The organism is Sphingomonas sp. (assembly GCF_039595165.1).
Classification (GTDB): domain Bacteria; phylum Pseudomonadota; class Alphaproteobacteria; order Sphingomonadales; family Sphingomonadaceae; genus Sphingomonas.
This window is the reverse complement of record NZ_JBCNMA010000022.1, coordinates 1-45,483: the sequence shown is the minus strand read 5'-3', so window position 1 is coordinate 45,483 and position 45,483 is coordinate 1. Positions and strand designations below refer to the sequence as shown.

The 45,483-nt window shown below is 68.4% G+C and carries 40 protein-coding genes; 21 read left to right on the top strand and 19 right to left on the bottom strand.

Translation table 11 applies throughout. The annotated features are described in order from the left end of the window. Window positions 1–405 precede the first annotated feature (405 nt). Window positions 406–2,196, bottom strand: a complete 1,791-nt coding sequence (locus tag ABDV68_RS06230) for a cache domain-containing protein (RefSeq protein WP_343518854.1) — start codon at window positions 2,194–2,196, stop codon at window positions 406–408. A gap of 207 nt (window positions 2,197–2,403) precedes the next feature. Between ABDV68_RS06230 and ABDV68_RS06225 the strand changes: the two genes are divergently transcribed. From ABDV68_RS06225 to ABDV68_RS06215, 3 genes are read left to right on the top strand one after another with little or no spacing between them, the layout of a single operon-like run. Further along, window positions 2,404–3,738, top strand: coding sequence for a dicarboxylate/amino acid:cation symporter (locus ABDV68_RS06225; protein ID WP_343518853.1), 1,335 nt, complete (start codon window positions 2,404–2,406; stop codon window positions 3,736–3,738). Window positions 3,739–3,789: 51 nt separating this feature from the next. Then, window positions 3,790–6,879 (top strand): TonB-dependent receptor, encoded by a 3,090-nt coding sequence (locus ABDV68_RS06220; protein WP_343518852.1) that lies wholly within the window; start codon window positions 3,790–3,792, stop codon window positions 6,877–6,879. A gap of 2 nt (window positions 6,880–6,881) precedes the next feature. Beyond that, window positions 6,882–7,811: an alpha/beta hydrolase gene (locus tag ABDV68_RS06215; protein ID WP_343518851.1), complete on the top strand. Its 930-nt coding sequence runs from the start codon at window positions 6,882–6,884 to the stop codon at window positions 7,809–7,811. Between the two features lie 11 nt (window positions 7,812–7,822). On the opposite strand, the gene ABDV68_RS06210 is transcribed toward ABDV68_RS06215, so the two are convergent. Both ABDV68_RS06210 and ABDV68_RS06205 read right to left on the bottom strand, forming a co-directional pair. Continuing rightward, a complete protein-coding gene (locus tag ABDV68_RS06210) occupies window positions 7,823–8,548 on the bottom strand; it encodes an FCD domain-containing protein (protein WP_343518850.1) in 726 nt (241 codons plus the stop codon). Window positions 8,549–8,582: 34 nt separating this feature from the next. Continuing rightward, a complete protein-coding gene (locus ABDV68_RS06205; protein ID WP_343518849.1) occupies window positions 8,583–9,479 on the bottom strand; it encodes a DUF4861 family protein in 897 nt (298 codons plus the stop codon). Window positions 9,480–9,633: 154 nt separating this feature from the next. On the opposite strand from ABDV68_RS06205, the gene ABDV68_RS06200 reads away from it, so the two are divergent. The 6 genes from ABDV68_RS06200 (at window position 9,634) to ABDV68_RS06175 (ending at window position 19,112) form a co-directional block, all read left to right on the top strand. Next, window positions 9,634–10,785: a glycoside hydrolase family 88 protein gene (locus tag ABDV68_RS06200; protein ID WP_343518848.1), complete on the top strand. Its 1,152-nt coding sequence runs from the start codon at window positions 9,634–9,636 to the stop codon at window positions 10,783–10,785. Then, entirely contained in the window at window positions 10,785–12,653 is a 1,869-nt protein-coding gene (locus ABDV68_RS06195; RefSeq protein WP_343518846.1) for a hypothetical protein, read from the top strand. Before ABDV68_RS06200 ends, ABDV68_RS06195 begins: the two co-directional genes overlap by 1 nt. Window positions 12,654–12,737: 84 nt before the next feature. After that, on the top strand, window positions 12,738–15,602 hold the full coding sequence (locus tag ABDV68_RS06190; RefSeq protein ID WP_343518845.1) for a TonB-dependent receptor: 2,865 nt from the start codon (window positions 12,738–12,740) through the stop codon (window positions 15,600–15,602). After that, the gene (locus ABDV68_RS06185; RefSeq protein WP_343518844.1) at window positions 15,602–16,843 is read left to right on the top strand and encodes an alginate lyase family protein; all 1,242 of its coding nucleotides are present in this window, start codon (window positions 15,602–15,604) and stop codon (window positions 16,841–16,843) included. The genes ABDV68_RS06190 and ABDV68_RS06185 overlap by 1 nt, the downstream gene beginning before the upstream one ends. Next, complete coding sequence (locus ABDV68_RS06180) at window positions 16,843–17,943, top strand: aldose epimerase family protein (RefSeq protein ID WP_343518843.1); 1,101 nt, start codon at window positions 16,843–16,845, stop codon at window positions 17,941–17,943. Before ABDV68_RS06185 ends, ABDV68_RS06180 begins: the two co-directional genes overlap by 1 nt. Then, a complete protein-coding gene (locus ABDV68_RS06175) occupies window positions 17,940–19,112 on the top strand; it encodes an alginate lyase family protein (protein WP_343518842.1) in 1,173 nt (390 codons plus the stop codon). Before ABDV68_RS06180 ends, ABDV68_RS06175 begins: the two co-directional genes overlap by 4 nt. Here the strand turns inward: ABDV68_RS06175 and ABDV68_RS06170 are convergent. Then, the gene (locus ABDV68_RS06170) at window positions 19,097–19,777 is read right to left on the bottom strand and encodes a tRNA (guanine(46)-N(7))-methyltransferase TrmB (protein WP_343518841.1); all 681 of its coding nucleotides are present in this window, start codon (window positions 19,775–19,777) and stop codon (window positions 19,097–19,099) included. The two genes, ABDV68_RS06175 and ABDV68_RS06170, sit on opposite strands and share 16 nt — an antisense overlap. A gap of 75 nt (window positions 19,778–19,852) precedes the next feature. Between ABDV68_RS06170 and ABDV68_RS06165 the strand changes: the two genes are divergently transcribed. After that, window positions 19,853–20,548: a phosphatase PAP2 family protein gene (locus ABDV68_RS06165; protein WP_343518840.1), complete on the top strand. Its 696-nt coding sequence runs from the start codon at window positions 19,853–19,855 to the stop codon at window positions 20,546–20,548. Here ABDV68_RS06165 and ABDV68_RS06160 read toward each other — a convergent pair. Further along, entirely contained in the window at window positions 20,465–21,850 is a 1,386-nt protein-coding gene (locus ABDV68_RS06160; protein ID WP_343518839.1) for an RNB domain-containing ribonuclease, read from the bottom strand. The genes ABDV68_RS06165 and ABDV68_RS06160 overlap by 84 nt on opposite strands. Before the next feature lie 88 nt (window positions 21,851–21,938). Here ABDV68_RS06160 and ABDV68_RS06155 point away from each other — a divergent pair, with 88 nt between their 5' ends. Continuing rightward, entirely contained in the window at window positions 21,939–23,567 is a 1,629-nt protein-coding gene (locus ABDV68_RS06155) for an amidase (RefSeq protein ID WP_343518838.1), read from the top strand. A 26-nt stretch (window positions 23,568–23,593) separates the two neighbouring features. Here ABDV68_RS06155 and ABDV68_RS06150 read toward each other — a convergent pair whose 3' ends face one another. The 3 genes from ABDV68_RS06150 to lnt all read right to left on the bottom strand — a co-directional run bounded on the left by ABDV68_RS06150 (window position 23,594) and on the right by lnt (window position 26,696). Continuing rightward, window positions 23,594–23,776 (bottom strand): hypothetical protein, encoded by a 183-nt coding sequence (locus ABDV68_RS06150; RefSeq protein ID WP_343518837.1) that lies wholly within the window; start codon window positions 23,774–23,776, stop codon window positions 23,594–23,596. Window positions 23,777–23,837: 61 nt separating this feature from the next. Then, window positions 23,838–25,049, bottom strand: a complete 1,212-nt coding sequence (gene metK, locus ABDV68_RS06145) for a methionine adenosyltransferase (protein ID WP_343518836.1) — start codon at window positions 25,047–25,049, stop codon at window positions 23,838–23,840. A gap of 81 nt (window positions 25,050–25,130) precedes the next feature. Continuing rightward, the gene (lnt, locus tag ABDV68_RS06140) at window positions 25,131–26,696 is read right to left on the bottom strand and encodes an apolipoprotein N-acyltransferase (RefSeq protein WP_343518835.1); all 1,566 of its coding nucleotides are present in this window, start codon (window positions 26,694–26,696) and stop codon (window positions 25,131–25,133) included. Window positions 26,697–26,774: 78 nt separating this feature from the next. Between lnt and ABDV68_RS06135 the strand changes: the two genes are divergently transcribed. Further along, window positions 26,775–27,077 (top strand): polyhydroxyalkanoic acid system family protein, encoded by a 303-nt coding sequence (locus ABDV68_RS06135; protein ID WP_343518834.1) that lies wholly within the window; start codon window positions 26,775–26,777, stop codon window positions 27,075–27,077. Between the two features lie 369 nt (window positions 27,078–27,446). Here the strand turns inward: ABDV68_RS06135 and ABDV68_RS06130 are convergent, their stop codons facing one another. From ABDV68_RS06130 to ABDV68_RS06100, 7 genes are read right to left on the bottom strand one after another with little or no spacing between them, the layout of a single operon-like run. After that, entirely contained in the window at window positions 27,447–28,844 is a 1,398-nt protein-coding gene (locus ABDV68_RS06130) for a sorbosone dehydrogenase family protein (protein WP_343518833.1), read from the bottom strand. Next, complete coding sequence (locus ABDV68_RS06125; RefSeq protein ID WP_343518831.1) at window positions 28,841–29,758, bottom strand: hemolysin family protein; 918 nt, start codon at window positions 29,756–29,758, stop codon at window positions 28,841–28,843. Before ABDV68_RS06125 ends, ABDV68_RS06130 begins: the two co-directional genes overlap by 4 nt. 8 nt (window positions 29,759–29,766) lie before the next feature. Continuing rightward, the gene (ybeY, locus tag ABDV68_RS06120) at window positions 29,767–30,276 is read right to left on the bottom strand and encodes an rRNA maturation RNase YbeY (protein ID WP_343518829.1); all 510 of its coding nucleotides are present in this window, start codon (window positions 30,274–30,276) and stop codon (window positions 29,767–29,769) included. After that, entirely contained in the window at window positions 30,269–31,282 is a 1,014-nt protein-coding gene (locus ABDV68_RS06115; RefSeq protein ID WP_343518827.1) for a PhoH family protein, read from the bottom strand. The genes ybeY and ABDV68_RS06115 overlap by 8 nt, the downstream gene beginning before the upstream one ends. After that, window positions 31,279–31,503 (bottom strand): hypothetical protein, encoded by a 225-nt coding sequence (locus ABDV68_RS06110; RefSeq protein ID WP_343518826.1) that lies wholly within the window; start codon window positions 31,501–31,503, stop codon window positions 31,279–31,281. Before ABDV68_RS06110 ends, ABDV68_RS06115 begins: the two co-directional genes overlap by 4 nt. Before the next feature lie 17 nt (window positions 31,504–31,520). Further along, window positions 31,521–32,345: a hypothetical protein gene (locus ABDV68_RS06105; RefSeq protein WP_343518824.1), complete on the bottom strand. Its 825-nt coding sequence runs from the start codon at window positions 32,343–32,345 to the stop codon at window positions 31,521–31,523. Then, the gene (locus tag ABDV68_RS06100) at window positions 32,342–32,785 is read right to left on the bottom strand and encodes an ABA4-like family protein (RefSeq protein WP_343518822.1); all 444 of its coding nucleotides are present in this window, start codon (window positions 32,783–32,785) and stop codon (window positions 32,342–32,344) included. Before ABDV68_RS06100 ends, ABDV68_RS06105 begins: the two co-directional genes overlap by 4 nt. 36 nt (window positions 32,786–32,821) lie before the next feature. Here ABDV68_RS06100 and ABDV68_RS06095 point away from each other — a divergent pair, with 36 nt between their 5' ends. After that, on the top strand, window positions 32,822–33,442 hold the full coding sequence (locus tag ABDV68_RS06095; protein ID WP_343518820.1) for a TetR/AcrR family transcriptional regulator: 621 nt from the start codon (window positions 32,822–32,824) through the stop codon (window positions 33,440–33,442). On the opposite strand, the gene ABDV68_RS06090 is transcribed toward ABDV68_RS06095, so the two are convergent. Beyond that, window positions 33,439–34,272, bottom strand: a complete 834-nt coding sequence (locus ABDV68_RS06090; RefSeq protein ID WP_343518818.1) for an oxidoreductase — start codon at window positions 34,270–34,272, stop codon at window positions 33,439–33,441. The two genes, ABDV68_RS06095 and ABDV68_RS06090, sit on opposite strands and share 4 nt — an antisense overlap. A gap of 71 nt (window positions 34,273–34,343) precedes the next feature. Between ABDV68_RS06090 and ABDV68_RS06085 the strand changes: the two genes are divergently transcribed. After that, window positions 34,344–34,781, top strand: a complete 438-nt coding sequence (locus tag ABDV68_RS06085; protein WP_343518817.1) for a MerR family transcriptional regulator — start codon at window positions 34,344–34,346, stop codon at window positions 34,779–34,781. A 170-nt stretch (window positions 34,782–34,951) separates the two neighbouring features. Here ABDV68_RS06085 and miaB read toward each other — a convergent pair whose 3' ends face one another. Next, the gene (miaB, locus tag ABDV68_RS06080) at window positions 34,952–36,262 is read right to left on the bottom strand and encodes a tRNA (N6-isopentenyl adenosine(37)-C2)-methylthiotransferase MiaB (protein WP_343518816.1); all 1,311 of its coding nucleotides are present in this window, start codon (window positions 36,260–36,262) and stop codon (window positions 34,952–34,954) included. A gap of 341 nt (window positions 36,263–36,603) precedes the next feature. Between miaB and hisS the strand changes: the two genes are divergently transcribed. From hisS to ABDV68_RS06050, 6 genes are all read left to right on the top strand, one after another. After that, window positions 36,604–37,848 (top strand): histidine--tRNA ligase, encoded by a 1,245-nt coding sequence (gene hisS / locus ABDV68_RS06075; RefSeq protein ID WP_343518815.1) that lies wholly within the window; start codon window positions 36,604–36,606, stop codon window positions 37,846–37,848. Window positions 37,849–37,993: 145 nt separating this feature from the next. Next, the gene (prfA, locus tag ABDV68_RS06070) at window positions 37,994–39,067 is read left to right on the top strand and encodes a peptide chain release factor 1 (protein WP_343518814.1); all 1,074 of its coding nucleotides are present in this window, start codon (window positions 37,994–37,996) and stop codon (window positions 39,065–39,067) included. Next, the gene (gene prmC, locus ABDV68_RS06065; RefSeq protein ID WP_343518813.1) at window positions 39,064–39,876 is read left to right on the top strand and encodes a peptide chain release factor N(5)-glutamine methyltransferase; all 813 of its coding nucleotides are present in this window, start codon (window positions 39,064–39,066) and stop codon (window positions 39,874–39,876) included. Before prfA ends, prmC begins: the two co-directional genes overlap by 4 nt. A 258-nt stretch (window positions 39,877–40,134) precedes the next feature. After that, window positions 40,135–40,848, top strand: coding sequence for a DUF4167 domain-containing protein (locus ABDV68_RS06060; protein WP_343518812.1), 714 nt, complete (start codon window positions 40,135–40,137; stop codon window positions 40,846–40,848). Between the two features lie 121 nt (window positions 40,849–40,969). Next, on the top strand, window positions 40,970–42,367 hold the full coding sequence (locus ABDV68_RS06055; protein WP_343518810.1) for a DUF4139 domain-containing protein: 1,398 nt from the start codon (window positions 40,970–40,972) through the stop codon (window positions 42,365–42,367). Between the two features lie 8 nt (window positions 42,368–42,375). Then, window positions 42,376–44,106 (top strand): hypothetical protein, encoded by a 1,731-nt coding sequence (locus ABDV68_RS06050; RefSeq protein ID WP_343518809.1) that lies wholly within the window; start codon window positions 42,376–42,378, stop codon window positions 44,104–44,106. Between the two features lie 22 nt (window positions 44,107–44,128). Here the strand turns inward: ABDV68_RS06050 and ABDV68_RS06045 are convergent, their stop codons facing one another. After that, window positions 44,129–44,413 carry a hypothetical protein gene (locus tag ABDV68_RS06045; RefSeq protein WP_343518808.1) on the bottom strand — a complete coding sequence of 95 codons (285 nt, stop codon included), beginning with the start codon at window positions 44,411–44,413 and terminating at the stop codon, window positions 44,129–44,131. A 65-nt stretch (window positions 44,414–44,478) separates the two neighbouring features. On the opposite strand from ABDV68_RS06045, the gene ABDV68_RS06040 reads away from it, so the two are divergent. Then, the gene (locus tag ABDV68_RS06040) at window positions 44,479–44,907 is read left to right on the top strand and encodes a CBS domain-containing protein (RefSeq protein ID WP_343518807.1); all 429 of its coding nucleotides are present in this window, start codon (window positions 44,479–44,481) and stop codon (window positions 44,905–44,907) included. Between the two features lie 164 nt (window positions 44,908–45,071). On the opposite strand, the gene ABDV68_RS06035 is transcribed toward ABDV68_RS06040, so the two are convergent. Beyond that, a partial coding sequence (locus ABDV68_RS06035; RefSeq protein WP_343518806.1) for a polysaccharide biosynthesis C-terminal domain-containing protein occupies window positions 45,072–45,483 on the bottom strand: 412 nt, incomplete at its 5' end.

The following is a 45,483-nucleotide window of genomic DNA, read 5'->3' as shown; positions in this document are numbered from 1 at the left end:
GATTCAAACATAGCAAAGGTCAGATTCGACAGCGCAACACGGAGAGTTGGGAGGACAGGCTAGGGAAACACGAAGCGATATTTAGCAGATGATAAACATCAGCCAGACGCAGGAAAAAAAACTCACTGGACCATGCGCAAATACTCCATGCCATCATCTGCAGACCCATAGAACAGCTCATCGCCGCCATCATCCAGCCCCGGGAATGCGCTTTTCTGACCGTATAAGGGGTTGTTGCGAGGCCGCTCCTGAGATGACATGGAGGATGCGGTATCACTTGCATCCTCGTTTGAGAGGCGAAGTCGTTTAGACACTGGTTCAGACATGGATGCTTTGCGCTTGTCGGGCATCATCGGCGGAAGTGTTGAAGGGAAAAGTCGGGGAGAGCTCGGGCCTCAGGCTACGTTAAAACATGATAGGCGATAAGAGCCTTATCAGTATACGACAGAGCGAAGTCCGTCCGAACAATATTGAGGGCAAAGGCATGAATTGAACGCCGAAATCGCGCGCGATGTTGCGTGCGATCGGCAGGCCGAGGCCGAGCCCTTCGTCGCGGCCCGTGACGAAAGGCATGAACAGCTGGTCCCGCAGGTGCGCTGACACGCCGGGGCCATTGTCCGTCACATCGATCTCGACCTGGTCCCCGGCACGCGCGGTCGCGATCCGGATCACCGCCCGCTCGCGCTCTGCCAGTGCGTCGAGCGCATTCTGGATCAGGTTGATCAGGATCTGCTCCAGCCGCACGCGATCGGCGGTGACGTGGAGCCCGGTTTCGCCGGTGCGCTCGAGCGTCACGCCCTGCGCGCGGACCCGATCGCCGATCAGCAGCAGGGTCGATTCGATCGCGGCATCGACATCGACCGGCCCGGTCCCCGGCGCCCGCTTCCGCGCGAAGTTGCGCAGCTCGGCGGTGATCGTGCCGATGCGCTGAGTCAACTCGACGATCCGCGTGAGGTTGCCCTCGGCGCGCACGCCGTCGCCCTTGGCGAGGAAACCCTGCGCATTCTCGGCGAAGCTGCGGATCGCCGCCACCGGCTGGTTGATCTCGTGCGCCACGCCTGCGGTGATCTGGCCGAGCGAGCCGAGCCGGTTGGCTTGCGCCAGTTCCTCGCGCGCGGCGCGATAGCGCTGGTCCGCGCGCGCGCGCTCGGCGCTTTCGGCGACGAGCTGCGCATTGGTCTCGCGCAGCTCGGCGGTGCGCTCGGCGACCTGACCCTCCAACGCACGCTGGGCGGCGATCTGGAGCAAGCGCCGCTCACGCGCGCGCCACAGCAGCAGCAGCGTGCCTGCGATCAGGACCAGCGCGCCGAACGACACCAGCCAGGCGCTGGCCCGCGCGCTGCGCATCGCCGGATCGAGCGGGAATAGCGCGCGCAACTGCGCCCCCGCGAGCGGCAGCCCGGTCGTGGCGATGCGGCTGGCTGATGCCTCTCCGCCCATTCGGGCGGTACGGCCATCGATCGCCAGCGGCAGCGCCGCGAGGGGCAGGTCGCCATATTGCCGTGTCGTGCGGATCGCGGCGCGTGCCGCGGGTCCGAGCTGCCCGATCGTCGCGAACCGCCATTCGGGCCGGCTGGTCACGATCACCACCCCGTGCCGGTCGGTGACGATCGTGTCGCCCTGCTGGCGCGCCCATGCCGCCTGCATCGCCTCGAACTCGATCTTGACCACGATCACCCCGAGCGGCCGCGCGGCATCGCCGATGCGCCGCGCGAGATAGAGGCCGGGGCGGCCGCTGACCGTGCCGAGTGCGAACAGTTCGGCGCCGCCGTCGCGGATCGCGCCCTGGAAATAGGGGCGGAAGCCATAGTCCTGCCCGACGAAGCTCGTCGGCAAGCGATGGTTGCTCGCCGCGACCGTGCGGCCCTGCGCGGTCAGCACATAGATCGCCGCGGCATCGGTGCGCCGTGCGAGCAGCTCGAGCCGTGAATTGATCCGTCCGATCGTCGCAGCGTCGCCGGTCTCGAGCATCGCGCGCACGTCGGGATATTCGGTTAGCACCAGCGGGAGCAGCCGGAATTTCTGCAGCTCGCTCGCGAACAGCCCGGCATTGTCGCGAGCGAGTTGGGTGGCGGCGCGGTCGGTCGCCGATACCGCCTGCTGCTGCGCGATGCGGAAGGCGAGCACCGCGACCAGCGCCAGCAGCACCGCGCCAGCCGCGGCCAGCAGCACCAGACTCCGCGTCGATCGCGTCACGCCTTTCATTTGTGCGGAGTATCACACATTCTGTGATTTGCATGTGCGTATTTCCGCACAGGCTGGACCAGGGTTCCTACGTGTAATTCCATGTAAATCAATTCTTTAGCTCGTTTCTTGGGTTTCATGCGGTGACAGGAGGATAACTGCGCCGCTGCCTCGCGCAGCCCAGAATCGACGCTGAAAAGGCGCGACGGGAGGATTTGAATGGCGATCGCACTCGATTATTCGACACAGCCGCAGCGGCGCGGTCATTGGCTTGGGCAGCTCTATGTCCAGGTGCTGATCGCGATCGCGCTCGGCGTCGCTATCGGCTTCTTCTGGCCGAGCGCCGGCGAGTCATTGAAGCCGCTCGGCGACGCCTTCATCAAGCTGGTCAAGATGATCATCGCCCCGGTGATCTTCCTCACGCTCGTCACCGGCATCGCCGGGATGACCGAACTCAAGTCGGTGGGTCGCGTCGCGGGCAAGGCCTTCGCCTATTTCCTGTTCTTCTCGACGCTTGCGCTGATCGTCGGGCTGATCGTCGCCAACACGATCCAGCCCGGCGCGGGGATGAACGTCGATCCCGCCAGCCTCGATACCGGCGCAGTCAAGGATTACGTCGCCAAGGCGCATGACAGCTCGATCGTCGCCTTCCTGATGGCGATCATCCCGACCACCCTGGTCTCGGCGCTGGCCGGGGATTCGCTGCTCCAGGTACTGCTCGTTTCGATCCTGTTCGGCATCGCGCTGTCGATGGTCGGCGAGCCCGCCGCGCCGGTGCGCGACCTGCTCGAGCGTGTCGGGCTGGTCGTGTTCAAGCTGGTCGGCATCCTGATGCGCGCGGCGCCGGTCGGCGCGTTCGGCGCGATGGCCTTCACCATCGGCAAGTACGGCATCGAATCGCTCGCCAACCTCGCCGGGCTGGTTGCGACCTTCTACCTCACCTCGATCATCTTCGTGGTGGTCGTGCTCGGTATCGCCGCGCGGCTCGCAGGCTTCTCGATCTTCAAGCTGATCCGCTACCTCCGCGCCGAGTTGCTGCTCGTGCTCGGCACCTCCTCGTCCGAGAGCGCGCTGCCCAGCCTGATGGACAAGATGGAGCGCGCCGGCTGCCAGAAGTCGGTCGTCGGGCTGGTCGTGCCGACCGGCTATTCGTTCAACCTCGACGGCACCAACATCTACATGACGCTCGCGGCGCTGTTCATCGCCCAGGCCTGCAACGTCGACCTGTCGCTCGGCGACCAGATCGCGCTGCTGGCGATCGCGATGATCTCGTCCAAGGGCGCCGCGGGGGTCACCGGCGCGGGCTTCATCACGCTCGCCGCGACGCTCTCGATCGTGCCCTCGGTGCCGGTCGCGGGCATGGCGCTGATCCTCGGCATCGACCGCTTCATGAGCGAGTGCCGCAGCCTCACCAATTTCATCGGCAACGCCGTCGCGACGATCGTCGTCGCGCGCTGGGACAATGCGCTCGACCGCGAGGCCCTCGCGCGTGCGCTCGACGGGCCCGTGCCTGCGGCTCCCGCGCGCGTGGCGGCGGAAACCGATCCGGATTGATCGCGCTCCGTCCACATGTGGCGGGCGCCAAAAGAAGAATGGGAGGATGTCATGAAGTTCAAGCATTTGCTGCTCGCGTCGGCGTTCGGCACGCTGGCGAGCCCGGCGCTGGCGCAGGAGACGCCGGTCGGCGATGCGCCTGCGGCCGCACCGGAGGGCGAGATCGTCGTTACGGGCAGCCGCATCGTGCGCGATACCTATGACACCCCCGCGCCGACCGTCACCGTCGGCGCTCAGGACCTGCTCGAATCGGGCGACAGCGAGCTCAGCGAGACGCTGGCCGAGATGCCGGCGCTCTCTTCGACCCTCAATGACGCCAGCGTCACGGGCAACACGCAGAATTCGGGCCTGAGCTCGATCATGCTCCGCAACCTTGGCGACAACCGCACGCTGGTGCTGATCGACGGCCGCCGCACCGTGTCCAACAGCGGCATCGGCAACCGCGTGTCGCTCTCGACGATTCCCTCCGATTTCATCGACCGGGTCGAGGTGATCACCGGCGGCACATCGTCGGTCTACGGCTCGGACGCGGTCGCGGGCGTGGTCAACATCATCACCGAGAGCCGTCAGCGGGGCTTCCGCCTGAACGCGCGCGTCGGCATCACCGAAGAGGGCGATGGGCAGGAACGGACCTTCAATGCCAGCTGGGGCACCCGTTTCGCCGGCGGTCGCGGTTATTTCCTGATCAGCGGCACCTACGACCAGGACGACGGCATCCGGGCCACGGATCGCGAATGGGCGGTCCGCCCGGTCGCCTATGACTATGACTTCGCCACCGGCACCAACCAGCTCGAAGGCGTATTCCTCAATGGCGGGGTGCCGACCAGCGGCAGCCGGCCGGCGAGCGAGTTCCCGCCGTTGGTCGCGAGCGATCTTTCCTCGTTCATCCCCGGCGGGGTGTTCTCGGGCGCCAACTCGTCGCGCGACCGCTTCTACCGCAACGGCGTGCTCGTCCCGCTCGGTCCCGACGTGCAGACCGGCCTGCCGGTCCCGATCGGCACGACCGACAACGGCAACACCGGCTATTTCCTCCCCAACCGCGACGGCTATAACCAGCGTACCGGGCGCTCGCTGATCCTGCCGCGTACGCGCTATCTCGGTGCGGCCAAGCTCAACTATGAATTCTCCGACGCGCTCGAAGGGTTCGCGCAGGTCCAGTTCTCGCAGATTGATTCGCTCGAGGTGCGCGAGGCGGTCGGCATCGGCTGGGATTCAACCTATCCGCTCACCAATCCGGTCACCGGCGTCACCACCGAGATCGAATATGGCAAAATCCCCTGCCGTCGTGCCCCGGCACCGTGCAACCCGTTCGTCCCGGCCGCATTGCGTGGCACCGAGACGCCGTCGACCGGTGCCGGCATCGCCTGGGATCGCCGCTTCGACGAGGTCGGCGGACAAATCACCGAGAACGACCGCACCACTGTCCGTAGCTGGGCGGGCCTGCGCGGCGACATCGGCGGGGGCTGGAAGTGGGAAGCAAGCGCCGGCTATGGCCGTTACGAGCAGCACCAGGTCCGCCGCAACGAGATCATCGGCCAGAATCTGACCCAGGCGCTGAATGCCGAGCTCGGTCCCGACGGCCTGCCGCGCTGCGTCGACGCCGCCGCGCGCGCCGCCGGCTGCGTGGCCATCAACCTGTTCGGCGAAGGGTCGATCACGTCAGAAGCCGCGGACTGGATTCGCGCCAACCTCGTCCAGGACCTGAAGATCGAGCAATATACCGGGCAGGCCTTTGTCACCGGCAGCTTGTTCGATCTCCCTGCTGGCCCGGTCGGCGCAGCGTTCGGCGTCGACTATCGCCGCGACAGCCAGGAGCTGCGCGGCGACGCGCTCTCGCAGGCGGGCGGCACCACCGGCAACGCGGTCCCCAATTTCGGCGGCAACATCACCGCGATCGAGGGTTATGGCGAGGTCAGCGTGCCCCTGCTTAAGGATGTCGCCGGGGCGCATCTGCTCAGCGTCGACGCCTCGGCGCGCGTCGCGAACTACAATATCGACCGCGTCGGCACGGTGTTCAGCTATCGCGGCGGCATCCAGTATGCCCCGGTCGCTGACCTGCGCTTCCGCGCGCAATACGCCCGAGCGCAACGCGCGCCCGACATCGCCGAGCTCTACTCCCCCCCGCGCGGCAATTTCGAGGCGGCGCCGGACCTTTGCAATGGCGTGACGCCCACCACCGCAGGCCGCATCGCCGCGAACTGCCGTCAGGATCCGGGCATCCAGGCGCTGTTCGCGGCGCAGCAGGCGGCGGGTGAAACCCAGCGCTTCGCGCAGGCCGGAACCAACCTCTACAGCCCTAATGGCGGCAACCTGGACCTGAAGGAGGAAACCGCCGACACCTTCACCGTCGGCGCGGTGTTCAACCCCAGCTTCCTCAAGAACATGACGCTCGCGGTCGACTATTACGACATCCGCATCAAGGACGCGATCGACGCCTATTCGAACCGCGACATCCAGCTGCAATGCTACGACACCGATACCGCGCAGGCGGGCAACCCGTTCTGTGGAGACATTACGCGCAACCCCAATAACGGGCAGATCGTCGAGCTGGTCCAGCGCCAGGTGAACCTCGCCCGCCTCGACGTGTCGGGCATCGACGTCGCGTTCAACTGGCGTTTCAGCCTCGACGACGCCATCGGCATCCCGGGCCGTTTCGACCTGCGCTACGATGCGACGCATGTGCTCAAGCACAAGGTGACCTTCGCTGGCATCGATGGCACGGTGGTCAACGACTATCGCGGCGATCTCGCGGAGGGCAGCTTCAAGTATCGCGGCCGCGGCTCGCTGGCGTGGAGCCTGGGCGATTTCCGCATCCGCTGGACCACGACCGTCTACGGATCGATCAACGACAGCAACTCGTTCCGCGACCAGTATCTCGAGCTGCTCGAAACCAATCCTAACGCCGAAGTGCCCATGTTCCTCTACATCGACGATGTCTGGGAGCACGATCTGTTCCTGTCTTACGACATCGACACTGGCCGCGGCAGCAGCTTCCGTCTCTATGGCGGCGTGAACAACCTCACCAATGCGATCAGCCCGTTCCTGCCCTCAGGCACGAACAGCGGGCGATTGACGAACCAGAACTCCGCCTATGACGTGGCCGGCCGCCGCTTCTATGTCGGCGCAACGCTGAGGTTCTGAGCATGATCCTCCGTCTTCTCGCACTGTTCCTCCTCGCCGCCGTCCCGGCGGCGGCGCAGCAGGCGCCAGCCCAGACATTTAAGCTGTGGCCCGGCGCGATGCCGGGCAGCGGCGGCCCGCCGGGGCCGGAGAATGTGGGCGAAAAGGGCAGCGCCAAGGGCGCGGTAACCAACGTCACCATTCCGAGGATGGAGATCTACCGTCCGGCCAAGCCCAATGGCGCCGCGGTGCTGGTGCTCGGCGGCGGAGGGTATTTCCGTATCCAGATCGAGAGCGCGGCGAAGCCGATGGCTGAATGGCTGACGGCGCGGGGCATAACTGCGGTCATACTCTACTATCGCCTCCCCGGCGACGGCTGGAACGCCGACGCGCCGTTCCAGGACGGGCAACGGGCGATGCGGTTGCTGCGTGCCAATTCAGCGAAGCTCGGCATAGATCCCAAGCGGATCGGCGTACTCGGCTTCTCGGCGGGCGGGCACCTTGCCGGAACGCTGGCTACGCGCGGCGACGCCGTCTTCTACCCAGCCACCGATGTCGCCGATCACGTCAGCGCCATCCCGGACTTCGCAGCATTGATCTATCCGGTGATCTCGATGCGCGCGCCGATCGACACCACCCGCACCTTCCGCGAGCTCAAGGGACTGCCCGATTTCCGCGACGCCTTCTCGGTCGAGGCGCATGTCACCGCCGCGACCCCTCCCGTGTTCCTCGCCCACGCCGCCGACGATCCAATCGCCGCACCGGAGCATAGCCTGCGGCTCCACGCCGCGATGCTCGCGGCCAAGCGTCCGGTCGAGCTGCACCTGTTCGAGAGTGGCGGGCACAGCTTCGCGCTGGGCAAGCGCGGCACCACGACGACCGCCTGGCCGCGGCTGTTCGGCGCGTGGATGCGCAACCATGGCTGGGTGCCGGCGAAGTCCGACGGCGAGTAAGCGCGCGGCGCTCAGTCGGGCGCGTGCGAGGTGCCGGTGGCCTTGAGCTTGGCGTAGCGCTGCATTGATTTCATCATATGCTGCCGCGCCGCGCGCCGCGCCGCGGTGGCGTCGCCCGCTTCGATCGCGGCATAGATCGCCTCGTGGTCGCGGTTGATCGTGCGTGCGTAGCGCTGGTGCTTCTTGGCATCGCTGCCTTGAAGATAAAGCCGCCGCGACGGCACCAGCCGCACCCCCAGGAACTGGGTGAAGCGCAGGAAATAGGTGTTGCCCGTCGCGCGCGCGATCGCGGCGTGGAAGGCGGCGTCGGCGACGACCGACTCGTCGACATCGGTGCTGGCGTCCATCACCGCCAGCGTGCGGCGGATCTCGGCGAGATCCTCCTCGGTCCGCCGCTGCGCGGCGAGCCCGGCCATCTCGACCTCGAACCCCATGCGCATCTCGAGCAGCTTGAGCACGTCGTCGATCGCGCTGACCTCGTCGGCGGTCAGCTGGAACGCGCGATATTGCGCGCCCTCGGCGACATAGGCGCCCGATCCGCGGCGCGAGATCAGCAGGCCCCGCGCGGCCAGCCGCGAATAGGCCTCGCGCACCACGGTGCGGCTGACCCCGAACGTCTCGGTGATCGCCTTCTCCGTGGGAAAGCGCGAGCCGGGCGCCATCTCGCCCTTCTCGATCTGCTCCTCGAAGCGCTGGACCAGATTGTCCGCCAGCGATGCCGCCTTGGTTACCGCCATGATGCGAGCGTTACCATTGTCGTTACGCTGCTGACTAGGGTGTGAAATCGGGTCGCTGGCCGTCGACATAAGCCTGCCATCCCTCCCGTGTCGTGAAATCCGCGCTGCGATCCCATGCCGCACCGGCATAATAGACGAACGGCTTGCCCGGCGCGACGCGCACCAGGATCAGGTAATTGTCGGCATCCTCGGCAAAGCCGGCGAATGCGCGCGGATCGACCATCACCGCGCCCGCCATCGTGCCCTTGGCCGGATCGGTCGGTCCCCACCAGGTGAGCCGCGCGCGCTTTTCGTCCTTGACGACCTTGCCGAGCTGGCCGGGCGGGATCGGGCGCTTGGAGATGCCGATGCCGACGATCAGCGGCCCGGCGCGATTCGAGCTCAGCGTCGAGACCATCCGCGTGAAGTTGCTGCCGGCGGGCAGCGTGAAGCGGCGGGTCTCGGACACGGTCCGCGCGACGTCGACCGGCCACGCCTCATAGTCGACGGTGAAGTCCGCCACCTGCGGCCCCGCACTGGCGATGCGCGGCCGTACATAGTTGCGCGAGGTCCAGAGCTTGTTGTCGTGCCAGATGCCGAGCCCGCCGATCCCGCGGCCGGTGCCGACATTGTAGAAATCGAGTCCCTCGCCATGGTCGGCATGCTGGTCGCCGGTGCGCAGCTGGCGGTCCATATAGGGCCAGCGCACGCGCTTGCCCCACGCGTCGATCCCCGAGGAAGAGGGCGGCTCGGCCTTCTCCAGCGCGCGCGAATAGATGCGGAAGGCGATGCGGTCATTCTCCCACAGCAGGTCGCCATAGCGGTAATCGGCGATCGCCACCGCTGCGCGCGCCTGCTGCTCTTCCGCCGTTGCCGGGCGCAGCGGAGCGTGATCCTGCGCGAGCGCGGCGCCCGCCGGGAGCGCGAGGAGCAGGGCGGCGATCTTCGCCATTCGATTCCCCTTCATAACGGGCGAGTTGTGTGACAACATTATTGACACGATCGCGCGAAAAGGAAAGAGGTCTGCTACCGGTGTCAACAACAAGATTCGCCGACGGGAGGAGAGGAAGCATGGCTTATCATCGCTGGACCGCGGGGGATGCGGCATGTCGCTGACCCTGCTCGCGCTCGCCACCGCGGCGTCGCCCGCCGCGATCGTCGAGGCCCAGCCGGCGATGCCGCGGCCCGCCGCGATCCTCGCCGAGACGCGCCGCGTCGCCGACTGGCAGCTCGCCAACCGCACCAACTGGGCGACGATGCCCGCGGCGCGCAAGAGCGTGCAGAATCCGCGCGACTGGCAGCAGGCGACCTTCTGGATCTCGCTCACCGATCTCGCCGCGCGCGAGCGGAGCTACGGCAAGCCGCTGCTCGATCTCGGCCGCGAGCTGCAATGGAAGCTCGGCGACAACCCGTTCCACGCCGACGACCAGCTCATCGCCCAGGCGTGGATCTGGTCCGCGCGCAACGGCGCCGCCGCCGCCGCGCTCGCGCCGACCCGCGCCTATTTCGACAATGTCCTCGCCAACCGGCCGACCGGCAGCCTCGAGTTCGTGCCCACGGCGCCGGGCAAGGGCACGTCGAAATGCACCGATCGCTGGTGCTGGTGCGACGCGCTGTTCATGGCACCGCCGACCCTGCTCCGCCTCGCCAACGCCACGGGCGATCAGCGCTACGCCGAGTTCGCGCATGCGGAGTTCAAGGCGACCACCGACTATCTCTACGATCCCGTCGAGAAGCTCTATTTCCGCGACAGCCGCTTCTTCGACATGCGCGACGCCAAGGGCCGGAAATTGTTCTGGAGCCGCGGCAATGGCTGGGTGATGGGCGGGCTGGTGCGCATGCTCCAGGTGATGGACCGCAAGGATCCCAAGCGCCCCTATTACGAGAAACTGTTCCGCGACATGGCGGGCAGGCTGGTGACGCTGCAGAAGGCCGACGGCTATTGGCCGGCCTCGCTGCTCGACGGCGATCCGGACACGCCGCCCGAGAGCAGCGGCACCGCCTTCTACACCTATGCCTTCGCCTGGGGCGTCGATGCCGGACTGCTCGATCGCGCGACCTATCAGCCCGCGGCGATCAAGGGGTGGAACGCGGTCGTTCGCGCGATCCAGCCCGACGGGATGCTCGGCTGGGTGCAGCAGGTCGGCGACCGGCCCGACAGCGTCTCGGCGAGGGAGACGCAATTCTACGGCTCCGGTGCCTTCATCCTTGCCGGTACCGCGATGTACGATCTCGCGCGCAAGGGGGCCAGACGCTGATGCGAAAGCTCGTTTGCGTACCCGTCCTCGCCGCCTTGCTCACCGCCAATACCGCGCCCGCCGATCGCTGGGCGGGCAAGCCGCACGGCCCGGTCTATCTCGCCGATGTGACGCCGATGGACCGCACCGTCCGCACCCGGCTGATGCCGCAGGTCGAGACCCTGCTCGAGCAGCTGCTGCGCGAGAAGCGCGGCATGCGCCTCGGGGGCGTCGCGGTGTTCGAGAGCGGCGACAAGTTCCTGCCCGGCAAGATCGCCGCGGCGATGGCCTATCGCATCACCGCGCTCGACAAGGCCGATCCGCGGCTCGGCCAGCGGCTCGAGGACTTCGCCGACATCGCCGACCTGACGCTCGGCGATCCCAACGACACTTGGGGCATCTATTACTATATCTCGGCGCTGCACGACCTGAACGAACGCGGCCTGCTCGATCGCGCGGTGCGCCCGGCGACGCTCGCCAAGCTCAAGCAGAAGCTCGACTGGCGCCGCTTCGTGCGCTCCGACCTCACGCTGATCAACCTGCCCAACAATTATTACGGCGTCGCCTTTTCCGTCGCCCGCTTGCGCCACCTGCTGGGGTGGGAGGACGCCGCGGGCGCGGAGCAACTGCTCGCGCGTACGCTCGATCACTATCGCAGATATTCGGGCACCTACGGCTTTGCCGACGAGACCGAGGGCAAGGGGCGCTTCGACCGCTATTCGGTGCTGCTGATCGGCGAGATCGCGCACCGGCTGATCGAGACCGGCATGACTCCGTCGGCCGAGGTCAAGGGCTGGCTGCGCAAGTCGGTGGACCTGCTGCTGCCGCGCTTCAACCTGACCGGCGAAGGGTTCGAATACGGCCGCAGCATCGGCGCCTATGGCGAGACCGCCTTCATCGAAGTGCTCACCGCCGCCGCCTTGCTCAAGGTGCTGACGCCGCAGGAGGAGCGCATGGCCTATGCCTTCTCCAGCCGGATCGGCGCACGCTACATGGACTTCTGGGTCGATCCGAAGGTCGGCTCGGTCGACATGTGGGGGCAGGGGCGGCGCACCGACGACTATCGCGGCATCCATCGCATCTTCGGCGAGAATCTGAGCCTCGCGCGCCAGCACATCTACACCAATGCGATCTGGAACCGGCTCGGCTATGCCGGTCGCGCGCCAGACCCGGGCTATGCCAAGTGGTTGCAGACGCTGCCGCGCTCGACCGTCACCTGGTTCGCGCGCGGTGAGCACGACCGCGCGGTCGTCACGGTGCGCGACGGCGGCCGGGTGATCGGGCTGCCGATCATCAACGGGGCGGAGGGGCAGCATATGCACAACCCCTATTTCCCCGTGCCCTTCTCGCCCGGCATGCTCGCGGGCTCGGCCGACGCGACTTATCCGCATCTCGTGCCGCGCATCACGCTCGCCGATGGCGCGGTGCTGATGCCGCTCGCCTGGTTCAAGGACGTGCGCGTCACGCGCCGCGGCGCGACGACGGAGGTGCGCTGGCGCCAGGATGCACTTGACCTGATGGGCGAGAACGACGCGCGGCCCGACGACCGCGCGAGCATCGAGACCAGCTACACGCTCAGCCCCGGCCGCATCACCCGCAGCGATCGCCTGCGCCTGGCGCCGGGGGTTCGCGTGGCGAAGATCGATCTCGAGTTCGCCAGCTTCTCGGCCGCGCCTGCCGTCCGGGCCGGCAAGGTGAGCTTCGGCATCGGTGAGGTCCGCCGCTTCGCCGCGACCGGCTATGACGGTTGCAAGGCAACAAAAGCCGAAAAACCCGAATATCGTGCACCGACCGGTGCCTTCGCCACCGTGGTACGATGCACGCGATCGTCGCCCTCCGAGCGGGACGGTACCATAGCGCTAACATGGGATTTGTCCTACAACCGTTGATCTAGGCGGTTGACTCCTGTCGGCGAGGTTGTAGGACACATTCCTATGACACCGGTATCAAGCCGGGCCCTTGGGAGGATGAAGATGAAATCTCGATCGATGGTGATGGTCCGCGGTTCCCTGCTCGCGTCGGCGGCGCTCGCGGCGATGGCGCCGGCATTCGCCCAGGATGCGCCTGCAGCCGACGCGTCGCCCGCGGCCGGCGGCGAAGAAGAGATCATCGTCACCGGTGCGCGCGCCACGCAACGCACCTCGATCGAGTTCAAGCGTAACGCGGACGTCGTCGTCGACGGCCTGGTCAGCGACGAGATCGGCGCGACGCCCGACAACAGTGTCGGCGACACGCTCGAGCGGATCACCGGCGTCTCGGCCGATCGCTTCAAGGGCAACGCCAACGAGCTGTCGGTGCGCGGCCTCGGCCCGACGCTGAGCTTCTCGACCTTCAACGGCCGCGAGGTCTCGACCGCCGGCCCCGACCGCTCGGTCGCCTTCCAGCAATTCCCGTCGGAGCTGGTCAACGGCGTGCTGGTCTACAAGTCGCAGCGCGCCGACTTCCTCGAGGGCGGCGTCGGCGGGGTGATCGAGCTCAGGTCGATGAAGCCGCTCGACTATGGCAAGCGGCGCATCCAGTTCGAGGTGCGCGGCGATTTCCAGCCCAAGGACGATGACGTCTACCAGCATGACGGCCTCGGCTATCGCGCCAACATCTCCTACACCGACCAGTTCGCGACCGGCATCGGCGATATCGGCATCTCGATCGGCTATCAGCGTCAGGACACGACCGCGCCCGAGGACTATTACAACACCAACTCGACCTTCCAGGCGTGCAACACCTACGCCACCAACGGCGCGACCAACACCGCCAACTGCGCGCTCGTCACCACGGCGCGCAACGCCAGCGAGACCCTGGGCGACGTCTATTTCGCCAACAGCTCGCGCAGCTTCCGCACGCAGCAGACCTCCGAGGTGCGCGACGGCATCATCGGCGCGATCCAGTGGCGCCCGCATGCCGATTTCGAGATCGCGCTCGACGGCCAATATTCGAACCGCGCGAGCCTTGAGGACCGCAACGTCCTGCAGATCACCGAGGGGCTGCGCGGCGTCCAGCCGCTGGTCGTCGGCGACGGCGCCAACGGTTATACCGACCATGCGCTGATGAGCTATCGCGGCAATTCGAACCTCGAGAACCAACTCGAGACGCGCCAGCGCAACGAGGAATATCTCGGCGGCGGCGCCAGCCTGATCTGGTCGCCCGATCGCTGGAACATCGCCTTCGACGGCTCCTATTCGCGCAGCCACCGCACCGAGACCCAGAAGCAGACGCGTATGCGCTCCAATGCGCGCGTGGCCTATACGCTGACCTATGAGGACGACGAAGTCGTGCCGGTGGTGGATTTCGGCGGCTTCGACATCACCAACCACAATCTGTTCCTGACTACGGCCGCCAACTCGGTCTATGCCCGGCGTCGTTTCGTCACGGATCGCGAGGATGTGATCTGGGCGGGCAAGCTCGACGTCACGCGCGAATTCGACGGGTTCATCAATTCGGTGAAGTTCGGCGGCCGCTATTCGGATCATCACCGCACCAACGACAACGCCCGCAACACCGATCTCAACACGCTGGTCAATGTCGGGACGACCACGCCAACGCAACTGATCGCGCAGGCCAACCAGCAGTGTCGCGTGCCGTTCACGACCAGCTCCTACATGCAGGGCATGGGCACCAACGTCACGCGCTGGGCGACCTTCGACAATGACTGTCTGTTCCGCACCTTCACCGGCAGCGACGACGCGCTGCCTTATCCCGCAGACGGACGCGACCCGAGCGACATCGACGTGCGCGAGCGGATCTGGGCGGCCTATGCGATGGCGACGTTCCGCTCGGACGCGGGTGCGGTGCCGTTCAGCGGCAATGTCGGCCTGCGATGGGTGAAGACCGACATCACCTCGATCGGCTATCGCCAAGCCTATATCCTGACGATCGACAGCGGCACCAACGAGTATGACATCGCCGTCGATCCGGCCGCGGGCGTGATCAGCAACACCGCCAAGGGCAGCTACAACTACTTCTTGCCCAGCGCGAACATCGCCTTCGACCTGTCGCAAAGGCTAAAGCTTCGCCTTGCCGCCTATCGCGCCATCGCCCGGTCGGGCATCGAGAGCTTCGGCGCCGGCATCAGCCTCACCCCGGTGGCCAATGCGGTGGGCATCGACAACATCATCTTCAACGCCACCACCGGCAATCCGAACTTGAAGCCGCTGCGCGCGTGGAACCTCGACGCCAGCCTTGAGCTCTACGCCTCGAAGGACACGATGCTGTCGGTCGCGGCCTATTACAAATGGGTCAAGGGCACGGTGATCGGCCGGTCCGAGCCGATCCCGACCGACATCACCGTCACCACGATCCGCGACAACGCCGGTCCGGTCACCGAGACGTTCACGATCAACCCGGTCGCGCCGTCGAACGATCTCGAGACGCGCCACCTCTACGGGGTCGAGGCGACCTTCAGTCATGTGCTGACCTGGCTGCCCGATCCGCTCGACGGCTTCGGCATCCAGGGCTCGGTCAACCGCGCCTTCGCCAATTTCGAATATCCCGACACCTCGCCGATCGCCGACTATGTCGATCCGGCGAACCTGATCGGCCTGTCGAAATGGACCGCGAGCGGATCGGTGTGGTTCGAGAAATGGGGCCTCTCGCTGCGCGCCAACGTCCGCTACCGCTCGGACTATTACAAGCCGAACGGCGGCTCGAACCGCGAGATCCGCCCGGGCACCTATCTCAACCTGTCGGCGCAGTACGACATCTCGAAGAACGTGCAGCTCAAGCTGCAGGCGCTCAACCTGACCGGCACGCCCGACATCATGTACAAGGGCGGCTACGACAGCATCACCGAGGTGTCGAACAGCGGCACCCAGTATTTCTTCGGCTTCCGGGTGCGCCTGTAATGAAACTAGGCCGGACCATCCCTCTCTCGGTCCTCGCCGCCACCGCCGCCGTGGGCATCCCCGCGGCGGCGGCTTTTCCTTCCGCACCGGCAGCGGTCTGCCAGGGCGCCGAAGGCTATGCCGCCGCGTTCGGCGGCCGCCGTACCTTCACCTTGCGTCCCGGCGAGCTCGAAGCGATCAAGGCGTCGCTCGCCAGCGACCCCGCGGTCGCCCAGGCCTATCGCGCGCTGGTCGTGCAGGCCGACCGCGCGCTCGCGCGCAAGCCCGGCTCGGTGCTCGACAAGCGCACCATTCCGATCTCGGGCGACCGGCACGATTATGTCAGCCTCGCCCCCTATTGGTGGCCCGATCCCGCCAATCCCAAGGGTCCCTATGTCCGCCGCGACGGCCAGGTGAACCCCGAGCGCGAGACCAACCGCTTCGATCGCGTCGCGTTCGGCCGGATGGGGAGCGACGCCGACACGCTGGGCCTCGCTTATTATTACAGCGGCGACCGAAAATATGCCGACAAGGCGGCCGCGATCGTGCGTACCTGGTTCCTCGATCCGGCGACGGCGATGAACCCGAATATGAACTATGCCCAGGCCGTGCCGGGACGCGAGGACGGCCGGGCCGAGGGCGTGCTCGACACCAGCGGTCTGATCGCGGTGATCGACGCGGTCGGGCTGATCGGGCCGTCCGGCGCGCTGTCGGCGGACGACGTCAAGGCGCTGGAGAGCTGGTTCTCGCGCTATGTCGACTGGATGCGCACCAGTCCCAACGGCAAGGCCGAGGGTGCCGCGCGCAACAATCACGGCGTGTGGTACGACGCGCAGCTCGCCCGGTTCGCGCTGTTCGCGCGCCGCGATGACATCGCCCGGCGCACCGTCACAGCCTTTCCCGCGGCGCGGATCGCGAAGCAGGTGGATGCGTCGGGCGCGCTGCCGCACGAGCTCACCCGGACGCGCAGCTTCCATTATTCGGTGTTCACGCTCGACGCGGCCTATCATGTCGCCGACAGCGCGGCGTGCCTCGGCACCGATCTTTACGGCGCCGACGCGAATGGTAGATCGCTGCGCAAGGCGACCGCTTATCTCGCCGCCTATCGCGGGCGCCAGAGCGAGTGGCCGTACAAGGAGATGAAATGGCCGGCCGAGGCGCTCGACGAGCTGCTCACGCGTGCCGATGCGGCGTGGGGGCCAGGGGCCTATCCGCGCGCGGCGTCGGGCGAGATCGTGCTGCGCTACCGCGCCGCGCACTGATGCGGCGCGCGGGGCTGGCGCTGGCGCTGCTCGCGCTCCCCGGCGCGGCGGAATCGCAGCGGGGCGCGCGCAGCGAGGCGTTCGGCACCCGCCCCGACGGCCGCGCGATCCAGCGCCACATCCTCGTCAACCGCAACGGCATGACCGTCGAGCTGATGGATCACGGCGCGGCGATCGTGCGGGTCGCGCTGCCCGACGGCAGGGGCGCGCTGGTCGATGTCGTTCCCGCGCCCGGCGACCTTGCCGGCCTGCTCGCGAGCAATCGCCGCTTCGGGGCGATCGTCGGCCGCTATGCCGGGCGGTTGCGCGGCGAGGTGACGATCGACGGCAAGCGCTACCCGCTCGCCACCAACGCCTCGGGCGTCACGCTCCACGGCGGCGACCCAGGCTTCGACCGCGCGGTGTGGACGGCGCGCGCCTTCACCACGCGTGAGGTCACGGGCGTGGTCTTTACCCATGTCAGCCCTGATGGCGACCAGGGATTCCCGGGCAGGCTCACCGTCGAAGCACGCTACGCGCTCGCGCGCGACAGCGATACGCTGACGCTCGACATCACCGCCACTTCGGATCGCCCGACCGTCGCCAACCTCACCAATCATGTCTATTTCAACCTGGCGGGCCAGGGGAGCGTCGCCTGCCACGTCCTGCGCGTGGACGCGGATCGCGGGGTCGAGCTCGACAGCCGCAAGCTCCCGACCGGGCGGCTGCTGCCGGTGCGTGGTACGGCGTCCGATTTCGCGCGCGACCGTCCCCTCGCACCCGTCGTGAAGGCGGGTGGGATCGACGCGATGCTGGTCCTGTCGGGTAAACGCACGACCCGCCTGACCGACCCGGGCAGCGGCCGGACGCTCGCCGTCACCACCAATCAGCCCGGGCTGCAGGTCTTCACCGGCAACGCGTTCGACGGCACCGACCGCGATCACGTCGGCCGCCCGATCATGCGTTACGCCGCGATCGCGCTCGAGCCTGGGCATTACGCGGATTCGCCCGCGATTCCGGCCTTCCCATCGACGCGGATCGTGCCCGGTAAACCGCTGCGCTGGCACGCGAGCTGGCGCTTCGGCCGCACCACGCCCGCCGCAACGGATTGCAAGCCATGATCCCCCGCCGCGCCCTGCTCGCCGCGCCACTGCTCGCGCTACCCGCCGCTCGCGCAGTGGAACCCGATCTCCGCGCGACCGAGCGCCGCCGCGTCGTGCCTCAGGCCCACGCGCTGCTCGCCGAGCCGCCCAGGACGATCGCCGCGATCCCCGCGCCGCGCAGCCCGGGCGGACGGCACGACTATTATTCCGAGGGCGACTATTGGTGGCCCGATCCCGCCAGGCCGGGCGGGCCTTACGTCCGGCGCGACGGCCGCTCCAACCCCGACAAGTTCGACGGCCATCGCGACGCGCTGATCCGCTTCGGCCGGGTCGTGCCAATGCTCGCCGCGGCGTGGGAGCTCACCGGCGAGGCGCGCTTCGCCGCGGCGGCGATCCGGCATCTCGATGCGTGGTTCGTCGATCCGGCGACGCGGATGAACCCGGATCTCCAGCACGCCCAGGCGATCATCGGGGTCAACACCGGCCGCGCGATCGGGGTGATCGACACGCTCCAGATCGTCGAGGTGGCGCGCGCCGCCACGCTGTTCGCCCGCCGCGCCGCGCTCGGCTACGCTGCCGTCCGCAAGGGCGTGGAGGACTGGTTCGCACGCTATCTCGACTGGCTCACCACCTCGCCCTTCGGGATGGAGGAGCGCGACGAGAAGAACAACCACGGCACCTGCTGGCTGCTCCAAGCGGCCGCCTTCGCCGCCGTCGTCGGCCGCGGTGAGGTGCTGGCGTTCGCGCGCGAGCGGCTCAAGACGGTGATCGTCCCGACCCAGATCGCGCCCGACGGCCGCCAGCCGCTCGAGCTCGCGCGGACCAAGCCCTATGCCTATTGCCTGTTCAACCTCGACGTGCTCGCCGCGTCGGCTTGGCTGCTCTCGGAGAAGGACGGCGAGCTGATCGCCTGGCGGACTTCCGACGGCCGCTCGATCGGCCAGGCGATCGCCTTCATGGCCCCGTACATCGCCGACAAGGGCAAATGGCCCCTTGCCAAGGACATCGAATATTTCGACGGCTTCCCGGTGCGCCACCCCGCCCTGCTGTTCGGCGCCCGCGCGCTCGACCGGCCTGACTGGCTCCGCATCTGGGCCGCGCTCGACCCCGATCCGGCGATCGGCGAGGTGATCCGCAACTTCCCGGTGCGCCAGCCTTTGCTGTGGCTCGATCAGACGCGCAGATAGCGGAAATACCAGACCTCATGGCCCTGACGCCGCGCCTTGCGTTCGTAGCGTGTCTCGGGCCAGTCGGCGGGGCGGGTGAGGAAATCGGCGGCGGTCTTCGCCTGCCAGACAAAGTCGCGGCGCTGGTCCATCACCATCATCGCCCAGCGGCAATAGGTCGTGTCGTCGGTGCCCAGCCGGAACTCGGCGCCCGGCTTGAGCTTGGCCGCGATCAGGTCGAGCGGGCCGTGGTTGACCATGCGGCGCTTGGCGTGGCGCGCCTTGGGCCAGGGATCGGGGTGGAGCAGATAGACGCGCTCGAGGCTGGCGTCGGGCAGGCGCTCGACCACGTCGAGCGCGTCGCCCATGTGCAGCCGCACATTGCTCAAGCTCCCGTCGCGGATATGGCCGAGCGCGCCGACCACGCCATTGAGGAACGGCTCGCAGCCGATGAAGCCATGGTCCGGCCGCATCGCCGCTTGCCCGGCAAGATGTTCGCCCGCGCCGAAGCCGATCTCGAGCTCGAGCGGGCGCGCATCACCGAACAGCCCCGCGGCATCGAGCGGTCCGGTCTCGGGCACCGCCACGCGCGGCAGCATCTCCTCGACCAGCGCCGCCTGGCCGGCGCGCAATTTGTGGCCCTTGGCGCGCCCGTAGAGGCGGCGGATCTTGGCGGGGTCGTTCATGGCGTGCGGCCCTAGCGGTCCGCGGCGCGCATGTGAACCGGCGAACTTTTCGCGCCGCCACCGGTTGATGGCGGGATGAGCAAGCGCAAGAAGAAGCCGCCCAAATCGGCACGCCAGGCCAGCGCCGTCGAGCATGCCGATGCCGCGATCGCGACGCGTGCCGGCCACTATCATCGCAATCCGGTCGTTCGTCTGCTCGGCGGGGCGAGCGAGATCGCCGACCAGCCGCCGCTGATCGCCACTTCGCTTGCCACGACCGCCGCGGGGTTGCTGGCGAAGCGGCCGGAACTGGTCGGCACCGGCCTTCGCATGCTGGCGAGCGAGCTCGTCGCCACCGGTCTCAAGCATATCGTCAAGCGCCGTATCGACCGCACGCGCCCCTACAAGATGCTCAAGGACGGGCGCTACAAGCTCAAGCATGCCGGCAGCGGCGCCTCGCGCGCGAGTCCCTGGTCGTCCTTTCCCTCGGGCCATACCGCCGGCGCGGTCGCCACGGCGCGCGCGATCGCGCATGGCTATCCGCAGCTGGCGCTTCCCGCCGGGATCGCCGCCGGCGCCATCGCGCTGATCCAGGTCCCGCGCCGCACACACTTCCCGACCGATGTCGTTGCCGGTGCCGCGATCGGGTTCCTGTCCGAATGGCTGGTCGATGCAGCGATGCGCAGGTTCGCGCCGGCGTCCGCTGGTTCAGCTCACCCGCTCGAACGCGATCCGCCGGGCATGGGGATCGGCCTCGGTCAGCCGCACCTCGAGCGTATCGCCCGGGGTTAGCCCCGAAGCATCGACTCGCGCGGTGACCGGCAGGCCGCGCAGCTGGATCGAAGCCCCGCGCTCGCCGATGTCGGTGACCACCGCGCCCAGCGTCTCGCCCTCGTTGCCCGCCAGCATAACCGCTTCCGCCATGTCGATCACCGCGCGGTCGATCTGTCCGGCGCGCGAGTCCGCGCGCGCCATCACCTTGGGCAGCCTGGCGAAGGCGTCGCGTACATGCTCCGGTACTTCGCGCCCGTTCGCGACGGCGAGCGCCGCCTGCACGACATAGCGGTCGGCGAGCCGCCGCAGCGGCGCGGTGGCATGGGCATAGGAGGCGGCGACCGCGGCGTGCCACGGGGTCTCGCCGTCGCGGAACGGCTGATAGCCGGCGCCATTGCCCGCGCGCCGGATCGCCAGCATCAGCGCCGCGTGGCGCGTGTCCGCCGGATCCAGCGTCCGCTCGAACTGAGTGAGCGTCGCCCGCTCGGGCCAGTCGATGCCGAAGGCGCGCGCCGTGTGCCGCAAGCGCCGCACGGCATGATCGCTCGGCTCGGCCATCACCCGGAACAGCCCGGTGCGATGCGCGATCAGCGCGTCGGCGACCGCCATGTTGCACGCGAGCGAGAGCGCGGCGTTGCGGTCCTCGGACGCGTGCCGCGTGCGGAACACCAGCGCGAGCGCGCCGTCGGGACCTTCCGACACTTCCTGCTCGGGGGGGTCGACGCGCGCCGCGCCGCGCTCGACCTCGGCCTGGGTGATCCGCCGCGAAAGCTCGTCGAAGCCCGCAGGCAGATCCGCGGCCTCCACGGTGGCGTAGGCCAGCTTGGCGCGGCTGTGGATCACCGCGCGAGTCGCCGCGTCGAGCTTGACCGCACCGTCCGGCGCCACGCGTACGCTGAACACCACCGCCGGCCGCGGCGCGTCGGGCAGCAGGCTCGCCGCGCCTTCGGCCAGCATCGGCGGATAGAGCCCGGCCTTGCCGTCGGGCAGGTACAGCGTCTCGCCGCGCGCCCAGGCCTCGGCATCGATCGGCCCGCCCTCGTCGACGAACCAGGCGACGTCGGCGATGGCATAGTGCAGGATCAGATCGCCGCCCGCCGCCTCGATGCAGAAGGCCTGGTCCAGATCGGTGGCGCTCGCCGGATCGAGCGTCACGAACGACTTCCGCGTCCAATCGTCGTGATTGGTCGGTGCGCGCGTCGCGACGATCTGCGCCGCCGTCATCACCGCGGGCGGGAAGCCGTCCGGCACCTGGAATTCGGCCCGGATCGCCGCAAGCTCGCGGGCGAGGGCGTGGGCGGGATCGCGGATCGTCTTCATGGGAGGAGGCTAGCCCGGCGCGCAGCCGTTGCACAGCACGAACGGCGCGCTATCGTCCCGGCCGATCGCCGTATCGTGGGGGTGGTTGATGCGTTTTGGGGTGGCGGCAATCGCGATGGCGCTGGCGGCGCCCGCGGCGGCGGAGAATCGCAATATCGTCCTGCCCGAGCTCCCGCCCTTGTCGATCAAGGTGGAGGAGAAGAGCGTCGAGGAGCTCCAGGCGATGCTTGCCCGCGGCGAGCTCACCAGCGAACGGCTGATCCATGCCTATCTCGAACGCATCCGCCTGCTCGACCGCGCGGGTCCGAAGCTGCGCAGCGTGATCGCGCTCAATCCGCGGGCGCTGGAGCAGGCGCGCAAGGCCGACCGCGACCGTCGGCTGCGCATCGCGCGTGGGCCGCTGTTCGGCATCCCGGTGCTGGTCAAGGACAATATCGACACGACCGAGAATGCGACCACCGCCGGCAGCCTCGCGCTGGCGGACAATTTCACGAAGCGCGACGCGCCGCTGGTCGCACGACTGCGCGAAGCGGGCGCGATCATCCTCGGCAAGACCAACCTTTCCGAATGGGCGAACATCCGCGATACCAATTCGATGAGCGGATGGAGCGCGGTTGGCGGTCTGGTCCGCAACCCCTATGCGCTTGACCGCAGCGCCTGCGGCTCGTCGAGCGGGACGGGTGCCGCGATCGCCGCCAGCCTCGCTGCGGTGGGGGTGGGGACCGAGACCGACGGCTCGATCACCTGCCCGGCGTCGATGAACGGGCTGGTCGGATTGAAGCCCACGCTGGGGGCGATCAGCCGGACCCATGTCGTGCCGATCAGCATCAGCCAGGACACCTCCGGACCGATGGCGCGCAGCGTCAAGGATGCCGCTGCGTTGTTCGCCGCGATGATCGGCACCGACAAGGCCGATGCCGCTACCGCCGAGGCCGATGCCCGCCGCGCCGCGCTGGCTCCGGACTGGAGCAAGGCCAGCCTCAAGGGCGTTCGCCTCGGCGTGGTGCGGCCCGAGATGCGCGCAGGCCTGGCGGCGCGGTACGGCGCCCAGCTCGCGGTGCTGCGCGCTGCGGGTGCCGAGCTGGTCGAGATCAAGCTAACCGCGCCCGAGGGATTGAGCCAGGCCGAGTTCCGCCTCTTTCAGCTGGAGCTAAAGAACCGGCTCGCCGCCTATCTCGCCACGACGCCGCCGGCCGTGAAGGTGCGCACGCTCGCCGATGTCATCGCCTTCAATACGGCGTCGAAGACCGAGCTTGCCTATTTCGGCCAGGACATCTTCGAGACGACGCAGAAGACCGCCGGGATGGACGACCCGGCCTATGCGAAGACGCGCGACGACAGCCGGCGCCGGGCGGCCGCGGCGATCGATACGGCGCTGGCGAGCGCCCGGCTGACGGCGATCGTCGCGCCCAGCACCGGCCCCGCCTGGCTCTCCGATCCGGTGCATGGCGACCAGTCCAGCGGTCCGAGCGCGAGCCAGTTGCCCGCGGTGTCGGGCTATCCTCACCTGACGGTGCCGATGGGATTGGTCGGCGGGCTGCCGGTCGGACTTTCCTTCATCGGCCCGAAGTGGAGCGATGGGCGGCTGCTCGAGCTCGGCTATGCCTATGAGCAGGCGTCGCGGGCGCGGGTGAAGCCGGGCTATCGTGTGACGGTCGATGCCGGACCGGGCGTCGAAGGCGCGCTGAGCGACGAGCGCGGCGTCATTCCACCTTGACCAGCCGTGCAGTCGGGTTCCGTGTGTCAGGGGCAAGCATCCAGATCTTCTTGTTGATTCCGACCTGGATCGGCGATCATGCGGCGGCGCTGCCGGGTCAGCATCGCGGCATCCGCCTCGCCGAGCGTGCGGCTCTCGGCCAGCTTGCCGTCCTCGAAGCGCGCCCGATAGAGCTCCCCGCGCGTCAGGCTAGCGACGGGCGGAAGCAACCGACAAAAAGGCGGCGATCCCGCCGGGGGCCGCCGCCTTGCTTTGTCCGTTGCAGGACGATCAGGCCAGCGCGGCCTTGAGGTCCTCGACCAGGTCGGTCTTCTCCCACGGGAAGAAGTCGCCTTCGGCCTTGCGGCCGAAATGGCCGTACGCCGCGGTCTTCTGGTAGATCGGCTTGTTGAGGCCGAGATGCGTGCGGATGCCGCGCGGGGTCAGGCCGCCGAGCTTCTCGATGCGCTGGATCGCTTCCTCGATCTTGTCGTCGCCGACGGTGCCGGTGCCGTGCGTGTCGACATAGAGCGACAGCGGCTTGGAGACGCCGATCGCATAGGCGAGCTGGATGGTGCAGCGCTGGGCGAGGCCCGCGGCGACGATGTTCTTGGCGAGATAGCGGGTGATGTACGCCGCCGAACGGTCGACCTTGGTCGGATCCTTGCCGCTGAACGCGCCGCCGCCATGGGGCGACGCGCCACCATAGGTGTCGACGATGATCTTGCGGCCGGTGAGGCCGGCGTCGCCGTCGGGGCCGCCGATCTCGAAGCTGCCGGTCGGGTTGATGTGATATTCGGTCGCGTCGCTGAGCAGCGCGGCCGGGATCACGCTCGCGACCACCGACTTCACATAGGCGTGGAGCTCGGCTTCCTTCTCGCCCTGGTCGTAGCCCGCGGCATGCTGGGTCGAGACGACGATCGCGGTCGCGGCGACCGGCTTGCTGCCCTCGTAGCGCAGCGTGACCTGGCTCTTGGCGTCGGGCTCGAGGAACGGCGCCTTGCCCGAATGGCGGTCGGCGGCCATCTGCGCCAGGATCTTGTGGCTGTAGTCGAGCGTCGCCGGCATCAGGTCGGGCGTGTCGTCGGCGGCATAGCCGAACATGATGCCCTGATCGCCCGCGCCCTCGTCCTTGTTGCCGCTGGCGTCCACGCCTTGCGCGATATGCGCCGATTGCGGGTGCAGGTTGTTCTCGAAGCGCAGCGTCTCCCAGTGGAAGCCCGACTGCTCGTAGCCGATTTGCTTCACGGTCTGGCGCACGGTCCTCTCGACTTCCTCCGGAACGCCCGGCGCCCAGTTGCCGGCCTCGTCCATGATGCCCTTGCCGCGGATCTCGCCCGCCAGCACCACCAGCTGAGTCGTGGTCAGCGTCTCGCACGCGATGCGCGCCTCCGGATCCTTCGACAGGAACAGGTCGACGATCGCGTCGGAAATCTGGTCGGCGACCTTGTCGGGATGACCCTCGGAAACCGATTCGGAGGTGAAGAGATAGCTGGAACGCATGATTTTCCTCGTGATGCTCAGGCCGTTGCCATGCCCGAAGTCGAAAGGGGTGGATATAAAGCTTTTGTTATATGCGGCGCACTAGCGGGCGAAGCGCCGGATGGCAATCGCGATGCCCAGCAGCAGCCCGGCTACAATGAACGCCATCCAGTTGCCGAGCCGCGCGAACAGCGTGGGGGGCAGGGCAGCGGGCATCGGCGCCTCGATCGCCCTGGCCTCGCGCGGACCGGCGGCCGCGACGATCTGGCCGCGCGCGTCGACGATCGCGGAGATGCCGGTGGGGGTGGAGCGCAGGATCGGCAACCCCTCCTCGATCGCACGCATCCGCGCCTGCGCCAGGTGCTGGGGCGGACCCCAGCTGCCGAACCAGGCGTCGTTGGAGGGGTTGAACAGGATCGCCGGGCGATTCTCCGGATCGACGGTCGCGCCCGAGAAGATGATCTCGTAGCAGATCTGCATCCCGATCGTGCCAAAGCCCGGCACCTCCAGCGTCCGCGGTCCCGGGCCGGGGCGGAAGTCGATGTCGCCCATCACCAGCCGCGAGAGGCCGAGCGGCTTCAGGATCGAACGCATCGGCAGATACTCGCCATAGGGCACGAGATGGGCCTTGTCGTAGCGCCCGCGGATCGCGCCCGTGGGGTCGATCGCGAACACCGAGTTGGTCGCGGCGTCGAGCGTGCGGTCGCCGCCGAACAGCAGCGCGTTGCCGCCGACCAGCGCCATGTCCTTCGGCCCCAGCGTCATCGCGATCATCTGGCGGATCGTGCGCGGATCGCCTTTGCCGTACCATTCGGGCGGATAGCCTTCCTCGATCCAGTAATCGACCGCGCCTTCGGGCCAGACGATGAGGCGCGGGACCGGGCCGCCGGGCAGGATCGTCACGCGGTCGTTCGACAGGCGGGTGAGCGCCTCCATCGCCTTCTGCGCATAGGTGCCGTCGAGCGCCGCTTCCTGCCCGATATTGGGCTGGAGCACGCGGACGAGCGGCGCGGTCGCAGCGGGCGGAGCGGCGACGGGGTTGAGCAGCAGCCCGGCGGCGAGCAGCGCGACGGCCGCGCCTGCGACCGGCCGCCACTGCCGCCGCGACGCGAGATAGAGCGTGCCCGCCACCGCCACGGTCAGTCCCGAAAGCGCATAGGTGCCGGTGAATGCGGCAAACTGCGCCACGCCGGGCAGCGGCAGCCAGATCACGCCGAGCGGGTTCCACGGATAGCCGGTGAACATCACCCCGCGCAGATATTCGGTAATCGTCCACGCCGCGCCCGCGACGAGCACGAAGGGAAGGTCGGGCTTGCGCAGCAGCGCCGCGCCGGTCCGGCCGAAGCGCCAGGCCAGCCCCATCGCGATCGCCGGATAGACCGCGAGGTAGAGCGCGAGCAGCACCACCGCGAGATAGCCGAGCGCGGGCGGCATCTTGTTCTGATAATCGAAGGCGTGCTGGATCCAGTTGTTGCCGATCGTGAAATGGCCGAGCCCGAACAGCCAGCCGCGCAGCAGCGCCTGGCGCAGCGTCGGCGCCTCGTGCGTCAGCCGCAGCAGGATCGCGAGGCAGATCAGACCCGCGACCCACCAGTCGAGTGGGGCGAAGGCGGTGGCGGAAGTGGCGCCGGCGACGAGCGCGATCAGGCGGGGGCGGGGCAGCTGCATCGTGGATCGCTATCGGGCCAGACCGTGACAGATACAAGCATGCGGCGTATTAAGGCGACAGCACACCAAGGAAACATCATGACCGAACCCGTCATCGTCGATATCCCGCACAAGCTCGGCCGCGAGGGCGCCCGTGCCCGGCTCGCCAGCGGGGTGGGCAAGATCGGCGACATGTTCCCCGGCGGCGGCACGGTGCAGGAAAGCTGGCAGGGCGACACGCTGCACTTCACCGTGACCGCGATGGGGCAGAGCGTGGCGAGCCGGCTCGAGGTGTTCGACGATCGCGTCCATGCCGAGGTCGACCTGCCGCCGATGCTCGCGCTGTTCGCCGGCAAGATCCGCGAGAAGCTGCAGAAGGAAGCGCCAAAGCTGCTCGAGTGAAGGAACCGGCGGCGCTCGACCGCGGTTGTGCGTCCGAGGAGTTCGGATGCGCTACTGGCCGATCATCGGGATGGTGCTGACGGGCGTGCTCACCGCAGGTGGGTGCGCCGGTGCGCTCCTCGGCCAGTACACCGTGAGCGGGGGCCTGTTCCCCGATGCCGGAGGGGGCGTCCCCACCTTCGGGGTGGAGCAGGAACTCGCCGGGATGCCGCCGCCCGCCGCTGCCATGCGCGTCGTGGAGACGCCGCGCTATGCCGGCTACCCGATCTATGCCCCGGAGGTCACCACGCCGACCGAGGCCGATGCCACGGCGCGCGCTTATGACGCCCTGTACGACGAACCCGCGGGTCTTGACGATGACGAGCCCGTCTACTCCGCTGCCGAAGTGGAGCCGGTGCCGGGCGCGGCGGACCCGCCGCGGGAAGCGCCCGGCGAGCTGACCCGCCAGATCACATTGCCGACATCGTCCGCGACGAGCAGCGCGCCGGTCCTGTCCGCAGTCACCCCGACCGGGCGCCCCATCGCCTTGCCGTCGGCCGAGAGGAATCCGGTGAGCACGTCGACCGGTTTGGCGCCCGGCGCGGGCAGCCCGCGCGCCCCGAACGGCACGTAGACGACCTTGTAGCCCGTCGGCGGCACGCGGTTCCACGAGCCGTGCAGCCCGACGAAGGCGCCCTTGGCGTATTTGTCGCCCAGGCGCAGATCCTGCGTGAAGGTGAGGCCGAGCGGGGCGGTATGCGCGCCGAGCGCGAAGTCGGGCCGCGCGGTATATTCGCGCAGGTCGGGACGCTTGGGCGTGACGCGCTTGTCCTCGTAACCGCCCCAATAATGCCACGGCCAGCCATAGAAGCTGCCGAAATCGACCTGGGTCATATAGTCGGGCGGCATGTCCGAGCCCATCATGTCGCGTTCGTTGACCGCCACCCATAGCCGCTGCGTATCGGGATTGATCGCCAGCCCGACCGGATTGCGCAGGCCCGAGGCGAAGATCGTCGCGCGCTTCGCCTTGGGGTCGACCGCGAGGATCGTCGCGCGGTTCTTCTCGAGCTCGATGCCCTTCTCGGCGATGTTCGAGGCGGAGCCCACGCTGACATAGAGCGTGTTGCCGTCGGGGCTGGCGATCACGTCGCGGGTCCAGTGATTGCCGCCGCCGGGCAGGTCGACGACCTTTTCGGGTTTCGCGGTGATCTTGGTCTCGCCCACCTTGAAGGGATAGCGGATCAGCGCGTTGTGATTGGCGACGTAGAGCGTCTCGCCGACCAGCACCATGCCGAACGGCGAATCGAGCCCGTTGGCGGCGGTCAGCAGCACCGAGCGCGCCTCGGCCACGCCGTCGCCATCGGCATCGCGCAGCAGGGTGATGCGGTTGGCCGAGGGTACGCCCGCGCCGGCACGGCCCATCAGCCACTTCATCACCTTGTTGGTGATCCCGCTCTCCTCGCGCGGCGGCGAGTTGCTCTCGGCGACCAGCACGTCGCCATTGGGCAGGCGATAGAGCCAGCGCGGATGATCGAGCCCGCGGGCGAAGGCGTTGACCCGAAGCCCCGCCGCGGCGGCCGGCATCGCGCCCTGCGGCCAGCCCGTCGCCTCGGCGACCTTGACCGTCGGGAAGGACTGATTGCGCGGGTCGCTCAGTTCCGGGCGCTGCCCGGCGACGGCATTGGCATCGAGCCGCGCGACGTCGGGCCGACTCACCCACCAGAAGAAGCCCGCGGCGAACAGGATCAGTCCCAATCCGACGATCAGGAACATGCGCAAGCGGCTCATTCTTCGGGTTCCTTGCGTGGAGCGGGCGGGTGCAGGCGCAGGCGGCGGACGCGCGTCGCATCGGCCTCGATCACCTCCAGCGTCCAGCCGCTCGGATGCTTCAAACATTCGCCGGGTTCGGGAACGTGGCCGGCGAGGACGAAGGCGAGCCCGCCCAGCGTCTCGATATCCTCCTCGACTTCGCCCAGCCGCGGGTCGATCGCCGCGGCGACGTCCTCGAGCTCGGCGCGCGCGTCGGCGTCCCAGCCGCCGTCGTCGAGCGGCACGAACAGCGCCTCGGGCGCGTCGTCATGCTCGTCGTCGATCTCGCCGACGATCTCCTCGACCAGGTCCTCGATCGTGATCAGGCCCTCGGTCCCCGAATATTCGTCGAGCACGATGGCGAGGTGGGTGCGGCTCGCCTGCATCTGGGCGAGCAAGTCGAGCGTGCCCATCGATTGCGGCACGTAGAGCGGCTGGCGCATCAGGCCGGTGATCTTGGACGGCGGGCCGGCACCGGCCGCCAGGTTCGCGAACACGTCCTTGATGTGGATCATGCCGATCACGCGGTCGAGCTTTTCGCGATAGACCGGCAGGCGGCTGTGTCCCGCCTCGGCGAAGAGCTGAACCAGCTCGGCGAAGCTCGTCTTCTCCTCGACCGCGATGATGTCCGCGCGCGGCACGCCGACGTCGCCCGCGTCGCGCTCGCCGAAATGGAGCAGGTTGCGCAGCATCTTGCGCTCGAGCGGGGAGAGGTCGCCATTCTTGGCGGGGGTGCCGTCGCCCTCCTCCTCGACCTCGTCGATCGCTTCCTCGATGCGTTCGCGCAGCGTTTCCTCATGCTCCTCCCCGAACAGGAGGGTGCGAAGGCCCCGCCATATGCCGCCTTCGCTGCTACTGTCGCCGTTCCCGCTGCTACTGGGTCCGTCCGCCATTTCCCGGGTCAATCCTCGCGTACCAGATAAGGGTCGGGGATCCCCAACATGTCGAGCGCGGCGCGCTCCATCGATTCCATCGCCTCGGCTTCGGAATCCCCCTGATGGTCATAGCCTAGCAAATGCAGCACCCCGTGGACAATCAGGTGCGTGGCGTGCTGCTCGACCGAGATGCCCTTGTCCACCGCCTCGGCCGCGCAGACGCCGTGGGCGAGGACGATGTCGCCCAGGATCACCTCGCCGTCGTCGCTGTTCTGGGTGAGCGCCTCGATCAGGTCGGGCGCGATCATCGGGAAGGACAGGACGTTGGTCGGCTTGTCCTTCCGGCGATACTGGGCGTTGAGCTGGTGCACCTCGTCGTCCGAGGTCAGCCGCACCGCGATCTCGATTATGGCCTCGGCCGTGGCGAGCTCGCCGAACGGCGTCTGCTCGACCGCCGCGGCAGCGGCCTTGGCGCCGATCGCATCCCAGTCGAGCTCGGGCCACTCGCCCTCGCGCTGGACCGCGACGTCAAGCATCCGTGCGCCCTTCGCCCTCATATGCCTCGACGATGCGCCCGACGATCGGGTGGCGCACCACGTCGCCGATGCCGAAGCGGACCATCGCGATCCCCTCGATCCCCTCGAGCTTGTTCACCCCGTCGTTGAGGCCCGAGGCCGAGGGGCCGCCGGGCAGGTCGGTCTGCTTGGGGTCGCCGCACACCACCATGCGGCTGTTCTGGCCGAAGCGGGTGAGGAACATCTTCATCTGCATCGGCGTGGTGTTCTGCGCCTCGTCGAGGATGACGAAGGCGTCGGCGAGGGTACGGCCGCGCATGAACGCGATCGGCGCGATCTCGATCTCGCCCGAGGCGATGCGCCGCTCGACCTGCTCGGCCGGCAGGCAGTCGTAGAGCGCGTCGTAGAGCGGGCGCAGGTACGGATCGACCTTGTCCTTCATGTCGCCGGGCAGGAAGCCGAGGCGCTCGCCCGCCTCGACCGCGGGGCGCGACAGGATCAGGCGCTTGACCGAGCCGGTGATGAGCTGCGCCACCGCCTGCGCGACGGCGAGATAGGTCTTGCCGGTGCCCGCCGGCCCGAGCGCGAAGATGATGTCGTTCGAGACCAGGGCGCGCATATAGGCGGTCTGGGTCATCGAGCGCGGGACGATCGTCTTGTTGCGCGTCCGGATCATGATCGGCGGCGCGGCGCCCTCGTCATTCTCGGCGCGGATGATGCCGCTGAAGGTCGGCTCGCTCGACATCGCGATCACCGCGTCGATCAGCCCGGTGTCGATGTCCTCGCCGCGGATCACACGGCTGTGCAGCTCGGTCAGCACCTCGCGCGCATGCGCGACGGCCTCGGCGCTGCCCTCGATCACCACGCGCTGGCCGCGGGCGTGGATGTAGACGCCGAGCCGCTCCTCGAGCGCGAGGATGTTGCTGTCATACTCCCCGAACAGCTGCGGGAGCAGCTGGGGCCGGTCGAAGGTCACTTCGACGCGAGCGCGTTGACCTTGCTGGGCGGGGACGGGTTTGCGGCTCATGCGGTCCTTTCGCGGTCGAAGTTGACGAAGTTGCGCGGAACGCGCGGAATCCTGTCCATCTTCTCATGAATGACGTGCGGATGACGGATAGCCATCTCGGCCAAACCGGGATGCAGCGCGGAGGTTCCGTTACGCATGTCGTGCGTTGGAGGATGGCAGAGCCGGACGATGTAGGACAGGGGAAAGTCGCCCGCCGGCGCTTTGGCCGGCGGGTGACGCAAGCGCGCAACAGTCCAGATCAGAGCGGCAGCAGCGCGCGACCGGCGACCGCCTGATAGAAGGTGCCGAGGGTAAGCGCGGCGTAGACCGCGCCGCCGCCGAGCACTACGGCCCAGCGCAGGCGCGCCGGGGCTCCGGCGACGGCGGCGGCGAGCAGCGGGAGCGCCTGCTCGGCATGGATGCCGAGGAAATGCGCGACGCGCAGGTCGCCGCCGAGCCGGTTCCAGCCGAACAGCGGCACGCTGCCGCCGACCTGCCCCACCGCATGGCCGGCCTGCGAGCTCATATAGCCGCCGAGCATCCCGCCGAGCGCGAAGGTGAGGAGCAGGCCCAGCACCACCGCCGCGACGAAGCTGCGCTGCAGCCCCGCGGCGGGGCGGCGCCCGATCTCCCAGGCGAGCGGCAACGTCGTGGCGGTGAGGATCACCGCGCCGAGACCCATCAGGGCATACATGATCGCATGGAAGGGCGTGCTCTTGTTGAAGTGCGATTCGAGCCCTTGCGCCGCCTGGAAGACGATATAGGCGAGCTCGAAGGTGCCGCTGGCGATCAGGGCGAAGACCGTGGCGCGGATCGGCCGGCTGTCGCGCCGCTCGGGGCGGACATAGCCCATGAACCACGCCGCGGTGAACGCGAACACGCTGACGGAGATGAAGAACTTGGCGGGCTTGACCCAGATGCCGACGCCGCTCGCCAGCGTGCGCGGGTCGCCGAACTGGAGCAGGATCGCGACGCCGCCGAGGATCAGCGTGAGCAGGCCGTAGCGGGTGAGCAGGCGGTGGCGGCGGTCGAGCTCGGTGAGCAAGCGCGACGGCTGCGGCGGATCGAAGGCGAGAGCGGTCATTGCACGGTCTCCTTGTTGGCGAGCGCGGCGCGCGCGGCGAGGCAGGGCAGCAGCCCCGCCGGGCCGAACAGGAAGGTGAGGGGCAGGCACGGCAACACGATCAGCGGCGGGATGCCGCGGGCGGCCGCATCGCGGCTGATCCACGCGCCGATGAACAGGTCGAAGGCGAGGTAATGGAGCCAGCCCGCGGCGAGCGCGGCGTCGTTCGCGAACAGCGCGCGCACCGCCCCGAGCGAGCTGAACCCGCCCTGCTCGAACCCGCTACGGCCCTGCCAGATCAGCAGGATGTAGCCGATCGCGAGGATCGCCGGGATGACGAACTGCGCGGCGGGCCAGGCGTAGCGCCGCGCCGGCTTGACGAACAGCGCGACGAGCAGGCCGAGCCAGCCGAGCATCGCGAGATTGCCGGCAAGGCCGAAGAGCGTTGACGGATCGAGCATGTTGCCACTCCAATCTGAACACTGTATAGATTCCATATGAACGATGAAGTGAACAGTGTCAAGATAGCTGGCCGCGGCTATCATCACGGGGCGTTGCGCGAGGCGCTGATCGATGCCGCCGAGGCGATCATCGCCGAGCGCGGGGTCGAGGGATTCTCGCTGCGCGAGGCGGCGCGGCGCGCGGGCGTGTCACCGGCCGCGCCGGGGCATCATTTCGGCGACGCGCGCGGGCTGCTCACCGCGGTGGCGACTCGCGCCTTCCGCGATTTCGGCGACGCGCTGGAAGCGGGCAGCGTGGGCGCGGACCCGCGCGGGCGGATCCGTGGGCAGGGCATCGCCTATGTCCGCTTCGCGCTCGCCAACCGCGCGCGCTTCGAGCTGATGTGGCGCAAGGCGCTGCTCGATCGTCTCGACCCCGATTATTGCGCCGCGGGCGACCGCGCCTTCGCGATCCTCGACCAGGCCGCGCGCGGACCGGGCGCGCCCGAGGGACCCGACCTCAGCGTGATGGCGCCGTCGATCGCGGCGTGGTCGATCGTCCACGGCTTTGTCGAACTGGCGCTGAGCGGCGCCTTCGGGACGTCGCCGGAGGAGCTGGAGGCGGCGACCGAGCAGCTGCTGCCGCGCGTGCTCGATCACCTGGTGCTGGCGGGCTAGCCGATCCGTCCCGACTGGCTCATCCGCCACATCAGCGCGTCGAGCCAGCGATCGGGCAGCCAGCGCACGAGGAACAGGAAGACCGGCGCGCCGCCGCCGGTGGCGTAGCGGATGCGCGGGCGGCGCGCGGCGGCCGCCCTGGCGATCGTGTTCGCCACGACCTCCGGCGGCGAGGCGAGGCTGGAGCCCTCGACGCTGCCCAGCAGTGCGGCATGTTTGAGCGCCCAGGGGGCATAGTCGCTCTTGCCCGAGCGTTCGACCAGGCTCTGCTCGGCGATACCCTGCCATTCGGTGCGGATCGCGCCTGGCTCGATGATGACCACGCGGATGCCGAACGGGCGAAGCTCCATGCGCAGGCAGTCGCTGAGGCCCTCCACCGCGAACTTGGTGGCGTGATACCAGGCGCCGAACGGCTCGCCCGCCTTGCCGCCGATCGAGGTGACGTTGACGATCGTGCCCGATCGCTGCGCGCGCATCAGCGGGGTGGCGAGTTGGCACAGCCGCGCGAGGCCGACCAGATTGACCTCGATCTGCCGCCGCGCCTCGTCCATCGGCACGTCTTCGAGCGCGCCATAGCTGCCATAGCCGGCATTGTTGACGAGCAGGTCGAGCCGCCCGGCGGCGGCGCGGACCGCCTCGACCGCGGCGACGATCGAGGCGTCGTCGGTCAGGTCGAGATGGACCAGTGTGGCGCCGAGGCGGCGCAGCGGCTCCATCCGGTCGAGGCGGCGGGCGGCGGCGAAGACCTGCCAGCCATCCTCGATCAGGCGCTTGACGGTGGCGTCGCCGATCCCGGACGAGGCGCCGGTGACGAGGGCGGTTTTCTGCATTTCGGACTCCAATTGATCGCTGGAGCCCGACCATATAAGTGTGGACCATAGTCCATGGTCAAGGGTGCATCATGCTGATTTCCGAGTTTGCGAAGCGCGCGGGCCTCAGCGTCGACACGGTACGCTTCTATATCCGCAAGGGACTGCTCGCGCCCGAGACGGGGCTGAAGGGCGGATCGAACCCGTACCAGCTGTTCACGGCCGACCATCTGGAAGTGGCGCGAATCATCCGCATGGCGCAGGGGTTGGGCTTCACCTTGCGCGAGATCGCGGCGCTGGCGGCGGAATATAATGCCGGGCAGATAACCCCTGCACGCAGCCGCGAGCTGATGCGGATGCAGCTCGGCCGGCTGGAAGAGAAGGCGGCGCAGCTCGGCGCGATGATCGACTATACCCGCGCCAAGCTCGCCTGGATGGACGGCGACCAGCGGGATCCCGCGCCGGTGTTCGGCGAATATGAGGGGTGCGGGGCGAGCGCCGGCAAGACGAGCCGGCGCGCCGCCGCTTAAGCCAGATCGGCACCAGCCTTCATCCTCGTCCGCCAGGAGAGGCGACAGCCGCAGGCTGACGGAGGGAGCGGATTCCAGACCGCTGGCGGCTCGCATCCTCCCCCTCCGTCGCGCTTCGCGCGCCGCCTCCCCCTGGCGGGGGAGGATAGGGAAGTGAAGTCAGTCGCCGCTTAGGCCACCGCCTTCACCCGTTCCACGCCGGCGAGCGAGTGGGGTCCGGCCTGGACGATCTCGACCTCGACCAGATCGCCGATCCGGGCGTCGGTCATCAGATGGACCGATTGCAGCCAGGGCGACTTGCCGAGCATCTGGCCGGGCAGCTTGCCCTTGCGCTCGATCAGCACGGCGCAGCTTTTGCCAACGGTGGCGGCGTTGAACGCGGCCTGGTCGCGGTTGAGCGCGTCCTGCAGGCGGCGGAGGCGGTCGTCCATCACCTCGGCGGGGACGGCGCCGTCCATCTCCGCCGCGGGGGTGCCGGGGCGAGGCGAGTATTTGAAGCTGAAGCACTGGGCGTAGCCGACCGCGTCGACCAGGCTCAGCGTGTCCGCGAACTCGGCCTCGGTCTCGCCGGGGAAGCCGACGATGAAGTCGCCCGACAGCGCGATGTCGGGCCGCGCCTCGCGCACGCGATCGAGGATGCGCAGGTACGAATCGCGGCTGTGGCTGCGGTTCATCGCCTTGAGGATGCGGTCGTTGCCGGCCTGCACGGGAAGGTGGAGGAAAGGCATCAGCTTCTCCACCTCGGCATGCGCGCGGATCAGGCCGTCCTTCATGTCGTTGGGGTGACTGGTGGTATAGCGGATGCGGGCCAGGCCCTCGATCCGGTCGAGCGCGCGGATCAGGCCGTGCAGGCCGGTGCCGGCCTCGTCGTCCCACGCGTTGACGTTCTGGCCAAGCAAGGTGATCTCGCGCGCGCCGGCATCGACCAGCGACTTCGCCTCGTCGACGATCGCGTCGAACGGCCGGCTGACCTCGGCGCCGCGCGTATAGGGGACGACGCAATAGGTGCAGAACTTGTCGCACCCCTCCTGCACGGTGAGGAACGCCGACGGACCTGTCTTGCGGCGGGCGGGGAGGGCGCCGAACTTGCTCGCGACCGGCATGTCGGTGTCGACCGCGGCAGTGCCCGAGGCCGCTTGAGCAACCAGCGCGGGGAGGCTGTGATAGGCCTGCGGGCCGACCACCACGTCGACCTTGGCGCGGCGAACGATCTCCTCGCCTTCGGCCTGCGCGACGCAGCCGGCGACCGCGATCATCGGATCCTGCCCGTGCTTGCGCAGCCGGCCGATGTCCGAGAACACCTTCTCGGTCGCCTTCTCGCGGATGTGGCAGGTGTTGAGCACGACGAGATCGGCGGCGTTGGCGTCGTCGGTCGCGGTCATGCCCTGCGCCGTCATCAGCTCGGCCATGCGCTCGCCGTCATAGACGTTCATCTGGCAGCCGAAGGACTTGACGTGGAAGGTTCTGGGCGTGGGCTTCATGGGCGGGGCTATAGTCGAAGCCGGGTGATTGGGGGAGGGGTGGGATTTCGATTCACGCGAAGGCGCGAAGACGCGAAGAAGAAGTGAGTTGAAGAAGGTTTTTTCGCGCAGAGACGCGGAGATCGCAGAGACGGCATGCCGCGGCTGCGCGCAGCGCCCTCCATGCAACCGTTGCGGCAAGCAACGCCCGTTGGAGTGGTGGAAGCCGCTGACGCGGCAAAGACCGCCTCTCTGCGGCCTCTGCGCCTCTGCGCGAAAAAACCTTCTTCTCTTTGCGCCTTCGCGCCTTCGCGTGAACAATCTTTCCTTCTTCCCCCCACCCCAATAGATAGCCCGCCCAAATGGCACGGATCGAGACCCCCAAGCGCGTGCGCGGCACGCAGGATATCTTCGGCGAGGAGCAGCGCCGCTTCGCGCGCGTCGTCGAGGCGTTCGAGAAGGTGCGCCGGCTCTATTGCTTCCAGCAGGTCCAGGTGCCGGTGTTCGAGGCAACGGGCGTGTTCGCGCGGAGCATGGGCGAGACGTCGGACGTCGTGTCGAAGGAGATGTACACCTTCCCCGACCGGGGCGACGACCTGCTGACGCTGCGGCCGGAGTTCACCGCTGGGATTTGCCGTGCCTATATCACCGAGGGGTGGCAGCAATATGCGCCGCTCAAGCTGACCACGCACGGCCCGGTGTTCCGCTACGAGCGGCCCCAAAAGGGGCGCTATCGCCAGTTCCACCAGATCGACGCCGAGATCATCGGCGCGGCGGAGCCGGCGGCCGATGTCGAGCTGTTGACCTTCGCCGATCAGCTGCTGCGCGAGCTGGGGATCAGCGAGGGCGTGACGCTTCAGCTCAACACGCTGGGCGATGCCGAGACGCGCGACGCGTGGCGGGCGGCGCTGGTGGCGCATTTCGAGAAGCATCGCGGCGAGCTGTCCGACGACAGCCTGACGCGGCTCGAGAAGAACCCGATGCGCATCCTCGACTCGAAGGACCCGCGCGACCGGCCGGTGGCCGACGCCGCGCCCGATATCGACGCCTATCTGACCAGCGAGGCGGGCGCGTTCTTCGAGGCGGTGACCAAGGGTCTCGACGCGGCCGGCGTCGCCTGGACGCGCAACGCGCGGCTGGTGCGCGGGCTCGATTATTATCGCCACACCGCGTTCGAATTCGTCACCGACCGGCTCGGCGCACAGGGCACGGTGCTGGCCGGCGGTCGCTATGACGGGCTGATCGGCAATCTGGGCGGACCGGAGACGCCGGGCGTGGGCTGGGCCGCGGGGATCGAGCGGCTGGGGATGCTGACTGAGGCGCCGGCAGTAGAGCGGCCGGACGTTGTGCTGGCAGTCGAGGACGACCAGGCACTTGGGTATGCGTTGGCAGCGCAGGCGCTGTTCCGCGCGAACGACCTGTCCGTCGAGATGATCGCGACCGGTTCTCCGCGAAAGCGCTACGACAAGGCAACGAAGGTGCTCGCCAAGGTGCTCGTGTCGTTCGGATGGCAGAATGGTAATCCAGTCGCCAAGAATCGCTCGGCGGCGGAACAGCCGCTTCACGAGACGGTGAAGCGCTTGCTCGATGAGCTTGCGGGTCGATGACCATCCTCTCCATTCTTCGTCACCCCGGCCTTGAGCCGGGGCTGAGCTTCTTCTTCGACGCCGGCCAAGGCAGCCAAGCCCCGGGTCGAGCCCGGGGTGACGGTGGAGGGAGTGGTGCGCGCGGCAACGAAGCTGGGGCTTCGTCATGACCCGCATCTCGCCCGACAAGATCGCCGCGATCGAGGCGCGGCGCGATGAGCTGCAGGCGATGATGGCGACCGGCGACCTGCCGTCGGACCGCTTCGTCGCGGTCTCCAAGGAATATGCCGAGCTCGAGCCGGTCGCGGCGGCGGCGGGCGAGGTGCGGCGGCTGCGCGACGAAGCGGCGAGCCTCGCCGAGATGAGCCGCGACGGCGACCCCGAGCTGCGCGCGATGGCGAGCGAGGAACTGCGCGAGAACGAGGACGCGCTGGCCAGGGCCGAGCACGCCCTCGCGCTGTCGCTGCTCCCGCGCGATGCCGCGGACGAGCGCGCCGCGATGCTCGAGATCCGCGCCGGTACCGGCGGCGACGAAGCGGCGCTGTTCGCGGGCGACCTGCTGCGCATGTACCAGCGCTACGCCGAGCGGCAGGGGTGGAAGGTCGAGATGATCTCCGCCAGCACCTCGGAGGCCGGGGGCTTCAAGGAAGTCGTCGCCAGCGTCGCGGGCAAGGGCGTGTTCGCGAAGCTCAAGTTCGAGAGCGGCGTGCATCGCGTCCAGCGCGTGCCGGTGACCGAGAGCGGCGGGCGCATCCACACCTCGGCGGCGACCGTTGCGGTGCTGCCCGAGGCGGAGGAGGTCGATGTCGAGATCCGCAACGAGGATCTGCGCGTCGACATCTATCGCTCGTCGGGCGCGGGCGGGCAGCATGTGAACACCACCGACTCCGCGGTGCGGCTGACGCACATCCCGACCGGGCTGGTCGTGATCCAGCAGGACCAGCGCAGCCAGCACAAGAATCGCGACAAGGCGATGCAGGTGTTGCGCACGCGCCTGTACGAGCTCGAGCGCGAGCGGCTGGCGAGCGAGCGCTCGGGCGCGCGCAAGTCGATGGTCGGATCGGGCGACCGCTCGGAGCGCATCCGCACCTACAACTTCCCGCAGGGGCGGGTGACCGACCACCGCATCAACCTGACGCTGCATCGCCTGCCCGAGATCCTCGAGGGCGAGATGGACGAGCTGATCGGCGCGCTGGTCGCCGAGGACGAGGCGGAGCGGCTGGCGGCGCTCGATTCGTGACGGTCCGCGCCGCGATCGCCGAGGCGGCCGCGCGCATCCAGTCGGAGACGCCGCGGCTCGATGCCGAGCTGCTGATGGCGGCGGCGCTGGGCGTATCGCGCGAGACCATGCTGCTCTCGCGGCTGGGCGATCCGGTGCCGGAGGGGTTCGCGGCATTGGTCGCGCGGCGGCTGGCGCACGAGCCCGTCGCCTATATCACCGGCAGCCGTGGTTTCTGGACGGTCGAGGTCCAGGTGGGGCCCGGCGTGCTGGTGCCGCGCGCCGACAGCGAAACGCTGATCGAGGCGGCGGTGGCGCATTTTGCGGGAACCGCGGGGCCGACGCGTGTGCTCGATCTCGGCACCGGGCCGGGGACGCTGCTGCTGGCGGCGCTGGCGGAATGGCCGGAGGCGCATGGGCTGGGCATCGATGCCTCGGAAAAGGCGCTCGATTATGCCCAGGACAATGCCCTCGATCTCGGCATGGAGGACCGCGCCCGTTTCAGGCTTGGCGATTGGGCCAACGGGCTCGACGGCCAGTTCGACCTGATCCTGTGCAATCCACCCTATATCGGTACCCAGGAAGAGCTGGGCCCCGAAGTGCGCGACCATGAACCTGCCGCCGCGCTCTTCGCCGGTCCGGACGGGCTCGAGGATTATCGCCGCATCGTGCCCGAGCTGCGGCGGCTGCTCGTGCCGGGCGGGATCGCGGTGCTGGAGATCGGCTGGACTCAGGGCGAAGCGGTGTCGGCGCTGGTCCGCGAAGCGGGCCTCGCGCCGGCGATCCGCCAGGACCTCGGCGGACGCGATCGCGCCGTGATCGCAAGTTGAACTATCGCCGCCCGATGCCAATATAGTGCTTGGAGATTGCTGCCCCACCGGCTAAAGATGGCCCCGGGGAAGGCACCTTCGACCTAAATCGTTGAAAAGGCACGCCGACCCAATCCATGGCATGAACGCTGCTGAATGTCCGGCAGCCATGCGGGGCGCCGCTCCGGGCCAGTTCCGGCGCGACGGGCGGGATAACACGCATCCGGGATCGCTGATGATCGATGGCGGATTGAGTAAGGACAGGACAAACAGACGTTGATGAACAATCGTCAGGCGAACAACGGCCGCCGGCGCGGCCGTGGTGGCCAGCGCCAGCAGGGTGGCAACCCCAATCAGGGCAACGGCAACCGCATCGACAACCGCGCCCGCGGCAATGCCGCCCAGCTGCTCGAGAAATACAAGAATCTGGCGCGCGACGCGCAGATGCAGGGCGACCGCGTCAACACCGAATATTACCTCCAGTTCGCCGATCACTATTTCCGCGTGCTTGCCGAAAGCCGCTCGCGCTTCGAGGAGCAGGACCGCCAGCGCCGCAACCGCGACGATTTCGACGGCGATGACGACGAGTTCGAGGACGGCGCCGAGGGCGTCCGCGCGAACGAGGGCGATGCGGGCGACGAAGGCGAGCCGCAGCGCTTCGAGCGCCGCGAAGGCCGTGGCGACCGCGACGGGCGCCGCGACCGCAACCAGCGCCGCGACCGCCAGGCCAATGGCTATGACGGCGACGCCGGCGAGGCCGATGCCGCGCCGGTCGCCGCCAATGAGGACGAGGCGCCCCGCGGCGACGAGGTTCGCGAGGAAGGGCGCCGCCGGCGTGGCCGCCCCCGCCGCGAGGCGGCCGAGGATACGGACGAGCTGCCGGGCATCGCCGCGGTGCTTCCGCCCGCGCTCGGCGTCGAGGGCGAGGTGGTCGAGGCCAAGCCGCGCCGCCGCCGCGTGAAGAAGGACGAGGAACCCGCCGCGGCGGAGTGAGCTTCTTCCGGAGCGGGAAATCGAGGTCGGTCCGCAGCTTGCGGGCCGGCCTTTTTCTTTGCCGGTTGACACGAATCGCGCCGTGACGATGCTGGCCGGACATGGCGGTAGGGGGAATGCGATGCGGCGTCTGACCTTGGTTCTGGCTGCGGCGGGCGCCGCGTTGCCCGGAACCGCACTCGCGCAGACGGTCGAGACCCCGTCGACCCAGGGCGACGTCGCGGTCACCATCTACAACAACAATCTCGCGCTGGTGCAGGACGCGCGCACGCTGACCGTGCCGCAGGGACGGAGCCGCCAGGAGTTCCCCGACGTCTCGGCGCAGATCCGGCCGGAAACGGTGACCCTGTCCGGCCCCGGCATCGCCATCGTCGAGCAGAATTTCGACTATGACCTGCTGAGCCCCGACAAGCTGATGGAAAAGGCGGTGGGGCAGGTTATCACCATCGTCCGCACCAATCCCGCCACGGGCGCCGAAACGCGCGAGCAGGCCAGGGTGCTCGCGGCGAATGGCGGCATCGTCCTGCAGATCGGCAACCGGATCGAGGTGCTGCGCGACGACGGGCTGCCGGTCCGCGCGGTGTTCGACAAGGTGCCCGAGAATCTGCGCGCGCGGCCGACCCTGTCGGTGACGGTCCAGGCGGAGCGCAGCGGCGCCGTGCCGACTCGCCTGTCCTATCTGACGCCCGGCCTCGGCTGGACCAGCGACTATGTCGCGCTGTTCGACGAGAAGGCGGGCACGATCGACGTGCAGGGCTGGGTCACGCTCAACAACAATACCGGCACGACGTTCAGCAACGCCGACACGCTGCTGGTCGCGGGGAATGTCGGCGGCGGCCAGAACCGCTTCGGCCGGATGGGGTCGATGGACGACGCCGGCATCGAGCAGGCGGGAACCGAGAGCGGGACGCGTGAGCGGCTGGGCGACTATTATCTCTACCCGCTCGCCGAGCGCACCACCATCGCCAACGCGCAGCAGAAGCAGGTGAGCTTCCTCGACGTGAAGGCGTCGCCCGCGCGCAAGGCGTACGAGTTCGCCAATGGCTGGCTGGGCGGCAACGACGTGCCGCGCAGCGCCGCGACGGCGATCAAATTCTCGACCTCGCGCAGCGGCGGGCTCGGCGACCAGCTGCCGGCCGGTACCGTCCGCGTCTATATGCGTGACGCGCGCGGCGATCCCCAGTTCATCGGGGAGAACCGGATCGGCCACACGCCGATGGGATCGTCGATGTCGATCCGCACCGGCGAGGCGTTCGACGTCAAGGTCAAGGTGGTGGTGGAGGAGCGGACCCGGCTGTCCAACCGCCGCTGGCGCACGAAGATGCGCTACACCGTGAGCAACGCGCGCGACACGCCGGTCACGCTCGACCTGGCGCAGGACGGGCTGTGGGGCGACGTGAAGATCGCCGAGCAGAGCATCACCGGCGAACGCATCTCCGCGGATCGCGTGGAATGGAAAGTGCCGGTCGCGGCCAATGCCAGCGCCGACCTGACGGCGACCTTCGACACGCGGTACTGAGGCGCGCGATGCGCTGGCTGCTGCTCCTCATGCTGTGCTTGCCCGCGCTGGCGCATGCGCAGGGGCAGACCGTCACGTCGAGCGAAGTTTCGGACGTCGCGGTGACCATCTATCGCGATCCCTATCGCGACGCCGGGATGATGCAGCTGGGCTGGCCGGGCGGCTATGCGCTGATCACCGAGACGCGGACGGTCACCATCCCCAGGGGAGAAAGCCGGCTGCGCTTCGAGAATGTCGCCGAAGGGCTGCTTCCCGAGACCGCGATCGTCACCGGCCTGCCCTCGGGCGTGCGCGAGAAGAATCGCGATGCGCGGCTGATCTCGCCCGCGGGACTCGTCGACGCCTTCCTCAAGCGCCGCGTGCGCATCCGCCGCACCGATCCCGCGACCGGCCGGGTGCGCGAGCAGAGCGCGATCATCCAGTCCGGCCCCGATGGCGGCGTGCTGATCCGCACCGATCAGGGTTTCGAGGCGCTGCGCTGCTCGGGCCTGCCCGAACGGATGATCTATCCCGAAGTGCCCGACACCCTCTCCGCGCGGCCGACGCTTTCCATACTGACGCGCAGCGAGCGCGCCGTCACCGCCACGATCCAGCTGACCTATATGGCGCAGGGGTTCGACTGGTCGGCCAACTATGTCGGCAACATGGCGGCGGACGGCAGGAAGATGGGGCTGTTCGCCTGGCTGACCGTGGCGAATGGCGGGCAGCAGAGCTTCAAGGACGCGCGGCTTCAGGTGATCGCGGGCAAGCCCAACAAGCGTCCCAACAATCCGCCGCCGCCGCCGCCGGCGTCCGCGCTCAACCTGCAATGCTGGCCGCTCGATACGACCAGCACGCATCCGCGGCGCGAATGGGAGCGGCTGCCCATGCCGCCGGGCCCCGACCTGTCTCGGTTCGACGCGGTGGGACGCAACGCGCCGGGCAGCTTCGAAACGCGCAAGCAGCGGCGCGAGCGCGAGAAGCGGGCGCGCTATGCCGGAGGCGGTGCCGAGGACATCGTGGTCACGGGCTCACGCATCCGGCGCTTGCGCCTGGAAGCGCCGATGGCGGTTACGGTCGTGTCGGCGGACTACGCCATGCCCGCGCCCGCGCCGCCTCCGCCCGCACCACCCCCGCCGCCACCGCCGGGCGAAACCGTCGCCGTCGCGCAGGGCGCGCAGGCACAGGCCGAGGCGCTGGGCGATCTTAAGCTCTACCGCGTGCCGATGCGCGTGACCGTCGCCGCGCAGAGCCAGAAGCAGGTGGCGATGCTCGTCCAGCCCGAGGCGAGGTTCGACCGCATCTATCGCGCCAATGTCGCCACCGGGCGCGATACGCCGCAGCCGATGCCATTCCTGTTGCGCTCGACCAATGTCGGAGAAAGAGGCCTGGGCGTGCCGCTGCCTGCGGGCGGCCTGGCGCTGTTCGAGACGGTTGCGGGCCGCCGCCTGCTCGCCGGGCGGGACGACGTCGCTGATCTTGCTGTGGGCGAAGAAGTCGAATTGGCGCTCGGGCAAAGCCCGGACGTTCAATGGAAGCTGACGCGCGTGCGGGAGACGGCGGACCGGCAGGAATGGCGGGTCGACATCACCAACGCGCGAAACGTCCCGGTGACCGCTCAGATCGTCGTTCCGAATGATCTCGCCGAAAAACCGCCGGGAATCGAACGCGGCCGCGGAGGCTGGGTGCTACCGGTCGAGGTGCCGGACAACGGCACCGCGACTCTCGGCTACGCGCTCAAGCTGAGTCCCCGCCGCTGATTCGCCCGCGCGTCGACGCGCGCTAGCGGTTCTTCCGCTCCGTGGCGTCGCGCGAGCGCTCGTCATGGCCGGTGCCCGAGCTCATGAAGATCAGTCCCATCAGCGCGCCGCCGAGCAGCACCGACAGGCCGATGCCGATCGCCATCGCGATCGAGGCGTGGAGCTGGAACTCGCCGATCGAGATATAGAGCGCGGCCACCGCGACGATCGCGGAGAGCACCGCCACCACCGCGACGATGCCGAAGATGCGGCGATAGCGGCCCCAGGCGAGGCGGGCATAGTCGGGATTGTCGAGATCGGGCTCCATGCCCTTTCAATTGGGGACGAATCGTGGGATTCTCAACCGCCTCTAACAGGGAAAGGAGACTGGCGATGACGATCGCGGCAATCCTGAGCGGAAAGGGGCAGGATGTCATCACGGTGAGCGGCGACACCACCGTGCGCGACGCGGTGGCGCTGCTGTCCGAGAAGCGAATCGGCGCGGTGCCGGTGATCGAGGGCGGCACGGTCGTCGGGATCTTTTCCGAGCGCGACGTGATCCACTGCCTCCAGCGCGACGGTACGGGCGCGCTCGACAACCAGGTGCGCAACGTGATGACCGCGCCGGCGATCACCGTGACGCGCGACCAGCCGGTGCTGGCGGCGCTGTCGCTGATGACCGCGCGGCGGATCCGGCATCTGCCGGTGGTCGAGGGCGGCGCGCTCCTCGGCTTCGTGTCGATCGGCGACCTGGTGAAGTACCGGATCGAGCGGATCGAGGCCGAGGCCGCGCAGATGCGCGCTTACATCCAGTCGGCTTAGGATTAGTTGGTAACAATCCTCCCCCGCCAGGGGGAGGTGGCGCCGAAGGCGACGGAGGGGGAGGACTCCCAACGCCTGTTCTGGCATCCGCCCCCCTCCGTCAGGCTGCGCCTGCCACCTCCCCCTAGCGGGGGAGGATTAGAAACTGGAATGACGGACCAGGTCTACCGCCGGATCATCCGGATCGCATCCTCGACCGTCTCGCGCGCGAACAGCCAAAGCCACGCGCCGTAGATCGCCGCGCCCGCCGCGGTCAGCACCAGCAGATGGGGCAGGGGGCTGAGCGGCGGCAGCGCCCGGTCGATCAGCACCACCGCCAGCCCCATCGCCGCCGCGGCGGTGACCGGCGGCGCGATCGCCGCGAGCCAGTCGCGCCATTTGAGCTCGATCACCGGCAGGCTTCGTGCCGCGGTGATCGCGAGGAACACCGGCCATATCGCGATCCAGGTGAGCGCGAGGCCCTTCACGCCCCAGTGCACCCCGATCAGGAAGGCGGCGGGCAGCACCACCGCGCCGGTCGCTGAGATCTGCGCGGCGATGCCCGGGCGCCCGCGCGCGTCGGGCGCCGGGGCGAAC

Bases quoted from the DNA above. Each gene is read 5' to 3' on its own strand.
- ABDV68_RS06225 (WP_343518853.1), top strand. From the start codon at position 2,404: ATGGCGATCGCACTCGATTATTCGACACAGCCGCAGCGGCGCGGTCAT.
- ABDV68_RS06220 (WP_343518852.1), top strand. From the start codon at position 3,790: ATGAAGTTCAAGCATTTGCTGCTCGCGTCGGCGTTCGGCACGCTGGCG.
- ABDV68_RS06215 (WP_343518851.1), top strand. From the start codon at position 6,882: ATGATCCTCCGTCTTCTCGCACTGTTCCTCCTCGCCGCCGTCCCGGCG.
- ABDV68_RS06210 (WP_343518850.1), bottom strand. From the start codon at position 8,548: ATGGCGGTAACCAAGGCGGCATCGCTGGCGGACAATCTGGTCCAGCGC.
- ABDV68_RS06205 (WP_343518849.1), bottom strand. From the start codon at position 9,479: ATGGCGAAGATCGCCGCCCTGCTCCTCGCGCTCCCGGCGGGCGCCGCG.
- ABDV68_RS06200 (WP_343518848.1), top strand. From the start codon at position 9,634: ATGTCGCTGACCCTGCTCGCGCTCGCCACCGCGGCGTCGCCCGCCGCG.
- ABDV68_RS06195 (WP_343518846.1), top strand. From the start codon at position 10,785: ATGCGAAAGCTCGTTTGCGTACCCGTCCTCGCCGCCTTGCTCACCGCC.
- ABDV68_RS06190 (WP_343518845.1), top strand. From the start codon at position 12,738: ATGAAATCTCGATCGATGGTGATGGTCCGCGGTTCCCTGCTCGCGTCG.
- ABDV68_RS06185 (WP_343518844.1), top strand. From the start codon at position 15,602: ATGAAACTAGGCCGGACCATCCCTCTCTCGGTCCTCGCCGCCACCGCC.
- ABDV68_RS06180 (WP_343518843.1), top strand. From the start codon at position 16,843: ATGCGGCGCGCGGGGCTGGCGCTGGCGCTGCTCGCGCTCCCCGGCGCG.
- ABDV68_RS06175 (WP_343518842.1), top strand. From the start codon at position 17,940: ATGATCCCCCGCCGCGCCCTGCTCGCCGCGCCACTGCTCGCGCTACCC.
- ABDV68_RS06170 (WP_343518841.1), bottom strand. From the start codon at position 19,777: ATGAACGACCCCGCCAAGATCCGCCGCCTCTACGGGCGCGCCAAGGGC.
- ABDV68_RS06165 (WP_343518840.1), top strand. From the start codon at position 19,853: ATGAGCAAGCGCAAGAAGAAGCCGCCCAAATCGGCACGCCAGGCCAGC.
- ABDV68_RS06160 (WP_343518839.1), bottom strand. From the start codon at position 21,850: ATGAAGACGATCCGCGATCCCGCCCACGCCCTCGCCCGCGAGCTTGCG.
- ABDV68_RS06155 (WP_343518838.1), top strand. From the start codon at position 21,939: ATGCGTTTTGGGGTGGCGGCAATCGCGATGGCGCTGGCGGCGCCCGCG.
- metK (WP_343518836.1), bottom strand. From the start codon at position 25,049: ATGCGTTCCAGCTATCTCTTCACCTCCGAATCGGTTTCCGAGGGTCAT.
- lnt (WP_343518835.1), bottom strand. From the start codon at position 26,696: ATGCAGCTGCCCCGCCCCCGCCTGATCGCGCTCGTCGCCGGCGCCACT.
- ABDV68_RS06135 (WP_343518834.1), top strand. From the start codon at position 26,775: ATGACCGAACCCGTCATCGTCGATATCCCGCACAAGCTCGGCCGCGAG.
- ABDV68_RS06130 (WP_343518833.1), bottom strand. From the start codon at position 28,844: ATGAGCCGCTTGCGCATGTTCCTGATCGTCGGATTGGGACTGATCCTG.
- ABDV68_RS06125 (WP_343518831.1), bottom strand. From the start codon at position 29,758: ATGGCGGACGGACCCAGTAGCAGCGGGAACGGCGACAGTAGCAGCGAA.
- ybeY (WP_343518829.1), bottom strand. From the start codon at position 30,276: ATGCTTGACGTCGCGGTCCAGCGCGAGGGCGAGTGGCCCGAGCTCGAC.
- ABDV68_RS06115 (WP_343518827.1), bottom strand. From the start codon at position 31,282: ATGAGCCGCAAACCCGTCCCCGCCCAGCAAGGTCAACGCGCTCGCGTC.
- ABDV68_RS06105 (WP_343518824.1), bottom strand. From the start codon at position 32,345: ATGACCGCTCTCGCCTTCGATCCGCCGCAGCCGTCGCGCTTGCTCACC.
- ABDV68_RS06100 (WP_343518822.1), bottom strand. From the start codon at position 32,785: ATGCTCGATCCGTCAACGCTCTTCGGCCTTGCCGGCAATCTCGCGATG.
- ABDV68_RS06095 (WP_343518820.1), top strand. From the start codon at position 32,822: ATGAACGATGAAGTGAACAGTGTCAAGATAGCTGGCCGCGGCTATCAT.
- ABDV68_RS06090 (WP_343518818.1), bottom strand. From the start codon at position 34,272: ATGCAGAAAACCGCCCTCGTCACCGGCGCCTCGTCCGGGATCGGCGAC.
- ABDV68_RS06085 (WP_343518817.1), top strand. From the start codon at position 34,344: ATGCTGATTTCCGAGTTTGCGAAGCGCGCGGGCCTCAGCGTCGACACG.
- miaB (WP_343518816.1), bottom strand. From the start codon at position 36,262: ATGAAGCCCACGCCCAGAACCTTCCACGTCAAGTCCTTCGGCTGCCAG.
- hisS (WP_343518815.1), top strand. From the start codon at position 36,604: ATGGCACGGATCGAGACCCCCAAGCGCGTGCGCGGCACGCAGGATATC.
- prfA (WP_343518814.1), top strand. From the start codon at position 37,994: ATGACCCGCATCTCGCCCGACAAGATCGCCGCGATCGAGGCGCGGCGC.
- ABDV68_RS06060 (WP_343518812.1), top strand. From the start codon at position 40,135: ATGAACAATCGTCAGGCGAACAACGGCCGCCGGCGCGGCCGTGGTGGC.
- ABDV68_RS06055 (WP_343518810.1), top strand. From the start codon at position 40,970: ATGCGGCGTCTGACCTTGGTTCTGGCTGCGGCGGGCGCCGCGTTGCCC.
- ABDV68_RS06050 (WP_343518809.1), top strand. From the start codon at position 42,376: ATGCGCTGGCTGCTGCTCCTCATGCTGTGCTTGCCCGCGCTGGCGCAT.
- ABDV68_RS06045 (WP_343518808.1), bottom strand. From the start codon at position 44,413: ATGGAGCCCGATCTCGACAATCCCGACTATGCCCGCCTCGCCTGGGGC.
- ABDV68_RS06040 (WP_343518807.1), top strand. From the start codon at position 44,479: ATGACGATCGCGGCAATCCTGAGCGGAAAGGGGCAGGATGTCATCACG.